This is a genomic window from Desulfobulbus sp. (assembly GCF_031547805.1).
In the GTDB taxonomy this organism is placed as follows: Bacteria; Desulfobacterota; Desulfobulbia; order Desulfobulbales; family Desulfobulbaceae; genus Desulfobulbus.
Genome location: NZ_JAVBRQ010000001.1, coordinates 1 through 57,671 on the forward strand (window position 1 = coordinate 1; position 57,671 = coordinate 57,671).

Here is a 57,671-nt window from a genome sequence, read left to right on the forward strand (position 1 = left end):
TTAAACATTGTATGTTGTTCATGAAGCCTCCTTTTTCGTGACTTTGAGCGGTCCACGAAGTCGGAGGCTTCTTTATTTTGCTGGAACCGTCAAACTTTTGTTGTCCCCCGGCAAAGCCGGGGGTTTACCTAAAGGAAATTAGTAAAACTACTGTGGCTACCCAGACTATCTCAGCCCGTCCTTATCGTCCGCCGCTTGCTGCCGCGCCGTCATCCAGAGCGCCATCCCGTTTCAGCTGAAAAGCTACCGCCTAGCCGAGTCTCGCAACACATAGAACCATTATGCGTAAAACTGCTAACAGCAGGCAAGAATTATCGGTTTATCATATTGCTGAATCAGTGGCCAAATATGAGATTTGTCCTTGCGCCGCAACGGTTTTGGGCAAATAAAAAAAAGGCGCGCGGGTCTACAGAGCAATACTGTCCCATCGATATCGCCTGCGAAACGCGACCCCCTGCCATCGTTGTTGCCGCCGGTCGCCTGGCCGCAAGCAGACCAAATGCCTCCACCTCTCGCCCGTGGCGATAGTCGCCAGAGAGGTATACGGCTCAGGTGGCCCGGCTGACACATGCCGGCATACCAATCGCGACAGATCGGGGCCGACGTTATCGGCAAGGAAAAAATGACCCGTCTCGTCGCCGGCGAGCACATCCGCGATATCGCCCCACGCGCGTCCAGATTATTCCCCTTCCGCTTGAACCGAAACCGCTCCGTCTGAACTGTCCCAACATCGTCGCCTGATATTTTTTCGGGGCATCGCCAACGAAACCCGTGAACACCATTCGCCCTTCCTGCTGTTTCACCTGCGTCTCGACGCTATCCCCACGGGACACCGAGAAACACATCGGGACACAACGTGGGACATCGATGCGACACATTCGAGACACAGTGCTGACTGTCCCGCAAGCGTCCCAGAAAGACCCTGAATGAAAATTTTAAATAAAAACATCGAACAAACAGTCAATTGACTGAACAACACAGCCCAATCCCCTGACAAGGCAATCAACTGGCATCAACCATGCTAATGACTGATCAGTTCGACTACACTTCACTGGTCAATATTTCATCTTCGGGAGGAGAGAGCATGAGTGACAAGACAATGGTTGCCGAAAAAACAAAGAGTAGCGTGCAAGAAAGCAATCCCGCATCGGAAGCATCGGATATCGTCTTCGACAAGATTGTTGTTCGCAGTTTCATAGGATTCACGAGCTTAATCGGATTATGGGTTCTCGCCTGTCTTGCAAGCGCCATGTACCATGCAGGTGGTCCATTTGCGTTGATCAGCAGCTGGTTTAAGGCTGTTACCGGAATGTAATTGAAAACTCTATCGAGAGTGGCTATCGAGATCGTGTTATTGAACAAATAATGACCAATTCGATTCCCTTCGAATTGGTCATTATTCATGAAGTATAAAATAGTTTTTTAGTTCATCCAGTACAATTTTTATAAAAAAAACGACAACGATTCTATTTTCAACAATCAATTCATACAAAACGAACGTTCGACATGGCAATTCTTGTTCGAAACCTCTTCTTCTTCTGTCTCTTCGCCGTTTCGTGCGCATTCATCGCACTATTCTGGTTTCTTGAGCACAGGTTGCCGAATCAGGATTACAGCAAGGTCATCGAACAGCTCAATAACAACCAAATCGCCAAATTCGAATTTACCGGCAACCGGGTCGAGTTTACCGACCGCGACAACCGCTCCTTCATGACCACGGTGCCCGACGTCAATCGCTTTCTCGAAAAAATCCACGACAAGAACATCCAAATCGTAGTCAAGGAAGACAGGTTCAACCTGATTTACGTGACCGTGGTCGCGGTCTTCGTCATCGCCTTTTTCATGGTGGTTTGGTGGTCCCTGCGGACCAGGGAAAAAGAAGAGAGCACCTTTGTCAGCGACAAGCTGGTCAAGCAAAAAGGGGATGAGGCCGGGGTGACCTTTGCCGATATCGCCGGCATCCCCGAAGCCCTGGCCGAGCTGGAGGAGATTGTTACCGCGCTCAAACATCCGGAAAATTTCAAGAAAATAGGCGCGACCATTCCTCGCGGCATCCTGTTGCAGGGGCCGCCGGGCACCGGCAAGACCCTGTTGGCCAAGGCGCTGGCCGGAGAGGCGGGAGTGCCCTTTTACAGCTTCAGCGGCTCCGACTTTGTCGAGATGTTTGTCGGGGTGGGCGCCTCCCGCGTCAGGGACCTTTTCAAGGAAGCCAAGAAAAACAGCCCGTGCATCGTTTTTATCGATGAAATCGATGCGGTTGGCGCCAGGAGATCGAGCAGCTCCTCCGCCGGGGGCCAGGAGGAACGCGCCCAGACCCTCAATGCCCTGCTTTCGGAAATGGACGGCTTCGACACCGAAGACACCATTGTCGTGCTGGCCTCGACCAACCGGCCGGACATCCTCGATCCGGCCTTGAAACGGCCGGGCCGCTTCGACCGCCAGGTGAACATCCTGCCCCCCGACCTCAAGGGCCGGCGGAAAATTCTCGAGGTCCACAGCCGCAAGGTTGCCCACCACCCGGATATCGATTTCGGCGAACTCGCCAAGGAAACTCCAGGGTTTACCGGGGCGGAGCTGGCGAATCTCGTCAACGAGGCGGCACTGCTGGCGGCGCGGAACGGTCGGGAACAAATCGTCCGCGAGGATTTCGACAAGGCCCGCGACCGCATCCTGATGGGGATCGAACGCCGGGGCATGGTCATGGGCGACCAGGACCGCAAGATACTCGCCTACCACGAGGCAGGACACGGGGTTCTGGCCAAAAGCCTGCCCCATACCGACCCCCTGCACAAGATCACCATCGTGCCCAGGGGCATGGCGCTCGGCCAAACCCAACAGGTGCCGATCAGCGACCATCCGGCCTATTCCAAGCAATATCTGCGCAGCAAGATCATCGTGCTGATGGGCGGCCGGGCAGCGGAAGAACTGATTTTCAAGCAACAAACCACGGGTTCCCAGGGCGACCTGCTCACCGCGACCCAACTGGCCACCAACATGGTCTGCAAATGGGGCATGAGCCGGAACCTGGGCCCGCAAGTGTTCACCGTCGACAGCGGCGGCTTCATCGGCGGCGACGGCGGCCGCCTGCCCATGGCCAACGACACGGCCAGGATCATCGACCAGGAAATCAACGCACTGCTGGCCGAATGCTATGCGGAGGCGCTTTCAATCCTGAAGGATAAGCAGATCCTGCTCGACCATCTGGCCGAGATTCTACTTCAGGTCGAGACGCTGGACGGCGACGAATTCGACATCATTGTCGATTGCAGCGCCCAAAAGGAATCCATTCTTGCCGAGGAACGGCAAGACCGGCGCGACGAATGCGCGATGCGAGAGGACTGCAGCGTGCGTCAGTCCATGGTGGAAAAGGTGATCGATGCAATCACTACGTAGATTCAACATCGCGCTGTTCTCGATCATCGCCCTGCTGCTGGCCGCTCTGGTCGCGACCGGGTTTCGGAAGCAGAACATGGCCTTCGACTACGATGCCATTGTCCAGGAAAGCGAAAGCACCATTTTCCTCTACACCACGGTCCAGGACCAGGCCATGGAAGGCCTGCTGTCGCGCGATCGTTCGCAGCTGTTCGCCGCGGCCAAGGAATTCGAGCAGCTGCAGAGCAGATACACGGCCCTGCTCGACAACGCCCTGATCTCGACCCAGTACAAACTCTCGTTCATGGGCGATCTGGATCTGGGGCGCGTCATCGTCAACCTGCGCACCCTGGCGGAAAAGTCGGGCAGCGACGAGCTGGCCAAGCAGATCATGGCCCAACTGCGCCACATCAATAAACAATTCCTGCAATTCGACCGCATCGTGGTCAACGAGATGCGCAGCAGGGTCATGAATTACCAGAAAACGGCGCTGATCATCATGGGCGCGATCATCTCCCTGGCCTGTTTTGGCCTGGCGGTGCTGTACCTGAAATCGGTCAAACCCCTGACCTCCCTTTCCGCCCAGGCCGAACAAGCCCTGCGGGACGGGCGGCCGCTCGACATGGCGACATCCGGCACGGCCTGCCTGGAAGTGCGCTCGCTGCTCGGGGCCATGAATCACCTATTGCAGCGCGCCCCCGATGAAGACGGCCACGATCCCCTGGCCAGCAGCAGGAGGGAGGCCGAGTTCTCGACAGTGATCAACGAGGCGACCAACAGAATAAACGGCATCATCAATTACGCGCAACTGCTCATGGATTCCAAGGCAATGGCAACCAATGAGGTGGATCAGCAAGAGATTTTAGCCAAGATCATCAAGCACGGCGAGCAGTGCGCCGTCACCTTGAGGAAGGGCATAAAGTAGGCAAGCAAACGATCAAGGGACCAACCGGCCTTTGACCGCAACCACGACGGCATTTTTCGACAGTTCATCCGAGACATACAAGAACGAAGAGAGAAGCACATGAAAAGATTCAAGTTCAATACCATGAAAAACGAGGGGATCGAATCGATCGCCTCTGCAGAACGCCGAAAGTTCATGAAATTCGGATTGGCCATTACCGGTGTCTTTGTCGGCGGATCGATTCTGTCCCTGACTTCTGCCGCCAAGGTGCAGGCCGCCCTGATCAACGAACCCGTCCAGCCGGCGAAATATCCCTACAGCCCGCATTACACCATGGTCATCCGGCAAAACTTTTGCATCGATTGCGAGCGATGCCTGGATGCGTGCCGTACCACCAACAGCGTCCCGATCTACGGCTATCGCACCCTGATCCTGGAACGCCGCATCCCCCATGCGCAAGGCCAGCCGGCCCATGCCTTCATGCCCGTTCTCTGCAACCAGTGCAACGAACCGCACTGCGTCCGGGTCTGCCCCACCGGCGCGACCTACAAGGACGGCCAAAACGGCATCGTGCTCATGAACCAGGACAAATGCATCGGCTGCAAGACCTGCATGGCCGCCTGTCCGTACAATGCCCGCTACTTTAAGGAAGAGGAGCGCGCCATCGATAAATGCAATTTCTGCTTCGACACCAAGCTCAAGGAGAGCGGCGGCAAGGCCACGGCCTGCAGCGCGGCCTGCCCCGCCGGAGTCCGGGTCTTCGGCGATCTCACCGACGCGGCCACCCCGGCCTACAAACTGATCCATACCCCCGGCAACGAATTCTGGGTGCTGCGCCCGGAAGCCGGCACCATGCCGAACGTCTTTTATATGAACGCGACCGAGGCGGATACCTGAACACGTTTTTCCCGACATCCTGTTGACAACCACATCGCGATACCAATTCAAACAAGGGGAGAGATATGAACATCTATACCAAAACGACCAACCTGCCGTTGCCATCCATGAACCAGATCCTGGTTTTTATCGTGCTGGCCCTGGCCTGCGGTATCGGCCTCGCCTTTGGCCTGCACACCATGATCGTCGGCCACCATCACACCTTTGGCACCACCAGGGAGGTGCCCTGGGGTCTGCTCGTCACCCCCTATGTGTTCTTCGCCTGCCTGGCAACCGGCTTGTGCATCGTGTCCGCGCTCGGCCAGGTGTTCAACCTGGCGCCCTTCAAACCCCTGGTAACCAGGACCGTTTTTCTGGCCATCGTTGCCATGGCAGCGGGCCTGATGTGCATCACCCTGGAGCTGGAAAACCCCTGGCGGGTGGTCTTCTACGCCTGGTTCTCGCCCCAGCCGTTTTCCAATATCTGGTGGAAAACAGCTATTTACAGCTGCTCGCTGGTAATGATGATCTGCAATTTCATGCTGCTGTTGATCAAGCGCCCCAAAATCGCCAAGGGATTTGCCTTGGTCGCCTTCGTGCTTTTGACCGCGGGCAATCTGAACATGAATTCGGACATGGGCCTGCTGGGCGAAAGAGGGTTCTGGAGCGACAACTACATGCCGATCTACTTTCTTTCCCTTTCGATCATGACCGGCTGCGCCGCCATTCTGCTGCTCAACTGGCTGGCCTACAAATTTAACGGCGAAAGCTCCGATGCCGAGCACGACCGGGCCTTCAACGCCACCTCCAAGCTGTTTTTCTTCATGCTGCTGGGCCTGGCCTATTTTTCGGTCGTCAAGATCATGGGCGGATACTTTCCCCGCTTCGCCAAAAATCCCGAAGCCATGGCGCTGTTGGTCAAGGGCGATTTTGCCCGCAATTTCTGGCTTGGCGAGATCTGCCTGGCCATCCTGCTGCCCCTTGCCCTCTACTTCCTCGCCCAGGGGAAAAAGCTGGCGGTCATGGCTCTGGCCGGCATCTCCTGCCTGATCGGGGTGTTTGTGCTCTACTACGACCTGGTCATCGTCGGCCAGTTGGTGCCCCATTTCCAGCACTACAACGTGGTCGACCTGCCGCAGTACTACGCCTACACCCCGACCCTGCATGAGATCATGATTTCAGCCGGCAGCGTCTTCTTCTTCCTGACCGCGTTCATCTTCGGCGAGATGCTGTTCAAGAAAGTCTACTCAAACTAACACCGCCAGCCGCCTCGCTTGTCCGGCCACCGGCCCGGCACGCGAGGCTGGCCCCGGTAACGAAGCTGTTTTGATCCAAGACGGCTTCCCACTGAAATTTCTGGATATTTCTCTCTCGCTGCGTTCGCCGGCATGACCAACAAAAAAACGTTCGCCACCATGGCAATTCCGGGCGAATCGTCAGTTGGAACGCGGCGAGAGATATCGTTCCATCGACCGAACCCCACCGCGTAACGAACACCGCCGATTGCCAGGGAGAAAACCTGGCTGAAGTTCGATGTCCATCGGATAAATTTTTATTTTCTTATGCGAAACAGAGGATATAATTAAGCGGAAAAGCGACGGATATTCTTTGCCAGCGAGTCTGGCCACCCACCACAGAGTGGAACAGCATTCCGGCCGGCCCGTTCGGAGCCTGTTTATGCGGTCTTTTTTTGCATCCCGAGCAGCCCCGGCCCGGCCTTGCCACCCCGTCTCCCCGCTTTTGCCGGCATCCCATGCGCCCTGAGTGGGCTTGAAATGAGTTTACGAACTGTTGCGACCACATGAACGACGCCATCGATACAAGTCGGACGACACCCGGCGCCACCTCCGACACCGGTCTCACAGTGCTGCCCCAGTGCCTGTCGCCCGACCAATGGAAACACATTTTCAACGGCATCGAGCTGCCCTGTCTCCTGGTGCAGCCGAACGGAATCATCATCGAGGCCAACGAGGCAACCCTGAAAGCGGCGAGAAAAAGCAGGCATGAAGTGATCGGCCGCGGGGTCTGCCAGATCATTCATGGAGGCCGTTGGCCGCACCTGCCCTGCCCACTGGAAGAGTTCCTGAAAAATTGCGCCATGAAGGTGGAGGAAACCCGCCTCCCCGGCCTGCACGGCGAATATCTGTTTTCCATCATGCCCATCAAGGGGGCCGACGAGACGATCGACATGATTCTGCTCACCGCCCGGGAGCTGTCCAGCGACGAGATCCGCAAAGTGGATTACATGCGCAACAGCAAACTGGCGGCCATTGGCGAACTGGCGGCCGGTGTGGCCCATGAGATCAACAATCCCATCACCGGAATTATCAATTTCGCCCAGATACTGCTGGACAGCTACAAATTCGATTCGGCAGGCATTGAAATGATCCAAAAGATCATTGAAGAAGGCGAACGGATCGCCAGCATTACCAGGCATCTTATTTCCTTTGCCCGCGAAGACATCAGTGTCCGCGAACCGGTCAACCCCGCCGAAATCATTTATTCAAGCCTTGCCCTGGTCAGCCATCAGTTAAAAAGAGATGGAATTATCCTGGCGACCCATATCTGCAACGACACCACCTTGATCGACGCCGACTTCAAAAAACTGCAGCAGGTCATGCTCAACCTGATCAGCAACAGCAGATACGCCCTGAACCGCAGACACCCGGGGGCAAGCAGCGGCAAGGTCCTTGAAATATCTTGTAATTATGCGAACAATGACGAAGGAATCCGGGTCTGCAGGATCGTTGTCAAGGATTACGGCACCGGCCTGCCGCAATCCTTGCTGGAGCATATCTTCGAACCGTTTTTCAGCACCAAACCACCGGGAGAAGGAACAGGACTGGGGTTGAGCATCAGTTATGGCATCATCAAAGAGCACGGCGGCAACATGTCGGTCAATTCCATCATGGAACAATTCACCGAAATGATCATCGATTTGCCGGTTGGTATGCGAGCCGATGGATAACAACATATATTCTTCAAAGATCCTGATTGTCGACGATGAAGACTCGATCAGGCAAACATTCAGTATTTTCCTCAAAGCTGAAGGATACAAGCTCGTCAAGACCGCGTCGAATTACGACGAGGCTATCGATGCGGTCCGTGAAACCGAATACGACTTGATCATCAGCGATATTGTCCTTACCGGATACAGCGGCACGGACCTGCTCAAGGAGATCAGGGACCTGGGGGTCATATGTCCGGTGGTGATGATCACCGGATTCCCCAACCTCAAAACCGCCGCGACATCCATCAGGTATGGCGCGTACGACTATATCTCCAAGCCGGTCAACAAGGAAAATTTGCTGCATTTCACCCGGCACGCGCTCGAGCATTGGCATGTCACCAAGAAAACCCGGCTGCTCCAACAGGAAAACGAGAAATACCGCAGATATCTGGACACCATCTTCCATTCGGTGAGCGATGCCATCATTACGGTCGATTCCCAGATGAACGTGGTGCAGCTCAACGAAAAAGCGAAGCAATGGCTTTATTATGTGGATTTCGAAAAATTCCAGAACCTTCTCCACTGGCCGGTTGACACCTTGTGCCATGCCTTCATCGACGATGTCCGCAAGATTCTCCAGGGCGGGCAGGAGGTCCGGAAGCATATCATCGAGTGCACCACCCCGGACCATGTCACCAAGATGCTGAGCATCAACGCCTCGCCGCTGCGGGACGAAAACAACGAACTTCAGGGAGTGGTGATTGTCGCCCGCGACATGGAGACCTCCAAGACCCCGGAGCGGGGGGGACAGAGCCGCAGTTCCTTCCACCGATTCGTGGATTCGAGCCCGGCGATGCAAAGGGTCTATGGCCTGATCGAAAACATCGGCAAGGTCGATACCTCGGTGTTGGTGACCGGAGAATCCGGCACCGGCAAGGAACTGGCGGCCGAAGCGCTGCACGCCGAGAGTTCGCGGCGCAACAGGCCGCTCATCAAGATGGACTGCGCCTCCTTTTCCGAAAACCTGCTGGAGAGCGAACTGTTCGGGCACCGCAAGGGAGCCTTTACCGGTGCCGACCGCGACCGGGCGGGCAGGCTGCTCCAGGCCGACGGCGGCACCCTGTTTCTGGATGAGATTGGCGAGATTTCGCCGAGAACCCAGCTGTTTCTGCTCCGTTTCCTGCAGGAAAAAACGTTCACCCCGCTGGGCCTGGACGAACCGATCCACGTCGATGTGCGCATCATCGCCGCCTCCAACGTCGATTTCCAAAAAATGGTGCAGGCGGGAAAATTCAGGGAGGATCTCTACTACCGGCTGAAGGTGATCGAGATCCACCTGCCGCCCCTGCGCGAAAGGGCGGACAGCGTTCCGCTGCTCGCCAACCATTTCCTGGTCACCTTCCGCAAACAGCTCGGGAAAAACATTGCCTCCATCTCCGACCAGGCCTTGGAATGCATGCTCCGCTATTCCTGGCCGGGCAATGTCCGCGAGCTCAAGCACGTCATCGAACGGGCCTGCGTGCTCTGCCAGGACGGGATCCTGCAAGTCAAGCATCTTCCCATGGAGCTGCAAACGGCATCGACCCGGGAAATCGAGCTGGCGGTGCCGCTTACGCTCGCCCCCTCCGACTTTCCGACCTCACCGCTCGACCTGGCTCGCCCCCTGCCCCCGTATCAATCGGAGGAGGAAAAATTGCGCAAGGCCCTGCGCTATGCCAACAACAACCGAGCCAAGGCCGCCAAGCTATTGGGCGTTTCCCGCTCCACCCTCTACAGGTGGATGGAACGCTATCAACTCACCGGGGAATAACCGCCCGGCCCCGCCGGCCCCACATCGCCCGTCGAAACAGCGCTGCTTGCTTGGCGCAATCAAAGCGCGTTGTTCCCTTGCCTGAGAAAGGCCGCGACCTCGTGCCACCAGGCCTGATTGGCCTCCACCGGCATGGTGTTGTGGCTGGCACCCGGCATCACCCACAATTTCTTGACGCCATCGAGCCGGGCGTAGAGCTCTTGGCCGTGGCTGACCGGAATCACTTCGTCCTCGCCTGCCAGCAGCACCGCCACCGGGCCCTGGTAATGCCGCAGATTGGCCACGCTGTCGTACCGGTCGCGCAGCAGCCAACGGACCGGCACCCAGGGATAATGGCCGGCGGCGACATTGACCAGGCTGTCCCAGGGTAAAAACAGCACCAACCCCGCGACCGGGATATCGGTTTGCCCGACCGCACCGGCGGCTACCCCGCACCCCAGCGATTCCCCCCACACATAGAGCGGTGCCCCGAACTGGGTATAAGCGAGCTGGAGTACCGTCAGGGCATCCTGGACCAACGCCTCTTCCGCAGGCTGGCCCTCCCGACCGCCATAGCCGGGATATTCGGCCAGCAGCACCCGAAAATGCTGGCGGCTCAGGGCGTCGGGGTAGTAGAGGCGGTCGGTCGCGGCCCCGGCATTGCCATGGAAAACCACGATTGTTCCCCGAACCTCACGCGGCTCTCGCAAAGCGATAAACCCGAGGAAACGTTCTTCCGAGGGCCAGTGGCGCAGCCCCGATCTTCCGGCCCGATCCGGTGACACAAACGTGGTATCGGGAAAATAGAGCATGTGCCGTTGGCCCAGAAACAATGCCGCACACACGAGAAGATAGGCCATGCCGGCCACCAGGGCGATTTTAGCAAACATAAGACTGCTCCAGGAGATGATCGGCCCTGCAAGGCGCCAATTTTTTTTGCCCACTGCGAATCGGGCGTCCTTCCGGCTTGGACGGCAACCATTCCGTCTTTTTGCAAGCGCGATCGTCCCATTGATCGCCAGGCATCCCACTCCTCCCACAACGTGGCAACAACGTTTTTCACGCGCCTGTCATGCCATCGGTTTCCCCGCACCGTATTCCGAAAAACCGGAAAAAATAACCAGCTGAATTTATTACATAAGCGAAATTCGACATACATCGAATTACGGATCGACCGAAAAACGAACCAAACCGTCTTTTTTTAAAAAAGTCCCACTTTGTGGCTCTTTACAACTCGCATTTCGTTTTCCGGAAAAAAAATACCGGAAACCTGAAGAATCGTCCGCAACGATGCGAAACGAATGATTATGATTAAAAAATATTAAATTATTCCAATAAATTATATGGGAAATAAAAATCAATCCCATCTGGAACGATCATTGCTTTGTAAGGATGCCAAACCTCCTCTCAACCTCAAAAAATGAACACAAACCAATAAAGGAGAAACACATGTCCCAAGGAACAACCAACTCATTCATCATCGGCTTGCTAGGTGCAGGCTCGCTCTTTTTCTCCCAGCCGGCTCTGGCAACGCCGACTCATTACACCCACACCTGGCAAAACATCTCCGGCATAAGCTGGAGCACGGATCAGGTGAACTGGGGTAACGATACCGTTTATGTCGGTCAGACGGTTTATTTCAAGTTCGATATGCACAAGTACAACGAGGGGGCTCATTACGCTGACTTTCTCAAGGCCTGGGTCGATTGGGACCAAGATGGCGCATACGAGCAAAGTGAGAGCTATTTTTTCGGCCACATAGTCAATTCGGACGTTCCGACCTCCCCCGATAGGAAAAACATCAACGAAGACTATTCCTTCACCACCACAGGATACACCCTCACGGATGCCGATCTGGGCAACATCGACATCATGGTACGGGTGACCTGCAGCGAATCGCTTTTGGCATTCGCAGGCGTGCCCAGAACCAAATCCACTCAATGGGGTGTCAGTTTCGACGATTACGATTCCTACTACATGCCGGACGGCTACCTGTACCAGGGTGAAGTAAAATACAAGACCATGAACGTACAAGCCGCGGCACCCGGCCCGGTTCCCGAGCCGACCACCATGCTGTTGTTCGGAACCGGCCTGATCGGCTTGGCCGCCGTGGCCCGTCGAAAGAAATAATTCGTTACCAACTGTTCAACAAAAAGGGCAAAATCCCACCCGGGGTTTTGCCCTTTTTTTTGCCCGCAGATGGATTCGGGCATACGCCCGGTTTGATTTCCATGTACGTCCTGCGGTGTTATCGACTCTCACCTCTCAATCGCTCCAACAGAAAAATCGGCCGCCCTTTCAGACGAACCGGGATTGGAGCGCCTGGCGGCGCATGCCCACCCCTTGCCCGCTATCGTCGATGCGGCGGCGGAGTCAGGCCTTGTTCCTTGAAGCAGGAATCGACAATGGCCCGCTGTTCATCGGTCAGCATGGGGCGATGCATCGCCCGGCCCTGTCCGTCCTTTGCCTGAGCGCTCGTCGGCGCTCCCGCTTGATTGTCCTGGGCCCGCCGCTCCGCACGCAGGGCCGGAAGATCGACCCCCTTGGCCGCGGCACAGGCGTGGATTGCCTGCCTCTGGGCCTTGGTCGGACGCGCGGGCCGATTCTCCGCCCGGGCAGCCCGATGCGTCGGCGGGGTCAGGCCTTGCTCCTTGAAGCAGGAATCGACGATGGCCCGCTGTTCATCGGTCAGCTTGGTCCGATGATATCCCCTGCGCTGTCCATCCTGCGGCGCAGCACCCGTCGACGCGCCCGCCACTTCGTTTTGGGTCGGCGGTCGCTGGGCGCGCGGACCGGGAAACTCCACTCCCTTGACAGTGGCGCAGGCACGGATGGCCTGCATCTGGGCCTTGGTCGGGCGGACAACATTGGTTTCGGCCAGAGCCGGAGCAGAGGCCAGACAGCAGAGCGCCACCCCGGCAAGCACCATCTTTGTTTTCAATTGCACGGCATTTCTCCTCTTTGTTGGATAAAAGTTGCGATCAAAACCGCCGCTTCGATCGGCCGTCATTGCCAATCAAGGCACGGGCAGAAGCCGGGCGGCAACGGGTATCCCGGCAATCCGGGATCGTCCCACGCCGCCGCTCTCCGGTCCCATGCAAACCGTCCAAGCGATCCTCCGATATTTCGGCAGAATGCCAAGAATGTCAAACAACTTATCCTTTTTTCACCTTCAGCCGGTTGCGCGCCCCCTTTTTTCCGCCAACCGGACTAGAAGAAACGGTCCGGCAACAAACTGGCGGCAACAGCGCCGGGATTACCCTCGATTGCCCTCATGTGAATAATTCTGTTTTTTATTTGAAGCAACAATGATATACAGAATTGTTCGATCCGCACCGGCCGGCTCCTTGCCCAGGCCCCCATGCTTGATCCGCTCCCTGGCCGGACAGATCGCGCCCGGACGCAACACGCCCCCTTTCGGCGCTGAGCATGCCCTGCATGCGAAACGCGCTGGCACCCCACATCGATGGGCGCCAGCCGCCTTGGGCGGCACATCTCGACCCGTTCCTCCAATGCATCAGATCACGGCAGCGTTCATCCGCCGCCTTGGGCGGCGCCCCTTCAACCTCCCGGCATCATCCGGGAAGCACAGACGGAGTTGCCATGCATGCCTCAATCGTCGAATCCATCAGGCCCGCGGGAATGACCCGACGCCAGTTCATCAAAAGCGTCATCGCGGCCGGAGCCGTCTCCTCTTCCGGCCTGCTGTTTTCCGGACCGGCCGGCGCCGGCCCCAAGGCGTCTCCCAGGGTCGTCGAGCGGCTCCTCACCCTGGACGTCAACGGACAACGGCGCCGGGTCGATGTCCTGCCCCAGGAAACCCTGGCCCAGACCCTGCGCCACAAACTGGGGCTCACCGGCCTCAAGGTCGGCTGCGACCGGGGCGAATGCGGAGCCTGCACCGTGCTGGTCGACGCGGTGCCCCAATACGCTTGTTCCCTCCTCACCCAGAGCGTACGGGGAAAATCCATCCTGACCATCGAGGGACTGGCCCGTCCCGACGGAAAACTGCATCCCCTGCAGCAGGGCGTCCTGGACGAACAGGGCTTCCAGTGCGGCTATTGCGCGCCCGGCTTTCTCATGGCCACCCTGGGCTTTCTGGCGGTCAATCCCCATCCCAACCGGCAAGAACTGGCCCACGGCGTTTCGGGCAACCTCTGCCGCTGCCAGGACTACGACAAGATCCTCACCGGCCTGATGCGCGGGGCCGAATACATGCGAAAGGAGTAAGCCATGGCGGACAACGACGCTCTTTTCACCCCCAAGCTGACCGGTCACAATTACGTCACCCCCGACCTGCGGGCCAAACTGACCGGATCGGCCCGTTTCGCCGACGACTTCCGGGCCGAGGGCATGCTGGTCTGCAAGCTGCTGACCAGCCCCCTGCCCCATGCCAGGGTCACGCACCTCGATCTCCGCACGGCCCTGGCCGTGCCCGGGGTGCGGGCCATCCTCACCGCCGACGAATTGCCGCCCCCGGCCGATTCCGTGTCCGACAGCGGCGCGGTGATCAAGGCCAGCCCCTGGGCGGAACGCGCCCTGACCATGGAACCGCTCTACCAGGGCGAGCCCATCCTGGCGGTGGCGGCCGTCGACGAGGCCACGGCCAGCGCGGCCATCGAGGCGGTCGATATCGCCTACGAGGCCCTTCCCTTTGTCATCGATCCCCTGGACAGCCTGCGGCCGGGCGGCGCCAATGCCAGAACCGACGGCAATGTCTGGCTGCCGCCGGCCCGACCCGGCGAACGGCCGCGAATCGGCGAATTGAAATGGAGTGCTGCCGAATTCGAGGCCGCCGGCCCGGATCGACTGCCCCTGGGCAAGGCGACCAACGAATGGTCCTACGGCGAGGTCGAGGCCGGCTTGGCGCGGGCGGCGCTGGTCCTGGACGAAACCTTCATCACCCCCAACGTCAGCCACCAGGCTCTGGAAACCCGCTCCGCCCTGGCCTGGTGGGAAAACGGCAAACTCCACCTCGCGGTCGGCTCCCAGAGCACGGTCCAGACCGTGCCGGCCATCGCCAAATGGCTCAACATGGATGCCAACGACATCGTCGTGATCAGCGAATACACCGGAGGCGGCTTCGGCGGCAAGATCACGGCCTCGGTGGCGGCAATCATTCCGGCACTGCTGGCCAAGAAAGCGCGCGCCCCGGTCATGCTGCGCGCATCCCGCGAAGACGAGCAAGCCATCGGCAGGGCGCGGCCCAGCACCATCGGCCGGATGCGGGCCGGTTTTGCCAAGGACGGCCGCCTGCTGGGGCTGGATATGTTGGTGGTTATGGACAACGGACCCTACGAGGAGCAGTTCGACGCCTTGATGGCCGGCCGTCTGGCCTCCCTGCTGTACCAGCCCCAGGCCATGCGATGGCGCGGTGCGGCGGTGCTGACCAACACCCCGACCCGCGGGGCCCAGACCGCTCCGGGCGGGCTCCAGGTCAGCGCTTTGCTCGGGCCGGTTCTGGCCAAGGCGGCCCGGCGTCTCGGCCTCGATCCCCTGGCAATCTGCCGCATCAACGCACCCGAAGGCCGGGCGCCGGTCGGCCCGCCCAAACCGGACGGCAGCCTCAACGCCGCGACCAGCGTTTTTGTCAAGCAGGCCCTCGACCGGGGGGCGTCGGCCTTCGGCTGGCAGGCGCGCCGCTTTCGGCCGGCCCCGGCCAAGGGGACTGTCCGACGCGGCATCGGGGTGGCCACCGGCTGCTTCGTGGCCGGCACCGTCGGTTTCGACGGCCTGTTGGTCATCACGCCCCAGGGTCGCTTGCGCATCCACACCGGGGTCGGCAACCTTGGCACCGAATCCTTCAGCGACGCGCAACGGGTGGCGGCCGACGCCCTGGACATGCCCTGGGAGGCTTGCGAGATCGTGTGGGGCAACACCGGCCGGCACCTGGCCTGGAGCTGCGTTTCCGGAGGAAGCCAAACCATCCACGCCATGTCGCGGGCGGCGTTGGCGGCCGGTCTGGACGCACGGGCCAAGCTCAAAGAGATCGCCGCCCAAACCCTGGGCGGCAAGCCGGAAGACTATGCCATCGGCAGCCAGCGCGTTTTCCGCCGGGACAACGGCACCCAGGGCCTGAGCTTTGCCGAGGCCGCCCGGCGGGCCATCGAGCTGGGCGGAATCTACGACGGCCACCAATGTCCGGCAGGGATCAACAAGGCGACCCAGACCGCGGTCGCGGCCCTGGCCGGCCAGGGACTGGTCGCCGTGGCCCGCGACACCTTCCCCCGCGACGGCCAAACCTATTCCCATGTGGCCTCCTTTGCCGAGGTGGAGGTGGACATCGAAACCGGGATGTACCGGATCACGGCCCTGCACGCCGAGGCCGACGCCGGCACGGTGGTCCATCCCCGCGCCTTTGCCGGCCAGTTGGCGGGCCGCTCCATGCTCGGCATCGGCCACGCCACCCGGCAGAAATGGTTCTACGACAAGGAATACGGGATACCGGTGTCCAGGCGCTTCTATCAAAGCCGCCCGCCGACCATCCTCTGCTGTCCGGAACACTTCACCTGGGGCTCGGTCGGCATTCCCGATCCCCAAACGCCCATCGGCGCGCGCGGCATCGGCGAACCGCCGACCGGCGCGGCTTGCGCGGCGGTGCTGTGCGCCCTGAACGACGCCCTGGGCGACGATACGTTCCTGCGGGCCCCGGTCATGGTCGACGCGGTGCTGGCCGCCATCGAACCCGCAATCCGGCCGGCGGCGGACAATCTTTCCGCCAATGTCTAACCCTTTCGGGTCGCCGGCTAACCGGCGACGGGAGAACGCTCATGGCAATCATACGTGACGGCATGCCGCCCTTTGATCTCTTCCGGCCGGCAAGCGTCGACGACGCCCTGGCCCTGGCCGGCCGCCTCGGCGCCGACGCCTGGATACTGGCCGGCGGCCTCGACAGCCTGGAACGGTTCAAGGACCGCCTCAAGCGGCCCAAGGCGGTGATCGATCTGGGCGGCATCGACGAGCTCCGCGGGGTACGCAGGGAGGGAGGCGATCTGGTGATCGGCGCCATGACCACCCTGACCGAGGTCAGCCGCCATCCGGACATCCGCGAGCGGTTCGGCCTGCTGGCCGAGGCGGCGGCCGCGGTGGCCTCGCCCCAGATCCGCAATCAGGGCACCCTGGGCGGCAATATCGCCCAGGATACGCGCTGCTGGTATTACCGTGGCGGCTGGACCTGCTACCGGGCCGGCGGCGGCACCTGCTTTGCCGGCGAAAGTCCGCAGGGGCAAAACCGCGAGCATGCCATTTTCGGCGCCGAAGGCTGCGTGGCGGTGCACCCTTCCGACACCGCCACGGCCTTGGTTGCCCTGGAAGCCCGTCTTGTCATCAAGAACCGAAAGGGCGAACGGGAAATTGCGGCCGAGGATTTCTTCGTCGGCCCGGACCGGGATATCACCCGGCTCAATATCCTTGTCCCCGGCGAGCTGCTCACCGCAATCCGCCTGCCCGCGACCTGGGCCGGCGCGACCTTTTACTTCGAAAAGGTCAGCGATCGGCCGGTCTGGGACTTTCCCCTGGTCAATATCGCGGCGGCCATGCGGCTTAACGGGGATCGTATCGAACAAGCCCGCCTGGTCCTGGGGGCGGTGGCGGCCCGGCCCTGGCGCCTGTTTGACGTGGAAACCGCCGTAGCGGGCCGCGATCGGAACGCCGTTGCCGAAGCGGCATCGCGTCTGGCCGCCAAGGGCGCGGCGGTTTTGCCCCACAACGGCTACAAAGCGGTGCTGGCCGCCAATCTGGCCAAACGCGCCCTTCTCGGCAACAAGGATGCATGACCGGCCCCTGCGGCCCGGCCGAACGCTTCTTTCAACCTCCACCTTGCTCCGGGCCGGCAACGCTTATCCGCCAAGCCGGTCCGCAGGAACCACACGACCTATGAACGCATTTGCAGATATCGGCCAACGGTGCGACGCCATCGAGGAATGTTACGAATTCATGCTGGCCTACGCGGCCCAGGGCATCGACGACGATCGCCAAAGCCGCCATGGCGGCCAGCTCCGGGAACTGCTTGCCCGGGCGGTCGACGCCGCCACCGGCATCCCCGAAGCCTATGCCGGGATGCTGGCCGCAGTCGATCCGGCCATGGCACCGCAGTACAACCGTTTTCTCGAAGTCCTGAAGGCAGACACCGGCAAGGCCCTGGCCGCCATGGAACTGGTGCTGGTCCAGCCGTGCATACCGTCGCAGCTCATCGACAATCTCAATGCCTCGGTGCATGTGCGCACCCTGCTGACCGACATCTTCCTCCTCGACGAAATTCCGAACCTGCGGCAGACGCCGTAGTCGGCTCCCGGCAGGTTGCTCCGGCGAATTGGCCCCAATCTCCGGGAACTCGCCGCCTGCGGCAAAAATATCAGCTTCGCTCCAGCCAACGCATGTATTCGGCCACCCCGACGGCGACCGGACGGAACGCCTTAGTGTATCCGGCGGCCCTCAAACGGGAAATATCGGCCTCGGTGAAGCTTTGATACCGGCCCCGCAGATGTTCGGGAAACGGGATATAGCGCACCTCGCCATGCCCAAACGCCTTCAGCACCGCTTGGGCGACCTCGTTGAAACTGTGGCTTCTGCCGGTACCGACATTGAAAATACCGGACACCTCCGGATGCTCCAAAAACCAGAGCACGACCTCGACCACATCGTCCACGGAAATGAAATCGCGCCGCTGTTCCCCCGGACCGTAACCGTCCGAACCTACGAACAAACGCACAATCCCTTCCGCCACAAGCTGGTTGCGCAGATGCAGGGCCACGCTGGCCATGCCGCCCTTGTGCTGTTCGCGCGGCCCGTACACATTGAAATAGCGCAGGCCCACGATCTGGCTGCATCCCGGAACGAGGTGCCGCCGGACATACCGATCGAACAATGTCTTGGAATAGGCGTAGACATTCAGCGGATGCTCAAATCTCGGCTCCTCGCCAAAAACAGTGCCGTTGCCGTAGACCGAGGCACTCGACGCATAAATGAAGGGAAAGGCGAAACGGCCGGCATAATGAAGCAACTCCCTTGAATAATCGTAGTTATTTTCCATCATCATTTTGCCGTCCCACTCGGTGGTGGCGGAACAGGCGCCTTGATGCACAATGGCCGTCACCGACCCGGCAAACCGCTCGTTCTTCCGCACCAGGCCCAGGAACCGGTCCCTGTCCAGATAATCGGCGATCTGCGCGTCGGCGATATTGACGAACTTGGTGCCGTCGGTGAAATCGTCGACCACAATGATGTCGGTCACGCCCCGCGCGTTCAAGCCATGCACGATATTGCTGCCGATAAACCCCAACCCGCCGGTAACGATGATCACTGGTCAACCTCCTGTAGTGCCCTGCCTTCGATCCTGGCGCGCACGGAGCCTTCGGAACGCTCAGGGCTATTTTTCATTCGAGCCGATCCATTACCTATTCACCTGAACATACGCCATTACCGGCGAGACCTTGTCGGGATCTCGCTGCATCCGGCGCCCCCAGGGATAGGACAAACCCGGCCAAATAACACCAAATAAATATAAATAACACTTATTTTTTCAAAACCATTTGCCATGGTTGGAAAGGTCGAATGCCGCAATCGTACGGTTGACCGATAGAAGCGGGCCATTTGAAGCCGGATACGCATTTCGCTTGACTTTCCGATCGCAGTAAAGTCTATCGCACCTCATTCAGGTGTTCGAAAGAACTTAATCGGGAACCCCGTGCGAATCGGGGACGGGCCCGCCGCTGTATTCGGGGACGAACGTCGCACCATGTCACTGACCCCTTTGGTCGGGAAGACGCGGCAAGTAGGACGAACCGTAAGTCAGAAGACCTGCCTGAATGGATAGGGAGACGACTGCGTGGACGGCGGCGTACCCGGCACCATTTCTGTGGATAAATAGGGCTATCCCGGATCGACGAAAATCGATCCGGGATTTTTTTTTGCCCTGCCGATTTCTTCGCCCATCCGTCACTTGCAGCCGATTGGGCCGCGTCCGTCGACGCGGTCCGTGCACCCCGGATTTGACCGCGGTTTCCGGTCGTCGTTGTGGATGGGCAGGTATTTTTTCTGCGGAATGCATCGGCCGCGAGCTCAACGAGCCTGCCGCCCGTGCCGTCCCTGTCAATCATGCCGGCTTTCCCCTCGCTGTCGGAAGCGACCTTTGATCGGTCAGATCCGGAAAATCAGCCAAACAAAAGGAGGAAGCGACAATGAAGGCAACACCAGGGAGAAAAACAACAGACACGCTCATTCTGGGATTGATGATCGGGACGGTTTCCTGGGCCCCTCAACCGGCCGCGGCCGACGAGCAACCCCAGGACGCAACCCATGTGCTCGAGGAAATGGTGGTGACCTCCACCACCAAAAGCACATTGATCGACACCCCGGCCAGCATTTCGGTGGTGACCGCGGCCGACCTGGAGCAAATGGGGGCGAAAAACATCACCGAAGCGCTGGAACGCATTCCCGGCGTCTACAACACCACTGCCAGCAATTCGTCGGTGTCCATTCGCGGCACCCGCAGTTCCATGGCCGGGGGTCCAGTTATCCTGATTGACGGCGTCGCCCAGAATTACGGCAACTACCGCCGCGAGGAGCTGGACGTCATCCCCGTCTCCCAGATCGAACGGATCGAGGTCCTGCGCTCGGCCGGCATCGCGTACGGACCGGGGGCCGCCCGTGGGGTCATCAGCATCATCACAAAGAAAAATCATGGCGACAAACCGGTCAACGGCCATATTTCCTCCAGCTACGGTTCCTGGGACACGACCAATGTTTCCGGCGGAGTGAATGGCCGGCTCGACCGGTGGGATTATCTTGCCGACCTCAGCTACTACCGGACCGACGGCTACGAGGAAGAGCGATCCGAGCGGTCGGCCGGACTGCTCAAACTCGGCTACAACCTCTCGGATCGAACCCGGATCGGCATCCGCGGCGACTGGGTGAGCCTGGATAGCGACACGGCCTACGACCTGGCCAAATACCAGTGGCAATTGGACAACTATCGCCGCGACATTCATTTCCCCAAGGCCGAGAACGACCCCAGGCTGGTCTGGCACAACACCAAGGAGCAGGATTCCGGCATATATGCCATCGATTTTTCGCACAACGGTCCGAAACTGTTCGTGGACGGCACCTTGGCCTACACCCATTACAACGAGGTCTACTTCGACAACCAGGATATCTACACCAGCACTTCAAGGGCCCGTGGCGACCGGGACGACCGCATCCAGGATACGTACACCGCCACCCTTTCGGGAGGCTACCGGATGGATTTCGGCGCCTTGCACTACACGCCTTCCGTGGGAGTGAGCGTGGAGGACGTCGATTTCACCCAGCGGAAAGCGTATCCTTTCGATCCGCTGGTGGCCGTGGCAAGCAACAAGACGGCCAAAGCCAAGGCGGACGTCGACCTGGCCGAAACCACCAGCGGCATCTTCTGGGACAACGACCTGCTCTTGAACGAACGATGGGGCCTGAAAATCGGCAGCCGGCTCGACCGGGTCGACATGACCTTCCAAACCAAGGAACCGAGCCGGCTGGATATCGAGGAAGACATGTGGAGCTGGCAGGTGGCGCCTTCGTACCACTTCACCCCGGACGCCAATGTCTATTTTTCCGTAGCGCGCAATTACTGGTTTCCCACGCCGCAGTATTATTACTGGGCCGCCAGTTACGGCAGCCCCAACAACCGCCCCGAAGACCTGAAGCCGGAAGAGTCGCTGACCTACGAGATCGGCTACAAACACCATGTGAACAACGCGCTCAACATCGCCCTCACCACCTACTTCATGGACACCAAGGACAAATTCGGCGGCTACTACGAGGGCGGCAATTACATGGGAATGAAAAACATCGGCGACGCCGAGACCTACGGCGTCGAACTGGAACTCGACGGCCGTCCCTTGAACTGGCTGGGGTACCGGATTTCCGGGGCCTGGATCGATGCCGAATGGACCTCGGGCACTGCCAGGATTTACCGGCATCCCACCAACACCAGGGTGGATGCGGACCTCAACGGCTACAAGGTCAACAATATCCCCGAATTCACCAGCCGGATCGGGGTGGATTTCTACCCTCGGGAAGGATGGAAGGCGAGCCTGGACGCCATCAGTTCCAGCAAGTACTACCTGGATTACACCAACCGCCTGGCCTACCCGAGCACGACCACCTTCGACGCCTCGGTCTCCTATTCGTGGGACAAGTACAAGGTGTGGATTCTGGCCAAAAACATTTTCGATGAAGATGTGGAACGAGCCATCAACAGCGACGGTGAGTTGGCCAGGGCCTATGGTCCCGCCAACACTGCATATTACGTGCTGGACGGCTTGTATGTGGAAGCCGGAATCAGCGTGAAATTCTAGCGCGCGGCATCCGGACAGGCGGCCGCCGTTTCCTGGCCGGCTGCCGCCTGTCCGCGATTCTCTCGATTTCCCCTTCGACGTCCGGAGAAACCGGGCGCAGAATGTCCAAAATCAACATACACTCCGACAGCGACACTCTTTCCGGGCCGTTCCCCCGCCGTTTTTCCGGCCGCGCCGTTTACCCCGGCCGCGAGCACGCAAGCCGCCCATCTCAGCTGGGAAATCGCTCATTTGATGAAAGAGCCGGCGCCCCGCCATTGCCCCCTCCGGTGCATCCCCCGTCATTGCCCGACCTCACGGCCATGCCGACACCTTGAAGCAAGAAGCATAAAACCACATGATGAGAGCGACAATCATCAGATATCCCCGATGGGTTTGGCAGCAATTGGCCGAATCGCTGGCACTGTTTTTTCCTTGACATTTCTCCCGAGGTAGGTTCTATCCACGGTCAATCCAGGTGTTCGAAAGAACTTAATCGGGAACCCCGTGTGAATCGGGGACGGGCCCGCCGCTGTAACCGGGGACGAACGCTGCACCATGTCACTGACCGTTTTGGTCGGGAAGACGCGGCAAGTAGGACGAACCGGGAGTCAGAAGACCTGCCTGGATAATAGTGGAGACGACTGCGAGGACGGCATCGTACCCGGTTGCAACATTTCTGCGGATAAATAGGGCTATCCCGGATCGATCATGTTTCGATCCGGGATTTTTTTTGCCCTTTCCGCAGGCCCCGGCCATCCTTTGACGTCGACTCCCCCCTGTACCGTGCGAGGAGCCATGCCAAGGATGCCACTTTCTCTTGTTCCCTGTCCCGCCAAACCGTCCGCCGGCAACGGCCGGCGTGTTCCGCTCGTTTCAGACCCGTCACCGCTCCGTCGGTCGATCGGGCTGTCCCGTGCCGTTATTGCCGCTTGTCCGCATTCCGACCGACAAACCGTTGCCGCCCGTTCGCCGCACGTCCCGGCCGGCCAAACATCCCAAACCGCATTCCCGTCCCATTTTGCCGCGCAGCCGCAAGGATGATTCCATGGAACATCTGCATACCCTGATCGATTACGGCGTGCTCGGCCTGCTGCTCGTGATGAGTTTGATCGCCGTGGCCCTGGCCGCTGAACGATGGCTGGTCTACCGGGCCACCCGGATCGAGACCTTTGCCGACCGCAGGGAACTGGAACTGCACCTGACCCGCAAGCTCCACCTCATCGCCACCATCGGCGCCAATGCCCCCTATATCGGGCTGCTCGGCACGGTGCTCGGCATCATGCTCACCTTCTACGATATCGGCGCGGCCGGCTTCGACACCACCAAGATCATGACCGGCCTGGCGCTCGCTCTCAAGGCCACCGCCCTGGGCCTGTTGGTGGCCATTCCGGCGGTGACCTTCTACAACCTCTTGCTGCGTCGCTGCAAGGTGCTGCTCATCCAATGGGACATCCGCCATGGATGAGAAAGAGTTTGATTACTTAAACGTCATCCCGCTGGTGGATGTGATGCTGGTCCTGCTGACCATCGTCCTGACCACCTCGACCTTCATCGCCACCGGCGGCATCAAGGTGGATCTGCCCAAAGCCGCGGCCAACGAGGAAACGGCGGCATTGCATCCGCGCACCATCGTGGTCAACAAGGAGGGGCGCGTTTGGGTGGATTCCGTCGAAACGCCGCTGGCCGAACTGGAAACGGCGCTGACGGAGGCGGATCGCGCCACCCCGCTCATCGTCCGGGCGGACAAGGATATCAGCCTGCAACTGTTCGTCGACGTGTACGAGGCCATCAAGCGGCTCGGCTTCACCACTTTGAGCCTGCAAACCGAACAGCAGCCGCAGCCATGAAGCCGCAAGCCAAGGCCGCTTCTTTCTCCTTGCTGGTGCACGCATTGTGCTTTTTGGCCGCCTTGGGCCTGGGCAGGCAAGCCATGCCGGTCCAACCGCCGATAGGGCTCGATTTTTCCATTCTGCCGTCGGACACTCCAGCCGACGGCTCCCCGGCCCCGCCCGTGCAGCAACGGATCGCCCCGGTCGAGAAAAAAGTGGAGCCCCGGCCGACGGTCAAGAAAACATTGCCGACGGTGAAAAAGAAAGTTCCGCCTCCGATGGCGAATAACGCGCCATTGCAGGAAAATTCAATCCCGGTTGCGGCCGGCCAGTCCGCATCGACAGCCCAGGACAGCGCCCAGGCCCCACCCGAACAGGCGGCGCCGGCGGCCTCGGCCCATGGTGCGGGAGCGGGCCAGCCGCACAACGACGGAAGCGGCAGGGGCGTATATACCACCGGCCAACTCGACGGCCCGCTGGCCGTGCTGGCAAAATCGCCCCCGGCCTATCCGCCCGCGGCCAAACGACGGAATATCCAGGGGTGGATCAAAATCAGGTTCATTGTCGACGAGCAAGGCCAAGTGGGACAGGTCTCGGTGCTGGCGGCCGAACCCGAAGGAATTTTCGAGCAAAGCGTGCTGCGTTGCGTCAACTCCTGGCGGTTCAGGCCGGGCACGGTCAAGGGCATGGCGGTCAAGGCCCTGGTCGAACAAACCATTACCTTCAAACTGGAGGGATGAGCGCCATGGCGATCACCACTCACTCCTTGTTCCTGCTGGCCGGAGCGCTCTACGGCCTGGCATTGCTGACCGCCTTGGCGCCGGACAGACGCGGACGCGGACCGTGGGCCGGGATGTTCCTAGCCTCGGGCCTGGCGGTCAACCTGGCGGTGGTGGCCTGGCGCTACCATCAAGCCTGGCCCATGCTGCCCATGCATCTGGGCGCGGTCGCCCTTCCTTTCTGCCTGGGCCTGCTGGTGCCATTCGCCGCCGGCAAGGCGGAAACGTACATGGCTCTCACGGTGCGCCGAATCCTGCTGGCGCAGATCGTGTTGCTTGTCGGCGCGGCACTCTGTTTCCCCAAGGATTTCTATCTGCCCTTTCTCAAATCGAGGACGCTGCTGGCCCACGGCTTTCTCTGGTTCGGGTTGGCCGGCAAGGGCTGTTTCGCGGTCAGCGCGGCCTGGGCTCTGGCCGCGCTGCCTCTGTTCCGGCACGCCATCGACAACAGGCAGGCCGCCGTTGCGGCCATGCACCGCTGCCAGCGCTGGGCGGCCCTGGGTTTTGCCCTGTGGACGCTCTCGATGTTCGCCGGAGAACTGTGGTCCTACCTGGGCTGGGGCACGCCGGTGGTCTGGGAGGATCCGGCCCTGACCCTGACCATGGCCGCCTGGTTTTTCTATGCCGGCCTGCTCCATCTTCACCTGACCCGTCTCTGGTCGCTCAAATCCAGAGTGCTCTACGCTTCCTTAGGCGGCCTGGTTCTGTTGTCCCTGACCTGTGTCCCCGATTTCGGACCCTTTCGTGCCCCGTTCTGACCATGCACCGCATACTTCTTCTTTTCTGGCGTTTTCTGGGCAGCATCAACCTGACCATCGGCCTTTGCCTGCTGCTGACCGCGGATTTAGTGTGGGGCTATTTTTCGCTCAACCGGCGCACGCCGTTGTTCACGCCGCTAAACGACATGGGCTTGATTCCCTGGATGCAGACCTATGGCAGCCACAACCTGGCCGCCACCGGCTGGTTCTTTCTCCTCCTGATCCTGCTGGCTCTGCTGGCCGGCAACACCTTCGTCTGCACCACCAACCGGATCGTCCAACTCCTCGCGGCCGGAGACGGCGGCAAGGGAGCCGCCCACAGGAAGCGGCTGGCGCTCAAGCTGGCGCCCCACATCATGCACTACGGCCTGATCGTCATCCTGGCGGGATATCTGGCCAGCTACCTCTGCACCCAGGTCCTGACCGGCCGCACCCTGGTGCCGGGCGTCCCCCTCTCCTTGCCCGGCACCAGCGGTCAGGTCACCCTGCTTGCCTTTGAACCGGAATACTACCGGGGAGAACGCCTGGCCTTCTGGCGCAACGAGGTGATCGCCGCCCAGGCCCGCCTGCTCCTGGATGACGGCATCACCCAGCAAGAGGCGCTCCTTTCCTGCACCCGGCCGGTCCGGTTCCAGGGCTACAGCCTCCATCTGCGGGATTTCGCCCCCAAAAGTCTGAGAGGCATGAAAATGAAAACGCGGGTCGATCTGTACGTCCGCAAGGACCCGGGGGTAGGGCTCTATCTGGCGGGTATCGCCCTCTTCACCCTGGGTCTGGCGCTTTACATCTATGAATGGATCACTCATCGGGAGGCAACCACGGAATGAATCGATCAAAACCGCACCATGTGCTGGGCACCCTGTTCCTGCTGCTGGCGCTACTTCCCCTGGCCGCCTGCGACCGGAGCGACCGGGCTGACGTCGATGGCGCAACCGGCCCGGCCTTTCTCCAGGTCGGCGAGTTCGCCATCAACCGGATCTCGCCGGAACGCACCGAGGTCCGCGACGGCGCCGGCCGCATTCTGGTGCTCATTCCCCGCGAAGCCCCCATCCCGGCGGACTGCGCGCCCTCCCAGGTCATCCGGGTGCCGGTGCGGCGGGTGGCGGCCTACGGCTATTTCGACATCGCCGTGCTCCGCGCCCTGGGCGTGCTCGAACAAACTCTGGTGGGGGTGACGGCGCCGGCCAAACGTTGGCACCTCCCGGAGATCAAACAGGGCATGGAATCCGGACGGATTGTCTTTCTGGGCGATGCCGCCAGCATCGACTACGAGCGGCTCAAACAAAGCAGGCCGGAACTGGTGCTGACCTGGGACCCTTCGGTTATCCCCCTGCTCGACGAATTGCACATTCCCGCCGTGGTCACCACCACCCCCACGGCCATGTGCCTCAACACCCGCATGCGCTTTGTCCAGTTTCTCGCCCCGTTTTTCTTGAAAGAACGGGAGGCGGCCGCCTATTTCGCCCGGATCGAAGCGGCACTTGACGACATCCGCGCCCGTACCGCCGGGCTGCACCCCCAGCCCAAGGTGATGTGGGGCGACATCTACGAAAAACGGGTCATGGTCGAACCGGGCAACGCCTGGGTGGGTGAACTGGTGGGATTGGCGCAAAGCGACTACCAGTTCAAGGACGTGTTCGGCACCGCCTGCATCGAGATCACCTTGGAACGTTTTCTCTATTCCGGCCGGGATGCCGATATTTTTTTCACCTACCGCACCGGGGAAATGGGCGCCACCTCCAAGGAGGCCCTGGCCAAGCTCAACCCATTGATCAAGGACATCGCTCCGCTCAAACGGGGCAAGGTCTATGCACCCCTGCCCCACTACAACCAGTCGGCCGACCGGCTCGACGAGATTCTCACCGAGATCAGCGCCATTCTCCATCCCGAGGCCTACCCCGGCTATCGACTGCACTATTTCGTGGAACTGCCCGAGACCGAACCGGCCGCCAAGGAGCGATCATGACCACTTCTGACCTCTGCCTGCCCGATAGCCGGCCCCTGCTTTTGCGCAGGCCGCCGCTGGTCTTTTCCCTGCTGGGTCTGATGGTCCTGGCGATGTTGCTGGCCAACATGGCTGTCGGTTCGATTCCTTTCACCCCGGCCGAAATCTGGCAGGCGCTCGCCGAGCCGCCCGAAGCGTCGACCGCCGGCTTCATCCTCTGGAACATCCGCATTCCCAGGGCCATCGCCGCCATGTTCGGTGGCGCCTATCTCGCCGCCGCAGGCCTGCTTTTGCAGATCTACTTCAAAAACCCCATTGTCGGCCCCTATATCCTCGGCATCTCCTCGGGCGCCACCCTGATGGTTTCCTTCGTGATGCTCACCAGTATCACCGTGGGATGGACCCTGTTCACGCCCTTCCTCTCCACTTTGGCCGCCTTTGCCGGGGCTTACGGAGTGATGTTGATCGTGCTGGCCATCGCCAACCGGGTCAAGGGCGGCGCGACCCTGCTGATCGTCGGCCTGATGATGGGCTATTTGTGCGGCGCGGTCAGCGCCATCCTCACCGCCTTTGCCGAAAAGGACAGGATCAAGGGCTTCGTCCTGTGGCAGTTGGGCAGCTTCTCGGGCTTCAAATGGGATGAAATCGCCTTGCTTCTCGCCATCGGCGGCGCCATCCTGATCCTCCTGTACCTGCAGAGCAAACCGCTCAACGCCTTTCTTCTGGGCGAAGAATACGCGGCTTCCATGGGGGTCGACATCCGTCGTTTCCGCCTCCTGATCCTGCTCTGTGCCTGCGCCCTGGCCGGGATGGTCACGTCCATGGCCGGGCCGGTGGCGTTCATCGGCATGGCCGTGCCGCACATGGCTCGACTGAGTTTCGGCACCTCCGACAACCGCATCCTCATCCCGGGTGCCTGCCTGATGGGCGGGCTGGTGGCCAGCCTCTGCGACCTCATCGCCCGAACGGTGATGGCCCCGGTGGAGCTGCCGCTCTCGGCCATCACCGCCTTTTTCGGTGCGCCCATCGTCATTGCCCTGCTACTGCAACGGAAGGTCAAATTATGAGCGCTACAATCGACCAACCGGTCATCGAGGCATGCGACCTGAGCGTGGGATACAAAAACAGGCCGGTTGCGCGCCATCTCAATTTTTCCTGCCATGCCGGCCAGTTCATCAGCCTGCTCGGTCCCAACGGCGCCGGCAAGACCACCCTGCTCCGCACCCTGTCCCGCCACCTGCCGCCCCAAGGCGGCGGGGTCAGGGTGCAGGGCCGGTCCCTGGAATCCCTATCGGCCATGGAACTGGCCCGGATCATGGCCGTGGTCCTTACCGACAAAATCGCGCCGCCGTTGTTCACGGTTTTCGAATTCGTAGCCCTAGGCCGCTATCCCCACACCGACTATCTCGGCCGCCTCGGCACCAGAGACCGGGTGGCGGTCACTTCCTCGCTGGCCGCGGTGCACGCCCTAGACCTTGCCAACCGGCCCTTTGCCGACCTGAGCGACGGCGAACGGCAAAAAGTGCTGATGGCCCGTGCCCTGGCCCAGGACCCCCGGGTACTGCTGCTGGACGAACCCACCATCCACCTCGACCTCAAGCACCGGGTGGAGGTGATGGCCATCCTGCGCGATCTCTGCCGGAACAAGGGCATCACGGTCATTGCCTCGCTGCACGATGTCGATATCGCCGCCAAGGTCAGCGACCGGGTGGCCCTGATCCGCGACGGCGGTATTGTGGCGTGGGACACGCCGGAAACCGCGCTCAGCCGGCAGGCGGTCACCGCTCTCTACGACTTCGACAAGGCCGAATTCAACCGCCATCTGGGCGGCATCGAGCTGCGGGGCGCGGGCGACCGTGGCCGGGCCTTCGTGGTCGGCGGCATGGGCAGCGGCGCGCTGATTTACCGTATGCTGACCAAGAAAGGATTCACCATCGCCACCGGCGTGGTCCATGAAAACGACCTCGACTGCTTTGTGGCCCGCTCGCTCGGAGCCGAGTGCGTTGCGGTAGGTCCCATGGAACCGATCGACAACGCGGCCGTTGACCGAGCGAAGACGCTGTTGGCCGCCTGCGATCTGGTCGTCGACTGCGGTTTTCCAGTGGGGCCGGTCAACGAGGCCAACCTGGCCCTGATGCAAGCCGCCCTTGAGCGCGGCGCCACCATGCTCAGCTTGCGCGACGGCCTGCCTCCGGGGTTGCGAGTCAACAAAGGAGATACACCCGTGCTGTTCACCGATGCCGGCCATCTGATCGAAGCCTTGGAGACTTTTCAATTCCACCGCCCCCTACCGGTTCATGGCGAGGAGGTTCAATGCATTCCTTAAGCCTCTGCTATTATTCGGCCACCGCCGCCGAGATTGCCTCGTTGTCAGAGGGCGTGCGCCTCTACCGCGAACATGGCGGCGAGATCGCGGTGCGGGCCCGCACCCAAACCCAGCTTTTCGACCGCAAACAACAGGAGGCCTTTGTCCGCGAAGCACTCGCCGCCGATATCCTGATCGTCTCGCTGCACGGCGGCCGGGCCTCCTTTCCGGCCTTTGACCTGCTCAAGGCGGCCCTGGCGGAAAAGACAGCCGGCCCGAGCCCCCTGATCCACATCCAACCCTCCAGCGGTGACGAGGATTCCATCGAGGCGGCCAGGGAGTCGTCCACCGCCTTCGGCGACATCCATTGGGATACGGTCAAGCGATACCTCCAGTTCGGCGGGGCCCACAATTTTCATCGCCTGATGGTGTTCATCCACAATTGGCGCCACGGCACCGATCTTCCCTGCCAGCCACCCGAACCCTTGCCCGACGACGGCATCTATCATCCCGATTTCGACGGCGTGCCGGAGCTGAACGACTACCTGGCCCGCAAAGTCGATCCGGCCGGCATCACTGTCGGTTTATGGTTTTATCAGACCTACTGGGTCAACAACAATCTCGCCTTTATCGATGCCCTCATCCGCACGATCGAGGCTGCCGGTGCCCATGTCATCCCGGTCTTCCACCTGCGCTACCGGGACGCGGAGCGCGGTAATCGGGCCGCCGACGGCGTGATCGACCACTATTTCATGGACAACGGCAAGCCGCGCATCGACGTGCTGATCAACCCGTTGATGTTTTCCATGACCCTGGTGGCGCCGGAATTCAAGGATCTGCTGCCCGATCTGGGCGTGCCCGTGATCCAGGCCATGACCTGTTCGGCGCCCTTTGCCCAGTGGACGGAAAGCGTCCAGGGCCTGCCCACCATGGATGTCTCCTATGCCGTGGCCCAACCGGAGTTCGATGGTACTTTGATCGCCGTGCCGGTGGCCACCCGCGAACAGGACACCGTCGATCCGTGCACCGGAGCACTGCTCGCCAAGTACCGGCCCATTCCCGAACGGATCGAAAAACTGGTCCGGCTGGCGCTCAATTGGGGACGACTGGGGCGCATTCCGGTAAAAGAACGAAAAATCGCCATCATCTTCCATCACTATCCACCGCGTAACGACCGCATCGGCTGTGCCGCCGGGCTCGATTCCTTTGCCAGCGTCGCCGCTCTCCTAACCGAGATGCGGAAACAAGGCTACCAAATCGAGCGCGACTTTGCCGGAACGGACGAGCTGGCCCACGAACTGCTGACCAGGATGACCTGCGACCGGCGCTGGCTGCCCATGGACCAGATGGCCGCCCGGGCCGAAGCCAAGGCGGATGCCGGGCAATATCGGCCCTGGCACGCCGAACTGCCGCTAACCGTGCGCGAAAAAATGACCACCGACTGGGGACGGATGCCCGGTGACCTGTTCGTGCATAACGACACCCTCCACTTCGCCGGCCTGATCAACGGCAACGTTTTTCTGACCATCCAGCCGCCGCGCGGCTATCTGGAGCAGATCGACAAGGCCCTGCACGACCTGCACCTCTCGCCGCCGCACCACTATCTGGCGCACTATCGCTGGATTCGCGACGTGTTCAAGGCCGACGCCGTGCTTCACGTGGGTAAGCACGGTTCGCTGGAATGGCTGCCGGGCAAGGCGCTCGGCCTGTCGGATTCCTGCTACCCGGATCTGGCGATCATGGAGCTGCCGAATATCTATCCCTACATCATCAAGGATCCCGGCGAAGGTACCCAGGCCAAGCGCCGCTCCTATTGCTGCATCGTCGATCATCTCACCCCGGCCTTCACCAACGCCGACCTGTACGACGACCTGGCCAGGGTGCAGGCCTTGCTCGCCGATTACGCCGCGGCCCGGACCGAGGACCCGGCCAAGGTGGAGATCTTGCGACCGATGATCTGGGAGGCGGTGACGGCCGCCAGTCTGGACCGGGACCTGGAGATCGACGAACAGGCCGCCTCCGCCGATTTCGACGGTTTCCTCGAACGGTTGCACGCCTATATCGAGGAGTTGGCCGACACCATGATCAACGACGGCCTCCATGTCCTGGGCGCGCCACCCGAGGGAGAGCGGCTCACCGAATTCGCGGTCCAGCTCACCCGGCTGGCCAACGGCCAGGTATCGTCGCTGCGCGAAGCCCTGGTGACGGCCATGGGCTGCGATTACGACGACGTCCTCGTCCATCGGGGCAAGCGCGAAGCCCGCTTCGGCAACCTGACCGGCGGCGAGATTCTGCGGACGGCCCACAATCGGGCCCTGGCCCTGGTCGCCGGTCTGGCCGAGGCGGATTTTCGGCCCGAGGCCGTCGTGTCCTTGACGCACGGCCTGCCGGCAGCGGTCCGCCCCGGCGTCACCGCGGTCCTGGAGTATATCGCCCGGACGCTGGTGCCCAATATCCGCCGGTGCGAGGAGGAACTCGACGCTTCCCTGGCCGGGCTGGCCGGACGCTTCGTGCGGCCCGGCCCTTCGGGCGCTCCCAGCCGTGGCCAGGCCGACATCCTGCCCACCGGCCGCAATTTCTACTCGGTCGATCCTCACAAGATCCCCACCCCGGCGGCTTGGGAGGTCGGCGTCCGCCTGGGCGACGCCCTGATCGAGCGCTACCACGCGGAAACCGGCGGCTATCCGGACGCCATCGGTATCCTGGTCTACGGCACCGTGACCATGCGTACCCGGGGCGACGACCTCGCCGAAATCTTCTACCTGATGGGGCTCAAACCTGTCTGGCAGCCGGGCAGCGGCAATGTCTGCGGTCTGGAGGTCATCCCCTTGAGCGAACTGGGGCGGCCCCGCCTGGACGTGGTGCCCAGGGTCTCGGGCTTCTTCCGTGATGCCTTCCCCAACCTGGTCGAGTTGATCGACGAGGCGGCGCGCATGGTGGCCGCCCTGAACGAGCCGCCCGAATCCAATTTGCTCCGCCGCAACGTGTATCGGGATATGGAAGAATACCGCCGCGAAGGCATGGACGAGGAGGAAGCCTGGCGCGAAGCCACTTTCCGGGTCTTCGGCTGTCCGCCTGGAACCTACGGGGCCGGGGTGAGCGAACTGGTCGAATCGAAGAACTGGCGGACTCAGGAAGACTTGGGCAACAACTATATCCGTTACTCCTCCCACGCATACGGCAAGGACAGCTACGGCAAGCAGAAGTCCACCGCCTACCGCCGCCAACTGGCACGGATGGACGTCACGGTCAAGAACGAGGACAGCCGTGAGTACGACATGATGTCCTGCACCGACTACTACAACTATTACGGCGGTATGATCGTGGCGGTGAAAACGGTGCGCGGCCATTTGCCGTTCGCGGTCATGGGCGACAGCTCGGACCCCAAGCGGGTCAAGATCCGCACTACCCAGGAAGAGGCCAAGCATGTGCTCCGCTCCCGCCTGGTCAATCCCAAATGGATCGCCGGCATGCGGCGCCACGGCTACAAGGGCGCGGGCGACATCGCCCACGTCATGGACATCGTCCTGGGCTGGGACGCCACCGCCGAGGTGATCGACGACTGGATGTATGAGCGGATCGCCCGAACCCATGCCCTCGATCCCGAAATGCAGGCCTGGATGAAAGAGGTCAATCCCCATGCCCTGCAGAATATTCTCGACAAATTGCTGGAAGCCATCGCCCGGGGCATGTGGCGGGCGGACACCGCCATGGAAGAACAGTTGAAGGCCGCCTATCTGGAAATGGAAGGGGAAATCGAGGAATGGAGCGAACAGACCGCGGAAGGACGGTTCGCGCAGTTATGACCGGCCTGCGGCGGCAACCTCCGGAGGCGGGCATGGAACGCGCGGTCTATCCGCTGGCGGCCATGGTCGGCCAGCAACAGCTGCGGCAGGGTTTGCTGCTGACCGCGATCAATCCGGCCATGGGCGGCATTTTGCTCCGGGGGGAAAAAGGTACGGCCAAGTCGACCATGGTCCGGGCCCTGGCGGCACTGCTGCCGGAAATCGAGGTGGTGCGAGGCTGCGCCAATGCCTGCTCGCCCCGACCGAACGGGGACCGATGCCCCGAGTGCCAACGCCGCTTTCCCGTCCTGGAGTCAGTCACTCGGCGGACACGGCTGATCGAGCTGCCGCTCAACGCCACCGAGGACCGGGTGGCCGGCGGCATCGATTTCCCGCGTTCGCTCAAGACCGGCCGGGCGGTCTTCGCTCCCGGACTGCTGGCCCGCGCCCACCGCGGCCTGCTCTATGTCGACGAGGTCAATCTCCTGGACGACCACATCGTCGATCTTGTTCTCGACGCCGCCGCCAGCGGTGAGAACCGGATCGAACGCGAGGGCATCTCGTACCGGCATCCGGCACGGTTCGTCCTGGTGGGCACCATGAATCCAGAGGAAGGCGAACTGCGGCCCCAGTTGCTCGACCGCTTCGGCCTCTGCCTGGAGATCCGCGGTTGCGACGATCCCGAACAACGGGTGGCCCTGATGGAGCGACGGGAGGCTTTCGACCGCGACCCGGCCGCTTTTCTCGCCGGCTACCGACAGGAAAGCGACCAACTGGCCGGCCAATTGGCCCGGGCGCGCGCCCTGCTGGCCGGGGTACGGGTCACGGCCCGCCTGCGCGGCTTCATCGGCGAACTGTGCAGGGAAAACAACGTCGCCGGCCACCGCGCCGACCTGGTGATGGAACAGGCCGCCCGGGCGTTCGCCGCCCTAGAAGGTGCAACCGAGGTCAGCATCGACCATGTCCGGGCGGTGGCGCCGATGGTGCTCCTCCATCGGCAACGGGATGCCCAACAACCTCCGGCTCCTCCGCCGGACGGGCAGCGGTCCGATCAACAATCGGAAGACACGTCCTCCGAAAACGATCGGGAACAGCGGGACAAATCCCAGCCGGAAGATGCCCCGGCGCCGCAAACCCAGCCGCCGCAGGATGCCTCCCCGCCCCCCTCGCCACCGGCCGACCAAACCGAGAGCAACGATGCCGGCCAAAAGCCGGAGCCAGAGCAACCGCAGGAGACGCCATCGCCGCCGACGGCCGGCCGCGATGACCAACTGTTCCAGATCGGTTCCACCTTCAGGGTCAAGCCGCTGCATGCGATCAAGGACCGGATGGTACGGCGGGGATCGGGACGGCGCTCCCGCAGCCGGATCGCCCAAAAAAAGGGCCGGTACGTGAAAAGCGCCCAACGCCCCGGTGAAGATCTCGCCCTGGACGCCACTTTGCGGGCCGCGGCCCCTTTCCAGCGGCAGCGCGCCGAAAGCGGCGACGGCCTGGCCGTGCGACTGTGCGAACAAGATCTGCACACCAAGATCCGCGAAAAACGGATTGGCAACCTGCTGCTGTTCGTGGTCGACGCCAGTGGTTCCATGGGGGCGCGCGGCCGCATGGCCGCCTCCAAGGGTGCGGTGATGTCGCTTCTGCTCGACGCCTACCAGAAACGCGACCGGGTGGCCATGGTCACCTTTCGCCGGCACGGGGCAACAGTCAACCTGCCACCCACCAATTCGGTGGACCTGGCCGGCCGTCTTTTGGCCGAGATGCCGGTGGGCGGCCGCACGCCCCTGTCGGCCGGCCTGGTCAAGAGCCACGAACAGGTGCGCAACTACCTGGTCAAGAATCCCACGGCCCAGCCGATTGTCATTTTCATCACCGACGGCAAAAGCAACGTGGCCCTGGGTGAAGGCCAACCGGTGGAGGAATCGCTCCGCCTGGCCGACGCCCTGGCGCGGGACCGGCGCATCCGCACCGTGGTGGTCGACACCGAGGAGGCCGGGTTGGTCACCTTCGGCCTGGCCCGGCGGCTGGCCGGGGCCATGGCCGCCCAATACTTCAAAATCGACGACCTCAAGGCCCAGGCCCTGGTCGACATCGTCCGAGGACAGCACCCATGAACAACCGCCCGATCTATCCTTTCACCGCCATTGTCGGCCAGAATGCCATGAAACTGGCCCTAATGCTCAATGTCGTCAATCCCGGCCTCTCCGGGGTACTGATCCGCGGCGAAAAAGGCACCGCCAAGTCGACGGCGGTCCGCGCCCTGGCTGACATCCTGCCCGAAATTCCGATGTTTGGCGACGATCCCTATCAACTCGATCCCGACGGGGAATTTGGGATCTACCAGGAAATCCGCCGCACCCTGCAGGGCGAATCGGCACCGAAGACACTCCCGGAGACGGTGCTGCGCAAGGTACGGGTGGTGGAATTGCCGGTCGGCGCCACCGAGGACCGGGTGGTGGGCACGCTTGATCTCGAGCACGCCCTGAAAAAGGGGGAAAAACGGGTCGAACCCGGCATCCTGGCCCAGGCACACCGCAACATCCTGTATGTCGACGAGGTCAACCTGCTCGACGACCACGTGGTCGACGTGCTGCTCGATTCGGCGGCCATGGGGGTCAACACCATCGAACGCGAGGGGGTTTCCTTTTCCCATCCGGCCCGTTTCACCCTGGTGGGCACCATGAATCCCGAGGAAGGCGAACTGCGGCCCCAGTTGCTCGATCGGTTCGGCCTCTGCGTGACCATCGAGGGCATCCGGACCGCCGAGGACCGGGTGGCGATCATGGAACGGCGGGCCGCCTTCGACCTGGACGCAGCGGTATTCGCCGCGCGCTGGCAGGCCGAATCCGCGGCCCTGGCCGACCGGCTGCTCACCGCCCGCGCGCTCTATCCCGAGGTCAAGGTCGAGCGGCCGCTGCTGTTCGAGATCGCCCGCACCTGTCTGGAAGTCGGGGTGGACGGCCATCGCGGCGACATCATCATGCTCAAGGCCGCCAAGACCCTGGCCGCCCTGGATGGCCGGACCGAAGTGGCGACCGCCGACATCCACACCGCCGCCGACCTGGTCCTGCCCCATCGGGTTCGCCGGCAGCCGCTGATGGAAATCGCCGACAGCGTGCAGGCCCTGCGCGCCGATGCCGCGGCCCGCCTTCATTAACAATGCGTTACAACGACTAAATCTTTTTATTTTTCTTGTGAATGGAGAAAAAAATATGCAACGGAGAGTGCGAACACTCTGCGCCGGTATCGTGTTCAGTATGCCGGTGCTGTTCGGTCCCGCGGCCGGACAAGCGGAAGAAAATGCGGCCAATGAGGAAGTCAAGTTGGACGAGATGGTGGTCGCGGCCACCCGCGATGTGAAAATGGTGGACACCCCCGCCTCCATCTCGGTGATCACGGCCAGGGATCTGGAAATCATGGGCGTGAAGAACATCGGCGACGCCCTGGTCCGGGTGCCGGGCGTTTTTGACGACGGTGCCTCCAAATACTATCTGAGCATCCGGGGCACCCGTTCCTCCAGTTCGGGCGGTCCGCTGGTGCTCCTGGACGGCGTGCCTCAGGATCTGGGCAAATCCGGCTACACCAGCTTTGAAACCATTCCGGTGTCGGATATCGAACGGATCGAAATCGTCCGCTCGCCCGGCACCACGGTCTTCGGCGCGGATTCGTCCCGGGGCGTCATCAACATCGTCACCAAGTCCGGCAAAAAGGATCAGCCGCCCAAGGCTGAGGTCGAGGTCTCCTACGGCTCGTGGAACACCGCGGATACCTCGGCCACGGTCAGCGGTGGCCGGGGACCATGGGATTATTTCGCCAACGGCTCGTTCACCAACACCGACGGCTACCTCCACGACGACCAAACCCGTGGCAGCCTGCGCCTGAAAGGCGGCTACAGCATCGACGACAAAAGCCGGCTCGGCCTCAACCTGAACTATACCGACAACACCTATGAGACCGTCCGGGGCAAGAACCGCTATGCCCTGGACCAGGACCGCAGGGCCGACGAATTCCGGGAAAGGCCCGGAGGCCCCCTGCTCTCCTACAACGATTCCGACCAGCAGACCACCGGTGCCGCCCTGGATTACAGGCGCAAGGATGCCGACAGCTTCGTCAATGCCCTGGCCGCCTTCACCCATTTCGACGAATTTTACAATTCCCGCTACCAGATCTATTCCGCCCCCAACAACGTCTATGAGGAAGACCGGAACCAGGATCGATACCTATTGAATCTTTCCGGGGGACTGCACCTGGGAAGCGGCGCGGTTCGCTATACTCCCACCCTGGGCGCCGACATGGACTTGACCGACTTCGACAATGCGCGCAGCTATCCCACCAATCCCGGCAGCGCCAGCCATGTCAGCGGCAAACGCAATGCGGACATGGATTTCGACCAGAAACGATACGGCCTTTTTTCCAGAACCAATTTTTCTTCGGCGACCGCATTGAACTCAACCTGGGCCTGCGCCGCGACGACGTCCGCTACAATGTGGCCAACCGCAACGGCAAACGGGTCGATGCGACCTACGACAAGTATCCCTGGTCCGTCGCTCCGGCCTACCACTGGCACGAAGACGCCACCACCTATGTCACGGTGGGGACCTCCTACTGGTATCCGGTGGCCATGTATTACGAATCGGCCATGTCCTACATGAACCCCGAAAACCTCCCTGAAAACCTGAAACCGGAGGAAAGCCTGACCTACGAAATCGGCCACAAGCAACGCTTCGCCCCCTGGGCCAATCTCAACGCCTCCCTGTTCCACATCAAATACAAGGACAAATTCGCCGTATTCTACGATTCCAGCCAATCCTACGCCGGCTACAAAAATACCGGCGATTCCGAACACAACGGTATCGAGTTGGAAATGAGCGGCGTATTGACCAAATTTCTGGGCTACCGGCTCTCCGGCACCTACATGGAAGCCGAATGGACCAGCGGCCGGGAACGGGTCTTTACCTGGGATACATTGACCAGCCAGGGATTCAGAGACCTGGACGGCTACCAGCTCAATCATGTGCCCAAGTACAAGTACACCGTCGGGGTCGACCTCTTTCCCATGGAGCATCTCCGTTGCAACCTGGACCTGAATGTCACCGGCGCCTACTTTGTCGATTATCTCAACCGGATCGAATACGGGACGCGCAAAACTGTGGATCTGGGCATCCGCTACGAGCGAGAAACCTGGTCGCTGTGGTTTCTGGCCAGCAACCTTTTCAACGAGAAGATCGAGTCGGTGTACAACTCCTCCGGGGAACTCTACGCCAATGCCGGCGATATCGGCCGCAACGGCCCATATGCCAACGAATACTACCCCAGGCAGGGCCAGTCGTTCGAGGTAGGCCTGGCCGTCCGATTCTAGGATGGGTTCGGCCTTGAAAAGACCAAAAATGCTTCCGCGACCCGTTTGACCACACGCATCATGATCCGCATCGAGCAACTGCAAAAATCCTACGGCACCGCCCAAGCCCTGGCGGGTATCGATCTCAGGATTGATCCGGGCGAACTGTTCGCCTTTCTCGGCCCCAACGGCGCCGGCAAGACCACCACCATCCGCATCCTCACCGGCCTGACCAGGATCGGCGGCGGCCGGGTTTTCATCGGCGGCCACGACATCGTTGCCGAACCCCGAGCCGCCAAGCGGCAGTGCGGCCTGGTGCCGCAGCATATCAATCTCGACAGCGAGTTGAGCGTGCGGGAAAACCTGGACATCCACGGTCGCCTGTTCGACATGCCGCCCGACAAGCGGCAGACGCGCAGCGCCGAGCTGCTGCACTACGTCGAGATGGCCGACCGCGCCGGCCAGCCGGTCAAGCAACTCTCCGGCGGTCTCAAGCGGCGGCTGATGATCGCCCGCGCCTTGATGCACCAGCCGAAGATCCTCTTTCTCGACGAACCGACCGTGGGTCTGGATCCGGCCATCCGCCGCCGCATCTGGGCGCTGATCAAGCGGGTCCAGCAGGACGGCGCCACCATCTTTCTCACCACCCACTACATCGAGGAGGCCGAATTCCTGGCCAGTCGGGTGGCCTTCCTCGACCGGGGACGGATCGTGGCCCTGGATCGGCCGCGAACCCTGATGGATGGCCTCGGCACCTGGGCCATCGACCGGGTCGATGGCGAGGCCATGGCAACCCGCTATTTCGCCACCCGCGAGGAAGCCACGGCCTACTCCGCCGCGCAAGATTGCGGCTTCACCCTGCGCCGGGTCAACCTCGAGGACGCGTTCTTGCACCTCACAGGAAAAAAGGTATCGTGATGCACGGATTTATCGCTGTCTATCTCCGCGAGATGCTCATCCTCAAATACCGCTTCAAGCGTCAACTGGCCGGCATGGCGGTATCGCCGCTCCTGTACCTGATCACCTTCGGCTATGCCATGGGCGACCTGATCCGCTTCGGCGAGCAGTCCTACCTGCATTTCCTCCTCCCCGGCCTGGTGGCCATGGCCAGCATGACCCAGGCCTTCGCCATCGCCACCGACATCAACGTGGCCCGCTTCTATTGGAACATTTTCGAGGAATTCCAGGCTTCGCCGATCAGCAATCTGTCCTATGTGGCAGGCGAAACCCTGGCCGGCATGACCAGGGCGCTGCTGGGAGTGCTGGTGATTCTGCTGCTGGCCCTGCCCTTCGGGGTGGTGCTGTGCTACGGCCCGCTCTTCTGGCTGGCGGTACTGCTCAACTGTTTTGTCTTCGCCGCCCTGGCGGTGGCCATGGCCATGCTGGTCAAATCGCACGCCGACCAGAGCCTGCTGACCAACTTCATCATCACGCCCATGGCCTTTCTGGGCGGCACTTTTTTTCCGGTGGACAAGCTGCCGGCCTGGGTCCAGACCGCCCTGCATTGCCTGCCGCTGACCCACGCCTCGTCTGCCATTCGCGCCAGCAGCCTGGGTCATCCGGCCAGGTGGATCGACTATCTGGTCCTGCTGGGCTTAGGCCTTTCGTTTTTCTGGCTGGCCCTGCATTCGGTCAACAGGGCCAGGGATTGATCGAGCGAAATCTCGTTTAAGGAAGCAATCATGCGCATCGACACCTTCTACCACGGCGTGGAAATACACCGGGAAGAGAAAATCATTTACGCCCGTTTCCTCAGGCCCCACGACGTGCTGTCCACCTGTCGGGTGGCGGGCGGATTGCGCACCGACCTGCATTACCTCTACAACCATCAAAGCTGCGAGCCCGCCGGCCACTGCCATCGCCTGCCGGCCATTGCCTACCGCGATCCCGCCGCGTACCGGCGCGCGGTCTGCGCGCAGCACGGCCTTCCCGACGGAGACTGCGCCACCCTGGGAACCGCCGCCAACATGCGCAACGCCTGCATCGCGGTGCACAGCTTCCGTGATTTGACCGTAGCCGCGGTGTGCACCGGCGGGGTCGAGGGCAATGCCGGCCGGGCCGGCGATCCGGCCTCGGTGGCGGAAACCGCCGAGGGATTCGAACGATTGCCGCCGGCCACCGTGGTTCCCGGACCGGGCACGATCAACACCATGCTGTTTATCGGCAAACCGCTGATTCCCGGAGCGCTGGTCCGCTGCATCGTGACAGCCACCGAGGCCAAGACCGCCGTGCTCCAGGAACTGGCGGTCAATTCCCGCTATTCCGACGGCCTGGCCACCGGCACCGGCACCGACCAGATCGGCGTGGCGGCCATGCGAAGCGACGAGACACCGCTGACCAGCGCCGGCAAACATGCCAAGCTGGGGGAACTGATCGGCCAGGCCGTGGCCGAGGCGATCAGGGGCACCTTAGCCCGCCAAAACCATCTGACCCCGGGCGGTCAATGTTCGGCCAAAATCCATCTGGAACGATTCGGGGCCACGCGGGAAACCATGCTGGCGGGCATCTGCGCCTCTCTCGACCATGAACAGGCCGAGCTGCTGCGGCACAATTTTTATGCGATCGAACGCGACCCGCTCACGGTCGCCGCCATCGCCGCCCTGGCGCATCTCAAGGACAAAATCGCCTGGGGCGTGCTGCCGTCGACGTGCTGGAGCGAGATCATGGCCAGTTTCGGTGCCCAGGCCGCCTGCGCGGTCAGCGGCGATCACGGGCGGCTGGACGAGTATCGCAGGCATCTAGCCCCGGACCGGACGGCCACCGGCAACCGGGATTTCATTGCCCTGGCATGCCGGGCCCTGGCCCTGGGTTTTGCCGACAAATGGCGGACCATGGCCACCTTGTGTCCCCCGCCGGCCCATAACCGGGCAGAGGAGGAAAACGCCGACATGTAGAATCGAACACCTATTTTCAGGCAGCCGGTCGCCTCCGGACATCGAACCGGAGGCGTGCAAGGGAATCCCGTGCGAAACGGGAACGGTCCCGCCGCTGTGATCCCTCCCTGGCCGAAACGGCCGAGGAACCGTATCGAGACGAAGCCACTGGGCCGCCTGGCCCGGGAAGGCCTCGATACGGAGGGAAAGTCAGAAGACCTGCCGGTTGCCGATGCTGTGCCGAATACTGCCGAGGATGCAGTGACGCGCAGGAATTCGCCGAGGCGACGACGAACGCACGTTTGTTGCGTCCTGACGGCGCATGCATCGTGTCCTGCTTCTTTCACACAACCGTAAACAACAAGGAGGAAAGAATGAACATCAAGAAGCAGGTGAAGATCGATCGGTTCGTGTGGGCCCTGGCCCTGGTACCGCTGCTGGCGGCTCCGGCCACCGCCGAGACACTGCCGGACCGGGAGACCGACACGGAATCGCAAGCCGTGCACCAGGCCGAGGATATCGTGGTGACAGCCTCGCGGACGGAAACGTCGCGGCGGGAGGCGACCAAGAGCATAGATGTCGTGACCAGCGAGGATCGTGACGAACTCCAGCAATATTTCCTGCCGCAACTGCTGGCCAATGAACCGGGGGTCTTTTTTCGCGCCAACGGCGGCTTGGGGCAATGGTCGAACATCAGCATCCGGGGAGCGGGAGCACAGTACACCCAGTACCAATACAACGGCATGCCCCTGCGCGACGCCGCCGACACCCAGACCACCCTGCAATATTTTATCGAGGACATGTTCAGCGGTTCCAATCTCGAGCGAGTGGAGATCCTGAAGGGCACCAACAGCACCTTGTACGGCTCGCAGGCCATGGGCGGGGTGATCAACATCGTCCCGCGGAAATGGCAATCCGGCCTGGCGGCGGAATGGCGCAACGAGTTCGGGCCGAACGGCACCTCGATCACCAACGGGCGAGTCGCCTACGGCCAGGAAAAATACTATATCGATTTCAACCCGATATATATCACCACCGATGGCGAAAACTATGGTGGTCCCAACGGATACTGGTACGACAACACCGGCGCGACCTTTGGCGCGGGCGTCAAGCCGACCGACAGGACCACCGTCGAATTCAACGGCATTTTCTCGGATACCGACCTGGCCCTGGGAAGTTCGCCCTCGCTCGACAGCAACGGCAACCTGGTGAAGAACCAGGCCTATGCCGATCAACACCGCGAAGGCCAGCTGTACCAGGTGGGGTTGAACTGGATGCAGACCCTTTCATCCCTGTGGGATTTTTCCCTCAAAGGGTCGCAGGGCGCCACTGAACGGCATTATTTTTGGTCGCGCACCGACGGCGACCGGTCCGACTACGACGGCAAGACCAGCTACGTGGAGATGCAGCACAACCTGCATCCGAGCGAGTGGCTGACCCTGAACCTGGGCGTCGATTACGAAAAATCGGACTATGAAGGCCGGGAGCCGCGGAACAAGTATGCCGGCGACTACACCCCAGTCAATTTCGACGAGTCGTGGGACAACAAGGATGTCTTTGCCCAGGCTCAGTTTGCCCTGCTGGATCGCAGCCTGTTCATCAACCTGGGCAGCCGCTACAACGACCACGAGGTTTTCGACAGCGAGGTGGTTTGGGAAGCGTCCGCCGCCTACCTATTCAAGGACATCGGTACCAAGCTGCATGCCCATGTGGGCACCGGCTACCGCACCCCTGGATTGTACGAAATTTATGGCGGATATCTCGTTGGGGGAAGGCTGGTGACCATCGGCAATCCCGACCTGCAGCCGGAAGAGAGCATCGGCTATGAGTTGGGAATCGATCAGTCCCTGATGGACGGCAAGGTGCAGTTCGGGGCGACCTATTTTGCCACCCGGTTCGACGACATGATCATCTTCGACGACCTGAGTTCTCGCTACGAAAACGCCCGCGAAGGGGAAAACTCGGGCGTGGAGGTCTATTTCCGGGTTTCCCCCTGGGAGAAGGTCCGATTCGATCTGGCCTACACCTACATCGATTCCCGCTACAAGGCCGACCAATTTACCGACGAATGGACGCGCAAGGAATACCTGCCCCGCAACAAGGTCGATTTCATCGTCACCTTCTATCCGATGGACAAACTGACCCTGGCCGCCACTGTCAGGTGGCAGGACAGCGAAATTGTTCCGCTCAACGATCCGAGCTGGAATTCGGTCCGCTGGGAAGAGAGCGACACGACCACCGTCAATCTGGCCGCCACCTACAAGGCACTGCAGAACCTGGACCTCTTTGCCCGTGTCGACAACCTGTTCGACAAAAACTACACCGAAGGCGGATACTGCATGCCCGGACTTTCCGTGTATGGCGGCTTGAAGCTGCATTTCTAGGCAACAGCCAACCGGCGACCGGACCTTGCGTTATCGTCCGGTTGCCGGAAACAGGCAAACAGGGTGGCAAGTTGAATGGACAAAACGTATCGATCGCGTCCGCCGGCAACGGCTGGATCAGGGTTCTGCAAGGATAAAATGCCGATGGCCCGACAATCACGACCGCACCCCGCCGCCCACCGGATCGATTACCTGATCCTGCCCCTGACCACCCGATGCAACCTGCGGTGCCGCTATTGCTACCACGGTACGCCGGCAACGCATCGGGACATGGACCGCGCCGCCATGGATCAGGCGTTTGCCCTGGCCGCATCCGGCACGGGACCGCTGCACATCCAATTGACCGGTGGCGAACCTTGCCTGGTGCCGCACCTGATCGAGGCGGCGGGCGAACGGGCGCGACGGCTGTCGCGCCCCTGGACCATGGCCATGCAAACCAACGGCACCTGCCTGGACCGGAAAATCGTCGATTTGATCGGTCGGTTTCACCTCCAGGTGGGAGTCAGCCTCGACGGTTCGCCCTGGATGCAGGAAAGTTTGCGCGGCCAGGCCACGGAGACCCTGCGCGGCCTGATGCTGTTGGAAGCGCAAAAAATCCCTTTCCGGGTGACCACGGTGGTCTGCGGCCGCAATGCCGACCAACTGGACCGGTTGGCCTGGCTGTTGGCGGCGTTCCGGCAGGCCAGGGGCCTGGGGCTCGATCTGCTGGTGATGAAGGGCCATGCCGGGGCGCATGCCGAATCCCCCGGTTTCGCCGAATCCGGGGCGCTCATCCGCGGGGTCGAAGCGCTGGTCCGGGCCTTGACCGCCATCAACCGACAGCGGGAAACGCCGCTGCGGTTGCGGGAATGGGACCTGGTACGGAGGATGCTGGCCTTGCCCGGCCGGCAATCGGCTCGAACGTTCTGTCGAGCCGGCGCGGGGACGAGCCTGGCCGTGCACCCGGACGGACGCTGTTTTCCCTGCGGCCAGACCTTGGCCGACGAGCGATTCGAGTTGCCTGCTGCCGAAACCGCCGCGGTGTTGCCTCTGTTGTCGCCGTCGCTCGCGGCGCTGCGGCACGACTGCGGTGCCTGCCCTTTGATGGAGCGCTGCCCCGGCGACTGCCCCAGCCGATTGCTGTTCAACCCCGCACCGGCCCGGTTTCTAGCCTGTGACCTCTATCGAACCTTGGCCCGTGCCTGCATAGAGGAGCAAACGGCCCCCCGTCAACCGGTGCCCCGGCCGGCCGACGCCTTTGCCCGGAGGGAAACATGCCATCCCTGAAACTGGCCTTGCTGCATCTGGCCGTAGAGCATAAGCAGCCGGAACGCAACCGGCAGCATTTGCTGGATCTGTGCTGGGAGGCGGGGGAAAAAAAGGCGCAGCTGGTGGTTGCGCCGGAACTCGCCCTCTCCGGCTACTCGTTCGCCAACATCCGCGACATGGAGCCGTATGCGGAAACCGCCGACGGACCGACCTTGCGCGAACTGGCCGAATTGTGCCGGGTCTTCGGCTACTACCTCTGCGTCGGCATGGCGGAGCGAGAGCCGCATACCGGCATGCTGTTCAACAGTGCTTTTGTCTTGGGGCCGGAGGGCACGGTGCTCTGCCGCTACCGGAAAATCAATGCCGAATTTCGCTGGGCCTGCCCCGGCGATCCCGACCAGGACAACACCTTCACAACCCCCTGGGGACGGATCGGCGTGCTGATCTGCTCCGATTCCTACCACAGCCTGATGCCACGGGTAACGGCCCTGCGCGGAGCCAAGCTTTTGCTGGTACCCGCCAATTGGCCGCCCTCCGGGATCGATCCGTTGGAAATATGGCGGGCCAGGGCCCTGGAAAACGGCCTGTTCGTGGCGGCCTGCAATCGGACCGGCCAGGATGTGCTCATGGATTGCCGCCAGGCCTCTTCGATTCTGGTTAGCCCGCACGGCACCTTGCTTTTGCGGAAATGCGCGCGGACTTCGAAGCTGATCCGAATCGATCTGCCCTTGAACGACGACGGCCTGCTGAAAGCGGGGCAACGGTTCAAACGGCTGGCCGCACGGCCCCGGGCGCATATGCGATCCTGCTATCTCAATATGGGTGGGATCGCCGATCTGACTTCTTTCCTGCAATTGCCACCGCCGGGCAGGCTGTCGGTTTGGTGCCATTGCCTCGATCCGGAGGAAGCCCCGGCGTCGCGCTTCGCCGCGCTTTCGACGACAGCCGTTTCCGGCAAAGTGCTGCACATCCTGCCGACCAGCGACTACAGCGACAACGAACTGGAGAGACTGCGCCGCTGGTGTACGGCCACCGGTTTGAAGGCGACGCTGATCCGCGCCACGGCCGCCGGTGCTGCCGCTCTTTGGTTCGACGGCAAGACCGAACCGAAAGTGTACCCGTGGGACGATCCGCCCTGCCGTGACAATGCACGGTTCCCGACCTTTGACTGTGGCCCGGCCCGGGTATGCCTCATGCCCCAAGCCGCGCTGTACCACCCCGAACTGGTGTTGTCCGGTGCCAAGGAAGGTACGGATCTGGCTGTTATTTTCAGCCCGCAATTCGATGACACGGTCCGGTTGCTGGGCGGCGTCCGCACCATAGAACAGGCGGCCGTAGCAGTGTGTTCCCCGGAAGGCGGGGGTATCTGGATGCCTCCCCAAGGACATCGACGGGGGGAAGAGGTCCTAGCCCAACCCGGCGGCCATTGCTGCCTGACGGTGGATACCGCCGTCACCCGGAACAAACGGTTTCAGGATCGGATCGATTACTTTACCCTATTGCGGAACGACTTCCCGGACGAAGGGATCAATCCGCAACGGCCGCCCCAAACAAGAGAGTAACCCCGCCATGGATGGTGCATCCATGGCTTTTTTTCCAACTCAAATCCAAAAGGAGAATCCGGTATGTGGAGTAACCCGATGAAAAAACAGTGGATGGCACTGGCCTGCGCGGCCCTTTTGCTGGCCGGCCTTCAGGCCGAATGGTGCCTGGCGGCTCATCCGGTCAAGCAGGAAAAGGGACCGGCCATCTTGCTGGTCACCTTCGGTACCAGCGTGGAAAGCGCCCAGGCGGCCTTCCGCACCATTGAGCAACGGGTCAAGGCAGCCTTTCCCAAGGCTGAGGTCCGATGGGCGTATACCTCGAAGATCATTCGGAAAAAACTGGAGAAAAGCGGCACCCGTATCGATTCGCCCGAAATGGCCCTGGCCCGCTTGATGGACGACGGCTACACCAAGGTGGCGGTGCAGTCGCTGCACATGATTCCGGGCATCGAATTTCATGAGTTGTACGACAACGCCCGCCTGTTCGGCCAGATGGACGGTGGCTTCAGCAAGGTAATGGTGGGCCAGCCGCTGTTGGTCAGCGACGCCACCATGGACAAGACCCTCAAGCAAGTCCTCGCCCGGGCGGTGCCCAAGGAACGGAAGGCCAACGAGGCGGTAGTGCTGATGGGGCACGGCACCCATCATCCCAGCGATGCCATTTACAGCGCCATGATGTACAAGGCCCAGAAAACGGACCCCAATGTGTACGTGGGCACCGTGGAAGGCTCGCCCTCCTTTGAGGAGATCAGGGAGCAGTTGGTGCAGAAGAAGATCAAGAAAGCCTATCTCATTCCCTTCATGACCGTAGCCGGCGACCACGCCATGAACGACATGGCCGGTGACGAACCCGACTCCTGGAAAAGCCAACTGGCCAAGGCGGGTATCGATTCCGTGCCGGTAATGAAAGGATTGGCCGAGTACGACGCCATCGCCGACATGTGGGTCGAGCAGTTGAAGGTGGCCATGGCCCACCTGTGACAAACTAACCGACTGACATTCGAATTTACAGCACGTGGCCCGGTATTCTGCCGGGCCACGTTGAGTGAATGTCCGGGGATGGCCGCGCTCCGGCTTTGGACACGGCCCGAGATCTTTTGATTTTTCCCGTCGTTTTGACGGCAATCACAATATGGACAAGCGCATCAGGAAAACAAATAAATTATTCAGTACTAATCAATAGTTATAGTTAAACAGCACCGATCGCCACTTCATTTAATTTTAAAATTAAATGAGAAATGTATAATTGCGCTTTATTATTCTAGAAAATTATTTTTTAATAATATTTTTTTTCCAGCTATCTGTTGACAAAATATCCATGTTTGCAGTAACTATCCCCTATTCAATGTTTCAGGTTCCGCAAGGATAAAAAGGGAACCCCGTGTGAATCGGGGACGGGCCCGCCGCTGTATCCGGGGACAAAGGCTGCAAGATGTCACTGACCACATGGTTGGGAAGGCGCAGCCGGAGGACGATCCGGAAGTCAGAAGACCTGCCTGAAAACAAACAAGGCTTTCCCCTTGGACCGGGGAAGGCATCGATACGTGGATAAACCAGGGCATCCCCGGATCAATGGCGCATTGATCCGGGGATTTTTTTTGTCCGGAGCCCATCGAAAACAGTCTAACAGCAATACGGTTTTATTTTTACAAGAAAATCGGTGCCATATCGATATGGCCCAACAGGGAAAACGGTGCAAATCCGTTGCGGTCCGGCCGCTGTAACCGGGGACGAAATCCGCACGACGCCACTGATCGCCCACGATCGGGAAGGCGCGGAAAATAGGTCGATCCGGAAGCCAGAAGACCTGCCGATTTTCAGATCAGCGCAAGCGGCCGTGGTTCCCGTTGTTGATCCCAGCATCCATTCGATCTCCATGCCAACCGGCATGGGCCGACGGTGCGGAAACAGGGGAACCCCCGGTCCATTAGGGCCGGGGGTTTTTTGTTCAACAAGAAACAAGGAGAGTGGAATGGGAACAGCATTGGATATTCTCAACGATTTTCCCGCCAATACCCATGCCGACTGGCTGGCGGCGGTGGAAAAGGAACTCAAGGGCAAGCCCTTTGACAAGACTTTGGTCAAGAAGACCTACGAGGGCATCGACATCCAGCCCATGTACTTCATGCACGACCTCGACGGCCTGCCGCAGGTGGATTCTCAGCCGGGAGAGACGCCCTACATGCGCGGCACCGCTGCCTCGGGCAATAGAGTCAACGCCTGGAACATTGCCCAGGAGATTACTTTGGCCGACCCCGAGGAGTTCAACCGAGCCGCCCAATACGACCTCACCCGGGGACAGAACAGCCTCAATATCGTGTTTGACCGGGCCACCCTGAGCGGCCAGGACCCGGACCAGGCGCCGGCGGAGATGGTTGGGAAAGGTGGGCTATCTCTAGCCACGCTCCGCGATGCTGGAATTGCCCTGACCGGCATTGATCTGACCGCTCAGCCTTGCCGAATCACCTGCGGCGTTTTAGGTATTGCACCGGCATCCTTGGTCGCCGCCCTGGTTGAGGAACAGGGTAAACCGTTAGCGGATTTGCAGGGTTCCCTGGTGGTTGATCCCTTGGGCACCCTGGCCGTGGAAGGCAGACTTTCCTGTTCGCTGCCCGCCGCCTACGACCGGATGGCACAGCTTACCCACTGGGCCATGGATCATGCCCCCAAACTGCGAACCATCACGGTCGGCACCGACTGTTACCGCAACAGCGGTGGCAACGCGGTCCAGGACATCGCCTTTGCCCTAGCCACCGGCGTGGTTTATATCCGTGCCCTGCTGGAACGGGGGCTTGGTATCGACGACATTGCCACGCGAATGAGTTTCGAGTTTGCCATTGGCAACGATTTCTTTATGGAGATCGCCAAATTCCGCGCCGCGCGCTTCACTTGGTCACAGGTAGTCGAATCCTTCGGCGGCGATGCCGAGGCACAAAAGATGGTCATCCATGCCCGAACCGCAACCTGGAACAAGACCGAGGTCGATCCATGGGTCAACATGCTGCGGGTGTCCACCGAGGCCTTTTCCGGCATTGCCGGCGGCGTCGACAGCATGCACGTCAGCCCCTTTGACGAGATTTTCCGTACCCCCAACGAGTTCTCCCGCCGCATTGCCCGCAATGTCCACATCGTGCTCAAGGAGGAGGGCCATTTTGACAAGGTGGTCGATCCGGCCGGCGGCTGCTGGTATGTGGAAAAGATCACCGCCCAACTGGCCGAAAAGGCCTGGAAACTGTTCCAAGACGTGGAGGCGGTCGGCGGCATGGCCACGGCCCTCGAACAGGGCGTGCCCCAGGATTCGGTGGCGCAAACCGCAGCCCAGCGGGAAAAAAACGTCGCCACCCGCACCGACCGCCTCGTCGGCACCAACATGTACCCAAACTTGCTGGAAAAACGGCAATTGGCCGAGCCCTTTGATCACCAGGGGTTTAAGGAAAAACGAAGCCGGGCCGTCAAGGCCCATGCGAGCAGCGTCGATGGACAGGCCTGTGCTGCGGCCCTTGCGGCCATCAACGAATGCTGTTCCACTCTCGACAGCAAAGTGGTGACCCGAGCCATCAAAGCTGTCCGTATGGGGGCCACCCTGGGTATGGTGACCAGCGCTCTCCAGGTGGAGACCAAGGAGATTGTCGTCAAGCCGCTCAACATCCATCGCGCCGCCGAGCCTTTTGAAAAGATCCGCCGGGCCACCGAGGCCCATACCGCCCGCACCGGCGTCACTCCCAAACTTTTTCTCGCCAACATGGGCCCTATTCCTCAGCATAAGGCCCGTGCCGATTTCTCCACCGCCTTCTTCAATGTCGGTGCCTTTGAGACCATCGGCAACAACGGTTTTGCCACCGTGGACGAGGCGGCACGGGCCGCGCTCGATTCCGGGGCCAAGGCAGTGGTGATCTGCTCCACCGACGCCACCTACCCCGATATCGTTCCCTCCCTGGCTCAGCAGATCAAGGCCGGCGACCCCGGCATGATGGTCATCCTCGCGGGATTCCCCAAGGAACATGTCGAGGCTTTCAAGGCAGCCGGAGTGGACGAGTTCCTGCACGTCCGGGTCAACGCCCTGGATCTGCTGACCAAACTGCAACAACATCTGGAGGTGACCGCATGAGCGCGCCCGATTTTACCACCATCGCCTTGCAGTCCAAGGTAAAGCCCTCCTGCTACCAGGACTGGGCCGCCAACATCAAAAAGGAAACCGGCCTTTCCGCCGAGGAACTGGTCTGGCGGACGGTCGAACAGATCGACGTCAAACCGCTCTACACCCGCAAGGATTACGATGGCCTGGATCATCTCTCCTACATGGCCGGCATTCCGCCCTATCTGCGCGGTCCCTACGGCACCATGTTCGTGCAGCGGCCCTGGACCGTGCGCCAATATGCCGGCTTCTCCACGGCTGAGGAGAGCAACGCCTTCTACCGCCGCAACCTGGCCGCCGGCCAGATGGGCCTGTCGATCGCCTTCGACCTGGCCACCCATCGCGGCTACGACTCGGACCATCCGCGTGTGGTCGGCGACGTGGGCAAGGCCGGCGTGGCGGTGGATTCGATCCTGGATATGAACGTGCTCTTTGCCGGCATTCCGCTCGACCAGATGACGGTCTCCATGACCATGAACGGCGCAGTTCTGCCAATCATGGCTTTCTACATCGTCGCGGCCGAAGAACAGGGGGTCAAGCAGTCGCAACTGGGCGGCACTATCCAGAACGATATCCTCAAGGAATACATGGTGCGCAACACCTACATCTATCCGCCGGCGAATTCGATGCGCATCATCTCCGACATCTTCGCCTACACATCAAAAAATATGCCCAAGTACAATAGCATCAGCATCTCGGGCTACCACATGGAGGAAGCGGGCGCCACCTCTGATATCGAGATGGCCTACACTCTGGCCGACGGTTGGGATTATGCCCGTGCCGGTGTTGCCGCCGGCATGAGCATCGACACCTTTGCTCCGCGCCTGTCCTTTTTCTGGGCCCAGGGTATGAACTACTTCATGGAGATCGCCAAGATGCGCGCGGCCCGGGTGCTCTGGGCCAAGATCATCAAGAGTTTCAACCCGCAAAACGTCAAATCCCTGCCCTTGAGGACCCACAGCCAGACCTCGGGCTGGAGCCTGACCGAGGGCGACCCCTTCAACAACGTCTGCCGGACGGCGATCGAAGGCATGGCCGCGGCCCTGGGCCATACCCAGTCGATGCACACCAACTCGCTCGACGAGGCCATCGCCCTGCCCACCGAATTTTCGGCCCGCATTGCCCGCAATACCCAGTTGTATTTGCAGGACGAAACCAACATCCTGCGACCGGCCGATCCATGGGGCGGTTCTTTTTACCTGGAGGCCCTGACCGGCGCCATCATGAAACGCGGCTGGGATCTGATCCAGGAAGTGGAGAATCTGGGTGGCATGGCCAAGGCCATCGAAACCGGCCTGCCCAAGATGCGCATCGAGGAAGCCGCTGCCCGCCGTCAGGCCGGTATAGACTCCGGTCGCGAGAAGATTGTCGGTGTTAACAGCTACTGCCTGGACAAGGAAGATGCCCTCGATACCCTGGAGGTCGATAACACGGCGGTGCGCGAGGCCCAGCTCAGGCGCTTGGCCAAGCTCAAGGCCGAGCGTGACGAGCCCAAGTGTCAGGCGGCGCTCAATGCCCTGACCCACTGCGCCGAAACCGGCGAGGGCAACCTGCTGGCTCTGTCGATTGAGGCGGCCCGGGCGCGGGCCTCACTGGGTGAAATCAGTTTTGCCCTGGAAAAAAAATGGGGGAGGCACACGGCCGTGATCCGATCGATATCTGGTGTGTATAAATCGGAATTCAGCGACAAGGAAGAAGTGCAGAAAGTTATCGCCATGACCAGGGAGTTCGAGGAACTGGAAGGTCGGCGGCCGCGCATCATGGTGGCCAAGATGGGTCAGGACGGACATGATCGGGGCGCCAAGGTCATTTCCACCGCCTTTGCCGACATGGGATTCGACGTCGACATCGGGCCCCTGTTCCAGACCCCGGAGGAGGCGGCCCGACAGGCCGTGGAAAACGACGCCCACATCATCGGTTTCAGCTCGCTGGCCGCCGGCCACAAGACACTTTTGCCCGCCCTGGTACAGGAACTGGAGAAGTTGGGCCGGCCGGACATCATGTGCGTCATCGGTGGCGTCATCCCGGCGCCGGACTATGAATTTCTGCGGGAAAACGGGGCTGCGGCCATCTTCGGCCCCGGTACGGTCATCCCGGTGGCGGCCATGAAAATCATGGAGGAATTGAAGGCCCGGCTGCACGCCGAATAAAGGACGCCCCCTGAGCGGCGCCTCTCCGGTTTCGGTCGGAGGGGCGCCGCTCCAATCCCAACACGCAAGGAGACGACATGACGCCGAAGACAAAAACGCCGGAGTGGGTTCCCGATGGCCCGTGCGAAGGGTTTGCCTGCCGGGTGATGGACGGGGTGGAGGCCGGGCACGACGGCATCAGCGCCTACGATGGCGCTCGTCAGGGAAAAAGGCCGATGGTTCGTCATCGCCGCCCCCAGCTCACCGCCCAAGAGTACGCCGACGGCGTGCGGCACGGCGACCGGGCAGTACTTGGCCGGGCCATCACCCTGGTGGAAAGCAATGCGGCCCATCATATCGACAAGGCGCAGGAGGTACTCAAGATCCTCCTACCCTTCACCGGCGATTCCATCCGCATCGGCATCACCGGCGTTCCGGGAGTGGGCAAATCCACCTTCATCGAGGCCTTCGGCTGCCATCTCATCGAACTGGGATATAAGGTGGCGGTGCTGGCGGTAGACCCATCCAGTTCCATCTCCGGCGGCTCGATCCTCGGCGACAAAACCCGCATGGAACGTTTAAGCCGCGACGAACGCTGCTTCATCCGGCCTTCGCCCGCCGGCACCACCTTGGGCGGCGTGGCCCGCAAGACCCGTGAAACCATGCTGGTTTGCGAGGCGGCCGGGTTCGACGTGATCCTGATCGAAACCGTGGGGGTGGGCCAGAGCGAGACCACGGTCCGGTCCATGGTCGATTTCTTTCTTCTGTTGATGCTGGCAGGTGCCGGCGATGAGCTGCAGGGTATCAAGAAAGGCATCATGGAACTGGCCGACGCCCTGGTGATCAACAAAGCCGACGGCAAGAACAAGCTCCCGGCCGAAACCGCGCGCGCCGAATACGAACGCGCCCTCCACTACCTGCAGCCGTCCACCGAGGGTTGGGCCTCGCATGCCTACACCTGCTCGGCCCTGACCAACGAAGGCATCGACGAAATCTGGCGGGTCATGCTCAAATACCGGGAAGTCACGGCCGCGTCCGGCGTCTTTAACCGGCACCGCAAGGAACAAAACATCAAATGGGTGCACGACATGCTCGACGACCACCTGCGCTCGCTCTTTGCCAGGCATCCGGGAGTGAACCAAATCATCAAGGATGTGGAGCGGAGCGTTGCGGACGGCACCCTGCCGGCAGTGGCGGCGGTGCAACAGCTGATCGCTGTGTTCGAACGCACCTCCCGGCAGGATGGCCGGTAGGATCGACAGCTCAACCCCGGCGGCTTTTTCCGTGTCCACGATTGTATCCGGTTGCCATGTCACTCCGGGCGTTCCGTTTGCCGGCGGGACGCCACTTCAGTTGCAGGGCCGGAAAAAGTCGTCCGGGGCTTTTTGTTTCAACGCCGAACAACAGCGCCGCCTTGGAGCGGAACGAAAAAGCATCGGAAAAACACAGAGTCGTTGCGATACATAATCAACAAAAAACCACGGCTGGCAACAGCGTGCAGGAGGGGACATGGAATGAAAACAGCGCAGATCACCCTTGAGCTGTCCGGAAAAACCTTGGAGAACCTGCTCTATCTCTCTCGTCGTCTCCAACGGCATCCCAACGACTTGACCGTCGACCTGCTCTATGCCGCCATCGAGGCCTCCATGGACAGCACCGAGGCCCAGACCTCCCTCATGGCGCAGCCGTCGAACGGAATCTTACAATAACAACGTTTTTTTACCAAATTACACCGCTCGAACACTTCCAGGAGCCACGCATGTCCCAGTCCTCGACCGCAGTCGTTCTGGCCTGCCTGTTGGGAATCGCCCCGGCAGCGCAGGCCGCGCCCGAAGAGATCGTCATCGAACACGGCAAGATCAACACCGCCGATGCCTCGCCGGTCGATCCAGGCCACTTCGAACTGGAACCCTCTTTTGCCTACACCCGCTCCGAACGGGCCTGGAGCGCAAGCGGCCATGCCCACGGTCGAGGACTCTTCCGCGAGCAGAACGTCGGTCTCTCGTTCACCGCTGGCCTGGTCGACAACGTCGACCTCAACATCAGCGGCGGCTACAGCTGGCTGAAGGACAACGACAACGATTTCGACGGGGACGGCGCCCTGGCCGGTCCGGTCCGGGGAGAAGACTTCACCGATCTGGAGGTGGGCGGCCGCTATCGTTTTTACCACGACGAGGCGCTCCACCTGGAAATCGCCTATATCGCCGGGATGACCATTCCGACCGGCAGCTGTTCCGGCCAGGACGAAATCGGTACCGGCCAGGAATTCTGGAGCCTCAACCAGACCCTGGTCGCCACCAAGGATTGGGGGCGATGGACGCTCAACGGCGACATCGGCTTTGCCCTGCCCTTCGGCAGCAAACGGGAAAACGCCAGGGGAACGTTCAACGCGGACCTGGCACTGGGCTATCAGGTCCTCCCCTGGCTGCAACCCGAGGTGGAGTTGAACTACGGCCACGACTATCTGACGGGCGAAAACGATGCGCAGATCATGGCGGTAACCGCCGGCCTCGTCATGCCAATCGACGATACCCTGCGGGTGAATATCGGCGTGCAGCAAGGCGTATGGGGCGAGAGTGCCGACAAGGCCACGACCCTGATCAGTGCGGTCAAGTTCGCATTTTAAGCGGATGGCTGGGGAGAAGAAAGCATCATGCGCTCGGTGATCATGGCCATTGACCTTTGTGGGCCGAACGAATAGTATATGCAATCCATCGCGGGACGCTCAGTGGGCGTTCCTTGTTCGTTTTCTGCAGCCATTGCCCCAACAACAGCTAAGAAAACAAAGAGTTGACCCAATCACCTGAAAGGAGAGACGAACATGCATTTTGTTTCCTGACCATTTCGACCGGCTTCAGCCTTCGACGGCTGGGCGCGGTCTTTTGACGGAAACAAAATTCCTTTTCGACTCGTCTGTTGTCGACAGATATGAGCCGCCGGGAAGATATTCCCGGCGGCTTTTTCTTTTCAGGAGAATCACATGCCCGCCCCTGCCCCGTTTCCCCGGTCCTGGAGAAAACAGGCCGCGCTTTTCCTCGTCAGCCAAAACCTGTCGCTTTTCGGTTCCGCCGTTGTCGGTTTCGCCCTGGTTTGGCACATCACCCTGCAAACGACCTCCGGCCTGTGGATGACGCTGGCCACCATCGCCTGCAACGTGCCGCAGATTGTGCTGTTGCCCTGGGGCGGCGTGTGGGCCGACCGCTACAGCCGCCGCTGGCTGATCATGTGCTCCGACGGCCTCGTCGCCCTGGCAACCCTGGCCTTGGCCTTTGTGTTCATGGCCGGGAGCGAGAGCCTGTTCCTGATCCTCGGCGTACTGGCACTTCGCTCGTTGGGCGGCGGGGTGCAGGCCCCCGCCTCGGCCGCGTTGTATACCCAACTTGTCCCGCCGGAGCGCCTCAACCAGGTGCAGGGCATCAACCAAACCGTCAACGCGGTGCTGATGCTGCTGTCGCCGGCGGCGGGCGGGCTTCTTCTGGGCAGTGTGAACCTGGCCTGGGCCATGATGGTGGATGTGGTCACCGCGACGGCCGCCATCGGCGTCCTGTGGTGCATCGAGGCCGGACACGCGGCCCAAAATGTCGAGCCCAGGTCGGCCAGGGCGGAAATGCTTCGCGGGTTGTCGTTCATGTTCGAAACCCGCGCCTTGCGCCTTTTTCTTTTCTGCTACGCCGCGTTCTTCTTTTTGGTGGCACCGGCCGCAGTGCTGAGTCCCCTGATGATCGCCCGCAGTTTTGGCGGGGAAGTCTGGCGGCTGACGGCCAACGAACTCGCCTGGTCGGGCATGTCCATCCTCGGCGGCGCGTTCATTGCCTGGCGAGGAGAGTACGCGGACAAACCCCGCGCCATTGCGTTCTGCGTGACCGTGTTCGGCCTGTTGGTCGGGTTGCTGGGTTTTGTCGATAACTTTGCGGTGTATCTCGTTATTATCGGCCTGGCCGGCTTCATCATGCCGGTGTTCGCCACCACGAGCACCGTCTTCGTCCAACAGACGGCGGACCCGGCAATGCTCGGCCGCGTCTTTTCCATTGTCCAGATCGTTGCCGCCAGCGGCCTGCCCTTGGCCATTCTGGTCTTTGGACCGCTGGCCGATGCCGTGTCCGTGGAATCGCTCATGGTCGCCACAGGGTTTCCCCTGGCATTGGCCGGCCTGTTCTACCGGCATCTGAGCAGGCGGTGAGGAGAAGTGAGGAGAAAAAAGGCTTCGGGAATTTGCTAAATCGTTAGTTTGAAATCACGGCTTCGGCACAAATATGACCGGACCCGGATATTCGCACAAAGCGTTGTCCGAAGTCAGAAGCGAAATGCCTTCAGCCTTAGCCTGTGCAAGGAGCATCCTGTCAAAAGGGTCTTTATGGATTTGGGGCAGATCATTGACTGCCAGGGCATGCAGACTAGTGATGGGCAATTCCTGGTA

The 57,671-nt window shown here is 61.0% G+C and carries 42 protein-coding genes, 1 pseudogene and 5 riboswitches (1 of these 48 running past the window's edge); of the genes and pseudogenes, 39 read left to right on the forward strand and 4 right to left on the reverse strand.

Annotation, left to right across the window (positions count from 1 at the left end; translation table 11 throughout):
* Positions 1–1,084 precede the first annotated feature (1,084 nt).
* The 7 genes from RMR13_RS00005 (at position 1,085) to RMR13_RS00035 (ending at position 9,912) form a co-directional block, all read left to right on the forward strand.
* Complete coding sequence (locus RMR13_RS00005) at positions 1,085–1,315, forward strand: hypothetical protein (RefSeq protein ID WP_310598585.1); 231 nt, start codon at positions 1,085–1,087, stop codon at positions 1,313–1,315.
* Positions 1,316–1,596: 281 nt separating this feature from the next.
* Positions 1,597–3,393 (forward strand): ATP-dependent zinc metalloprotease FtsH, encoded by a 1,797-nt coding sequence (gene ftsH, locus RMR13_RS00010; RefSeq protein WP_310598586.1) that lies wholly within the window; start codon positions 1,597–1,599, stop codon positions 3,391–3,393.
* Complete coding sequence (locus RMR13_RS00015) at positions 3,377–4,297, forward strand: hypothetical protein (protein WP_310598587.1); 921 nt, start codon at positions 3,377–3,379, stop codon at positions 4,295–4,297. The genes ftsH and RMR13_RS00015 overlap by 17 nt, the downstream gene beginning before the upstream one ends.
* 99 nt (positions 4,298–4,396) lie before the next feature.
* Positions 4,397–5,173, forward strand: a complete 777-nt coding sequence (locus RMR13_RS00020) for a 4Fe-4S dicluster domain-containing protein (protein ID WP_310598588.1) — start codon at positions 4,397–4,399, stop codon at positions 5,171–5,173.
* Positions 5,174–5,238: 65 nt separating this feature from the next.
* Positions 5,239–6,408, forward strand: coding sequence for an NrfD/PsrC family molybdoenzyme membrane anchor subunit (nrfD, locus tag RMR13_RS00025; protein WP_310598589.1), 1,170 nt, complete (start codon positions 5,239–5,241; stop codon positions 6,406–6,408).
* Positions 6,409–6,953: 545 nt separating this feature from the next.
* The gene (locus RMR13_RS00030; protein ID WP_310598590.1) at positions 6,954–8,120 is read left to right on the forward strand and encodes an ATP-binding protein; all 1,167 of its coding nucleotides are present in this window, start codon (positions 6,954–6,956) and stop codon (positions 8,118–8,120) included.
* Positions 8,113–9,912, forward strand: coding sequence for a sigma 54-interacting transcriptional regulator (locus RMR13_RS00035; RefSeq protein WP_310598591.1), 1,800 nt, complete (start codon positions 8,113–8,115; stop codon positions 9,910–9,912). Before RMR13_RS00030 ends, RMR13_RS00035 begins: the two co-directional genes overlap by 8 nt.
* A gap of 59 nt (positions 9,913–9,971) precedes the next feature.
* On the opposite strand, the gene RMR13_RS00040 is transcribed toward RMR13_RS00035, so the two are convergent.
* On the reverse strand, positions 9,972–10,781 hold the full coding sequence (locus RMR13_RS00040; RefSeq protein WP_310598592.1) for an alpha/beta fold hydrolase: 810 nt from the start codon (positions 10,779–10,781) through the stop codon (positions 9,972–9,974).
* A gap of 559 nt (positions 10,782–11,340) precedes the next feature.
* Between RMR13_RS00040 and RMR13_RS00045 the strand changes: the two genes are divergently transcribed.
* Complete coding sequence (locus RMR13_RS00045; protein WP_310598593.1) at positions 11,341–12,021, forward strand: PEP-CTERM sorting domain-containing protein; 681 nt, start codon at positions 11,341–11,343, stop codon at positions 12,019–12,021.
* Between the two features lie 220 nt (positions 12,022–12,241).
* On the opposite strand, the gene RMR13_RS00050 is transcribed toward RMR13_RS00045, so the two are convergent.
* Positions 12,242–12,838: a hypothetical protein gene (locus RMR13_RS00050; RefSeq protein ID WP_310598594.1), complete on the reverse strand. Its 597-nt coding sequence runs from the start codon at positions 12,836–12,838 to the stop codon at positions 12,242–12,244.
* A 656-nt stretch (positions 12,839–13,494) separates the two neighbouring features.
* On the opposite strand from RMR13_RS00050, the gene RMR13_RS00055 reads away from it, so the two are divergent.
* From RMR13_RS00055 to RMR13_RS00070, 4 genes are all read left to right on the forward strand, one after another.
* On the forward strand, positions 13,495–14,121 hold the full coding sequence (locus RMR13_RS00055; protein ID WP_310598595.1) for a 2Fe-2S iron-sulfur cluster-binding protein: 627 nt from the start codon (positions 13,495–13,497) through the stop codon (positions 14,119–14,121).
* Positions 14,122–14,124: 3 nt separating this feature from the next.
* On the forward strand, positions 14,125–16,620 hold the full coding sequence (locus RMR13_RS00060) for a xanthine dehydrogenase family protein molybdopterin-binding subunit (protein ID WP_310598596.1): 2,496 nt from the start codon (positions 14,125–14,127) through the stop codon (positions 16,618–16,620).
* 41 nt (positions 16,621–16,661) lie between these two features.
* Positions 16,662–17,666, forward strand: a complete 1,005-nt coding sequence (locus tag RMR13_RS00065; RefSeq protein ID WP_310598597.1) for a xanthine dehydrogenase family protein subunit M — start codon at positions 16,662–16,664, stop codon at positions 17,664–17,666.
* A 100-nt stretch (positions 17,667–17,766) separates the two neighbouring features.
* Positions 17,767–18,174 carry a hypothetical protein gene (locus RMR13_RS00070; RefSeq protein WP_310598598.1) on the forward strand — a complete coding sequence of 136 codons (408 nt, stop codon included), beginning with the start codon at positions 17,767–17,769 and terminating at the stop codon, positions 18,172–18,174.
* A gap of 70 nt (positions 18,175–18,244) precedes the next feature.
* Here the strand turns inward: RMR13_RS00070 and rfaD are convergent, their stop codons facing one another.
* Positions 18,245–19,192 carry an ADP-glyceromanno-heptose 6-epimerase gene (gene rfaD, locus RMR13_RS00075; protein WP_310598599.1) on the reverse strand — a complete coding sequence of 316 codons (948 nt, stop codon included), beginning with the start codon at positions 19,190–19,192 and terminating at the stop codon, positions 18,245–18,247.
* Between the two features lie 336 nt (positions 19,193–19,528).
* Positions 19,529–19,712, forward strand: a riboswitch (cobalamin riboswitch).
* A 357-nt stretch (positions 19,713–20,069) separates the two neighbouring features.
* Between rfaD and RMR13_RS00080 the strand changes: the two genes are divergently transcribed.
* The 27 genes and pseudogenes from RMR13_RS00080 (at position 20,070) to RMR13_RS00210 (ending at position 57,434) form a co-directional block, all read left to right on the forward strand.
* On the forward strand, positions 20,070–22,223 hold the full coding sequence (locus RMR13_RS00080) for a TonB-dependent receptor (protein ID WP_310598600.1): 2,154 nt from the start codon (positions 20,070–20,072) through the stop codon (positions 22,221–22,223).
* A 438-nt stretch (positions 22,224–22,661) separates the two neighbouring features.
* Positions 22,662–22,845, forward strand: a riboswitch (cobalamin riboswitch).
* A gap of 405 nt (positions 22,846–23,250) precedes the next feature.
* The gene (exbB, locus tag RMR13_RS00085; protein WP_310598601.1) at positions 23,251–23,670 is read left to right on the forward strand and encodes a TonB-system energizer ExbB; all 420 of its coding nucleotides are present in this window, start codon (positions 23,251–23,253) and stop codon (positions 23,668–23,670) included.
* Positions 23,663–24,052 carry a biopolymer transporter ExbD gene (locus tag RMR13_RS00090; RefSeq protein ID WP_310598602.1) on the forward strand — a complete coding sequence of 130 codons (390 nt, stop codon included), beginning with the start codon at positions 23,663–23,665 and terminating at the stop codon, positions 24,050–24,052. Before exbB ends, RMR13_RS00090 begins: the two co-directional genes overlap by 8 nt.
* Positions 24,049–24,774 carry a TonB family protein gene (locus RMR13_RS00095; protein ID WP_310598603.1) on the forward strand — a complete coding sequence of 242 codons (726 nt, stop codon included), beginning with the start codon at positions 24,049–24,051 and terminating at the stop codon, positions 24,772–24,774. Before RMR13_RS00090 ends, RMR13_RS00095 begins: the two co-directional genes overlap by 4 nt.
* 5 nt (positions 24,775–24,779) lie before the next feature.
* Positions 24,780–25,571 carry a cytochrome c biogenesis protein CcsA gene (ccsA, locus tag RMR13_RS00100; protein ID WP_310598604.1) on the forward strand — a complete coding sequence of 264 codons (792 nt, stop codon included), beginning with the start codon at positions 24,780–24,782 and terminating at the stop codon, positions 25,569–25,571.
* A gap of 2 nt (positions 25,572–25,573) precedes the next feature.
* On the forward strand, positions 25,574–26,398 hold the full coding sequence (locus tag RMR13_RS00105; RefSeq protein WP_310598605.1) for a hypothetical protein: 825 nt from the start codon (positions 25,574–25,576) through the stop codon (positions 26,396–26,398).
* On the forward strand, positions 26,395–27,537 hold the full coding sequence (locus RMR13_RS00110; RefSeq protein WP_310598606.1) for an ABC transporter substrate-binding protein: 1,143 nt from the start codon (positions 26,395–26,397) through the stop codon (positions 27,535–27,537). Before RMR13_RS00105 ends, RMR13_RS00110 begins: the two co-directional genes overlap by 4 nt.
* Positions 27,534–28,583, forward strand: a complete 1,050-nt coding sequence (locus RMR13_RS00115) for an iron ABC transporter permease (RefSeq protein WP_310598607.1) — start codon at positions 27,534–27,536, stop codon at positions 28,581–28,583. The genes RMR13_RS00110 and RMR13_RS00115 overlap by 4 nt, the downstream gene beginning before the upstream one ends.
* On the forward strand, positions 28,580–29,842 hold the full coding sequence (locus RMR13_RS00120; protein ID WP_310598608.1) for an ABC transporter ATP-binding protein: 1,263 nt from the start codon (positions 28,580–28,582) through the stop codon (positions 29,840–29,842). Before RMR13_RS00115 ends, RMR13_RS00120 begins: the two co-directional genes overlap by 4 nt.
* A complete protein-coding gene (gene cobN / locus RMR13_RS00125; protein ID WP_310598609.1) occupies positions 29,830–33,627 on the forward strand; it encodes a cobaltochelatase subunit CobN in 3,798 nt (1,265 codons plus the stop codon). Before RMR13_RS00120 ends, cobN begins: the two co-directional genes overlap by 13 nt.
* 32 nt (positions 33,628–33,659) lie before the next feature.
* Positions 33,660–35,717: a putative cobaltochelatase gene (locus RMR13_RS00130; RefSeq protein ID WP_310598610.1), complete on the forward strand. Its 2,058-nt coding sequence runs from the start codon at positions 33,660–33,662 to the stop codon at positions 35,715–35,717.
* Complete coding sequence (locus tag RMR13_RS00135) at positions 35,714–36,760, forward strand: ATP-binding protein (protein ID WP_310598611.1); 1,047 nt, start codon at positions 35,714–35,716, stop codon at positions 36,758–36,760. The genes RMR13_RS00130 and RMR13_RS00135 overlap by 4 nt, the downstream gene beginning before the upstream one ends.
* 205 nt (positions 36,761–36,965) lie before the next feature.
* Positions 36,966–37,271, forward strand: a pseudogene (locus RMR13_RS00140) (TonB-dependent receptor plug domain-containing protein); the annotation flags it as partial.
* Positions 37,272–38,062: 791 nt separating this feature from the next.
* On the forward strand, positions 38,063–38,962 hold the full coding sequence (locus tag RMR13_RS00145) for a TonB-dependent receptor domain-containing protein (RefSeq protein ID WP_310598748.1): 900 nt from the start codon (positions 38,063–38,065) through the stop codon (positions 38,960–38,962).
* A gap of 60 nt (positions 38,963–39,022) precedes the next feature.
* The gene (locus RMR13_RS00150) at positions 39,023–39,859 is read left to right on the forward strand and encodes an ABC transporter ATP-binding protein (protein WP_409070235.1); all 837 of its coding nucleotides are present in this window, start codon (positions 39,023–39,025) and stop codon (positions 39,857–39,859) included.
* Positions 39,859–40,593, forward strand: coding sequence for an ABC transporter permease (locus RMR13_RS00155; RefSeq protein WP_310598613.1), 735 nt, complete (start codon positions 39,859–39,861; stop codon positions 40,591–40,593). The genes RMR13_RS00150 and RMR13_RS00155 overlap by 1 nt, the downstream gene beginning before the upstream one ends.
* A gap of 30 nt (positions 40,594–40,623) precedes the next feature.
* The gene (locus tag RMR13_RS00160) at positions 40,624–41,835 is read left to right on the forward strand and encodes an adenosylcobinamide amidohydrolase (protein WP_310598614.1); all 1,212 of its coding nucleotides are present in this window, start codon (positions 40,624–40,626) and stop codon (positions 41,833–41,835) included.
* Positions 41,836–41,843: 8 nt separating this feature from the next.
* A riboswitch (cobalamin riboswitch) is annotated at positions 41,844–42,056 on the forward strand.
* 132 nt (positions 42,057–42,188) lie between these two features.
* Positions 42,189–44,198, forward strand: a complete 2,010-nt coding sequence (locus RMR13_RS00165; RefSeq protein ID WP_310598615.1) for a TonB-dependent receptor — start codon at positions 42,189–42,191, stop codon at positions 44,196–44,198.
* Between the two features lie 144 nt (positions 44,199–44,342).
* The gene (locus RMR13_RS00170) at positions 44,343–45,464 is read left to right on the forward strand and encodes a radical SAM protein (protein ID WP_310598616.1); all 1,122 of its coding nucleotides are present in this window, start codon (positions 44,343–44,345) and stop codon (positions 45,462–45,464) included.
* A complete protein-coding gene (locus RMR13_RS00175; protein ID WP_310598617.1) occupies positions 45,452–47,008 on the forward strand; it encodes a carbon-nitrogen hydrolase family protein in 1,557 nt (518 codons plus the stop codon). Before RMR13_RS00170 ends, RMR13_RS00175 begins: the two co-directional genes overlap by 13 nt.
* Positions 47,009–47,086: 78 nt before the next feature.
* A complete protein-coding gene (locus tag RMR13_RS00180) occupies positions 47,087–47,971 on the forward strand; it encodes a sirohydrochlorin cobaltochelatase (RefSeq protein WP_310598618.1) in 885 nt (294 codons plus the stop codon).
* A gap of 354 nt (positions 47,972–48,325) precedes the next feature.
* A riboswitch (cobalamin riboswitch) is annotated at positions 48,326–48,505 on the forward strand.
* A gap of 126 nt (positions 48,506–48,631) precedes the next feature.
* Positions 48,632–48,820, forward strand: a riboswitch (cobalamin riboswitch).
* 142 nt (positions 48,821–48,962) lie between these two features.
* Positions 48,963–51,098: a methylmalonyl-CoA mutase family protein gene (locus RMR13_RS00185; protein ID WP_310598619.1), complete on the forward strand. Its 2,136-nt coding sequence runs from the start codon at positions 48,963–48,965 to the stop codon at positions 51,096–51,098.
* Entirely contained in the window at positions 51,095–53,275 is a 2,181-nt protein-coding gene (scpA, locus tag RMR13_RS00190) for a methylmalonyl-CoA mutase (protein WP_310598620.1), read from the forward strand. The genes RMR13_RS00185 and scpA overlap by 4 nt, the downstream gene beginning before the upstream one ends.
* Positions 53,276–53,352: 77 nt before the next feature.
* Positions 53,353–54,507: a methylmalonyl Co-A mutase-associated GTPase MeaB gene (meaB, locus tag RMR13_RS00195; protein WP_310598621.1), complete on the forward strand. Its 1,155-nt coding sequence runs from the start codon at positions 53,353–53,355 to the stop codon at positions 54,505–54,507.
* Positions 54,508–54,768: 261 nt separating this feature from the next.
* Positions 54,769–54,963, forward strand: coding sequence for a hypothetical protein (locus RMR13_RS00200; RefSeq protein ID WP_310598622.1), 195 nt, complete (start codon positions 54,769–54,771; stop codon positions 54,961–54,963).
* Between the two features lie 50 nt (positions 54,964–55,013).
* A complete protein-coding gene (locus tag RMR13_RS00205; RefSeq protein WP_310598623.1) occupies positions 55,014–55,880 on the forward strand; it encodes a transporter in 867 nt (288 codons plus the stop codon).
* A gap of 354 nt (positions 55,881–56,234) precedes the next feature.
* Positions 56,235–57,434: an MFS transporter gene (locus RMR13_RS00210; RefSeq protein ID WP_310598624.1), complete on the forward strand. Its 1,200-nt coding sequence runs from the start codon at positions 56,235–56,237 to the stop codon at positions 57,432–57,434.
* A 54-nt stretch (positions 57,435–57,488) separates the two neighbouring features.
* On the opposite strand, the gene RMR13_RS00215 is transcribed toward RMR13_RS00210, so the two are convergent.
* Positions 57,489–57,671 carry the end of a type II toxin-antitoxin system VapC family toxin gene (locus RMR13_RS00215; RefSeq protein ID WP_310598625.1) on the reverse strand. 207 nt of this gene lie beyond the right edge of the window, so only the last 183 of its 390 coding nucleotides appear in the window; its start codon lies beyond the right edge, outside the window; it ends in the stop codon at positions 57,489–57,491.

Bases quoted from the DNA above. Each gene is read 5' to 3' on its own strand.
- RMR13_RS00170 (WP_310598616.1), top strand. From the start codon at position 44,343: ATGGCCCGACAATCACGACCGCACCCCGCCGCCCACCGGATCGATTAC.
- RMR13_RS00150 (WP_409070235.1), top strand. From the start codon at position 39,023: ATGATCCGCATCGAGCAACTGCAAAAATCCTACGGCACCGCCCAAGCC.
- RMR13_RS00115 (WP_310598607.1), top strand. From the start codon at position 27,534: ATGACCACTTCTGACCTCTGCCTGCCCGATAGCCGGCCCCTGCTTTTG.
- ccsA (WP_310598604.1), top strand. From the start codon at position 24,780: ATGGCGATCACCACTCACTCCTTGTTCCTGCTGGCCGGAGCGCTCTAC.
- meaB (WP_310598621.1), top strand. From the start codon at position 53,353: ATGACGCCGAAGACAAAAACGCCGGAGTGGGTTCCCGATGGCCCGTGC.
- RMR13_RS00110 (WP_310598606.1), top strand. From the start codon at position 26,395: ATGAATCGATCAAAACCGCACCATGTGCTGGGCACCCTGTTCCTGCTG.
- RMR13_RS00105 (WP_310598605.1), top strand. From the start codon at position 25,574: ATGCACCGCATACTTCTTCTTTTCTGGCGTTTTCTGGGCAGCATCAAC.
- RMR13_RS00175 (WP_310598617.1), top strand. From the start codon at position 45,452: ATGCCATCCCTGAAACTGGCCTTGCTGCATCTGGCCGTAGAGCATAAG.
- RMR13_RS00120 (WP_310598608.1), top strand. From the start codon at position 28,580: ATGAGCGCTACAATCGACCAACCGGTCATCGAGGCATGCGACCTGAGC.
- cobN (WP_310598609.1), top strand. From the start codon at position 29,830: ATGCATTCCTTAAGCCTCTGCTATTATTCGGCCACCGCCGCCGAGATT.
- RMR13_RS00200 (WP_310598622.1), top strand. From the start codon at position 54,769: ATGAAAACAGCGCAGATCACCCTTGAGCTGTCCGGAAAAACCTTGGAG.
- RMR13_RS00095 (WP_310598603.1), top strand. From the start codon at position 24,049: ATGAAGCCGCAAGCCAAGGCCGCTTCTTTCTCCTTGCTGGTGCACGCA.
- RMR13_RS00090 (WP_310598602.1), top strand. From the start codon at position 23,663: ATGGATGAGAAAGAGTTTGATTACTTAAACGTCATCCCGCTGGTGGAT.
- RMR13_RS00065 (WP_310598597.1), top strand. From the start codon at position 16,662: ATGGCAATCATACGTGACGGCATGCCGCCCTTTGATCTCTTCCGGCCG.
- scpA (WP_310598620.1), top strand. From the start codon at position 51,095: ATGAGCGCGCCCGATTTTACCACCATCGCCTTGCAGTCCAAGGTAAAG.
- RMR13_RS00080 (WP_310598600.1), top strand. From the start codon at position 20,070: ATGAAGGCAACACCAGGGAGAAAAACAACAGACACGCTCATTCTGGGA.
- nrfD (WP_310598589.1), top strand. From the start codon at position 5,239: ATGAACATCTATACCAAAACGACCAACCTGCCGTTGCCATCCATGAAC.
- RMR13_RS00185 (WP_310598619.1), top strand. From the start codon at position 48,963: ATGGGAACAGCATTGGATATTCTCAACGATTTTCCCGCCAATACCCAT.
- RMR13_RS00180 (WP_310598618.1), top strand. From the start codon at position 47,087: ATGAAAAAACAGTGGATGGCACTGGCCTGCGCGGCCCTTTTGCTGGCC.
- RMR13_RS00045 (WP_310598593.1), top strand. From the start codon at position 11,341: ATGTCCCAAGGAACAACCAACTCATTCATCATCGGCTTGCTAGGTGCA.
- RMR13_RS00205 (WP_310598623.1), top strand. From the start codon at position 55,014: ATGTCCCAGTCCTCGACCGCAGTCGTTCTGGCCTGCCTGTTGGGAATC.
- RMR13_RS00210 (WP_310598624.1), top strand. From the start codon at position 56,235: ATGCCCGCCCCTGCCCCGTTTCCCCGGTCCTGGAGAAAACAGGCCGCG.
- RMR13_RS00020 (WP_310598588.1), top strand. From the start codon at position 4,397: ATGAAAAGATTCAAGTTCAATACCATGAAAAACGAGGGGATCGAATCG.
- RMR13_RS00015 (WP_310598587.1), top strand. From the start codon at position 3,377: ATGCAATCACTACGTAGATTCAACATCGCGCTGTTCTCGATCATCGCC.
- RMR13_RS00135 (WP_310598611.1), top strand. From the start codon at position 35,714: ATGAACAACCGCCCGATCTATCCTTTCACCGCCATTGTCGGCCAGAAT.
- RMR13_RS00060 (WP_310598596.1), top strand. From the start codon at position 14,125: ATGGCGGACAACGACGCTCTTTTCACCCCCAAGCTGACCGGTCACAAT.
- RMR13_RS00005 (WP_310598585.1), top strand. From the start codon at position 1,085: ATGAGTGACAAGACAATGGTTGCCGAAAAAACAAAGAGTAGCGTGCAA.
- exbB (WP_310598601.1), top strand. From the start codon at position 23,251: ATGGAACATCTGCATACCCTGATCGATTACGGCGTGCTCGGCCTGCTG.
- RMR13_RS00155 (WP_310598613.1), top strand. From the start codon at position 39,859: ATGCACGGATTTATCGCTGTCTATCTCCGCGAGATGCTCATCCTCAAA.
- RMR13_RS00040 (WP_310598592.1), bottom strand. From the start codon at position 10,781: ATGTTTGCTAAAATCGCCCTGGTGGCCGGCATGGCCTATCTTCTCGTG.
- RMR13_RS00035 (WP_310598591.1), top strand. From the start codon at position 8,113: ATGGATAACAACATATATTCTTCAAAGATCCTGATTGTCGACGATGAA.
- RMR13_RS00055 (WP_310598595.1), top strand. From the start codon at position 13,495: ATGCATGCCTCAATCGTCGAATCCATCAGGCCCGCGGGAATGACCCGA.
- RMR13_RS00030 (WP_310598590.1), top strand. From the start codon at position 6,954: ATGAACGACGCCATCGATACAAGTCGGACGACACCCGGCGCCACCTCC.
- RMR13_RS00130 (WP_310598610.1), top strand. From the start codon at position 33,660: ATGGAACGCGCGGTCTATCCGCTGGCGGCCATGGTCGGCCAGCAACAG.
- RMR13_RS00070 (WP_310598598.1), top strand. From the start codon at position 17,767: ATGAACGCATTTGCAGATATCGGCCAACGGTGCGACGCCATCGAGGAA.
- RMR13_RS00160 (WP_310598614.1), top strand. From the start codon at position 40,624: ATGCGCATCGACACCTTCTACCACGGCGTGGAAATACACCGGGAAGAG.
- RMR13_RS00165 (WP_310598615.1), top strand. From the start codon at position 42,189: ATGAACATCAAGAAGCAGGTGAAGATCGATCGGTTCGTGTGGGCCCTG.